Consider the following 57,671-nt stretch of genomic DNA (forward strand, 5'->3'; position numbering starts at 1 on the left):
AAGAGAATGTCTGCTGAATATGTTGTACCTCCGGATTCAGGAACATGGATTGAAATAGGAACCAATCGGGTTTGATTGATTGTTATTTGGGATTCAATCTGAAATACCTCGGGCGTGGCTGTCGATTCAGTAACTTGGTATGTGGTCATCTCACCATTGAAGAGCTGTATATTGAACGTGTAGTTGTCACCAAAGAATAGTTTCTCGAAATTGAGAGGAAGCGTTCCTGGATGAGTAAAGGAAAGTTGAGGAATTCCACCGTTGGTACTCTGGGCAGATATGATGTTCTTGGATTCTTCTAGATTCAGCGCTCCTGCTCCAGCAACATAACTGGGATAGTTTATTGTATCAGCTCCTGCAAGAAGGGCTGTAGTAATTGAACCCGGGGTGTATTGGATTCCCTCATCACTACAATACTGTACTAGCTCTGCAGCTGCAGCAGCAACTCTAGGGGAGGCGAAGCTTGTTCCATAATATGTTGCTCCCCCTGATTGAACATATCCTGCTGCAGATATGTCTGGCTTCATATAACGTCTGTATGTTGGCCCGAGGCTGGTGTAATCATCGGGAACCCCGTTCTCATCTAGTGCTCCAACTGCAATGCAATATGGGAACACACTTGGCGAAGATATGCTTGTTCCAGCTACACCCCCTTGTCCCTCATTTCCTGCAGCGCCAACTACTATGGCTCCCTGTTCAAACGCTCTCTTGACGGCTTTTTCCAGCGGATCTCCATATGATGGAGTAGAACCGAGGCTCAGATTAATCACAGTACAATTCTGTTCAAGCGACCATTCGATTGCAGCGATTATTCCCAATACTGTAGCAGAACCACCGCTACCGATAACCTTGGCGTTTACAATTACTGCGTTATTACTTTCTTCTGCAATCATTTCCGCAACCATTGTTCCGTGAGCGATATCGCTTGGCTTCGAATCTCCAACAGTACTGTCTGTTGAGTCATAACCGTACTGGGCTGAAACAAAGCTCCTCTGAGGACCAATTCTACCCTGAAGATCCAGGGTCTGGTCAACCCCTGTGTCTAGAACAGCTACCCTAACATTTTGCCCCTCGATTGGAGTCTCAGGCAAGAGTCCGGAGAGTAAGGCTATTGCTGTGGTAAGAAGAAGTAGAATGATGATTACCGCTGCTACTAGCTTCTTGGTATCAGTTTTTGTTTCCTTCCTGCTAGGTTGGTCTGGCTCCCAGTATCTATGCATTACTTGTTCCTCGGCTAAGCTGGCGTGTGATTCACTGATACAGAATCAACACTTGAAGATATTGATTGTAGATGTCGGGGATAGAACAAATCAACTTAAGTAATATTCTTGAATCTTTGAGAACACGTTAGACGAGGGACTATAATTGGCTCAACAGAAGATGACACAGGATGAAGGAAACAACCTAGAGAACGTCCCCTCGATGGATTTGACTGCTGTTCTCGGTGCACTTTCTGTTGATTGGAAAGAGGGACTTTCTAGCGAGCAAGTGAAAGAACGTCACAAGAACTACGGCCCAAACGCAATTCCCAAAGCCAAGGGGTCTTTTTGGAAAGTATACATAGCTCCCCTTCTGAATTGGCTGATTAACATCTACATTGTTAGCTCGATAGCTCTCATTTTTCTTGCCTATGCATTTCCGTCAGACCAGAATCAACTAGCCCAAGCTGTTGTTTGGCTTTCTGTAGTGTTTGTCAACTGTTTAGTGGCTGTTTTTCAGCAGTTTCGCGCACAGAAGAAATTGGAAGCGCTTGAGAAGCTGTCTGTTGGTGATGCCCGTGTCAGACGAAATGGACACGAATTGACGATACCACCAGATGAGATTGTGCCTGGTGATATTCTGATTATAGAACAGGGAGATAAGATACCCGCAGATGGCAGGATAATTCAATCATCGAACTTTTCTACGAATGAAGCATCTCTGACAGGAGAAAGCGTACCAGTTGAAAAGGACGAGCATGCTCAAGTGGATCTCTTTGCGTCCATTCCAGAAATGAAGAATATGGTATTCTTTGGCACATATGCTGCCACAGGTACTGCTGAGGCGATTACGACCACTACTGGTGCAAACACGCAAATCGGCAAAATACAGGGCACATTAGAAGAACTCAATACTGGTGATATTCCGCTACGAAGGAAGGTAAACAAGCTCGCCAAGTATCTGGGAATGGCTGCCATAGCCCTCCTTAGTGTCTCCTTCTTTTGGCAGGTATTGATTAAACCGTTGCTTGGTGGGCGAGAATTGTTGCTAACGCTTACTGCTATAGCTGATGAGCTCACCGAAGGCATAACAAAAGCTATGACTATTATGCCCATCAATATCCCCCTCTTGACAACCATTGTACTTCTTACTGGCGTCTTGGCTATGGCAAAGAAAGGTGTGATTATCAGAGATCTTTCTGCAGTTGAAAGCCTTGGTAGAGTGAGTGTTATCTGCTCGGACAAAACCGGTACCATGACTAAGAATCAAATGACTGTCAAGCTCTGCTGGGATACAGAGAGCTTCTATTCCATCAGTGGAACCGGCTATGAACCCGAGGGAACGATAGATTCTGTTGTAGGGAAACCCGAGTTGGGTGACTCTGATTCGATTATCTCTACGGAGATAGAAGACGTAAGAAATCATCCAAACCTACAGAAACTGCTCCTCTGTGCTGGTTTGAATAATGATGCCGAACTTGTGAAAAAGGAAATAGTCGAAGGCGAATCTGTTTGGACACCAATTGGAGATCCAACCGATGCCGCCTTGCTGGCATTCTTCAGAAAAACCGATCTTGATGAAGCAAAAGTATCTGACGAATATGAAACGATCGAGGAGTACCCCTTCGATTCAGAGCTGAAACGAATGTCCAAGGTGTTCAGGATTAATGGTCAGCTCGTATCATTTGTGAAGGGGGCCTCCGAGGTAATTCTGCCACGATGTAAAAAGCTTGGCGGTGAAACTTCGCAGAAGATGACAAAGAAGGATATCGCTGAAATCAATGAACTTACTCACGATTACGCATCAAGGGGATACAGAGTCATATCCTTGGCCTACCGTGAGATGGATTCTGTTCCGGGTGATGAAGAAAAGGGCAGAATCAAAGCAGAAAACGACCTCACTTACTTGGGATTTGCATGTATTGTGGATCCACCTCGTGAAGGAGTAAGAGACGCCGTTGCTCAATGCCACAGCGCTGGTATCAATGTTGTCATGATTACCGGTGATAGTATTGACACAGCCAAGACTATCGCATCTGAACTTGGAATTCATAGCGAAAACTCCCTTGCTGTTGAAGGCAAGGATATTCCCGAGCTAAGTAATGAGGACTTCTCGAAAACTAATGTCTTTGCTAGAGTCGATCCCGAGCATAAACAGATCATAGTTGAACGATATCAGGATCAAGAGAAGGTTGTCGCGATGACAGGTGATGGCGTCAATGATTCCTTGGCTCTGGCGATGAGTGATGCAGGGATTGCTATGGGCATCACCGGCACGGATGTTGCTAAAGAGGCTGCGGACCTTGTGATAACTGACGATAGCTTCCCTTCGATTGTAACAGGTGTTCACGAAGGTAGAGGTTTGTTCAACAAGATACGATTCATGATCTATTTCTATATCGCAATAAACCTCTTTGAGAGTGTACTGTTCTTTGGAGCTCTTTTTGTACTCCCTGAAGGCATTATCATTCTAGCTGTCTGGCAGAGTCTCTACCTTGTGGTAACAACGCATTCCTTCCCTGGATTAGCGCTTGTGTTTGATAAGACATCGCCCAAAGCGATGACCGAAGAACCACGAGATAGCCAGGACATCATTACCAAGCCACTAGCGAAATACATGGCACTGAATGTTGTACTCATGGTGATCGGTGCTGCAATAGTATACGCCCTTACATTTACTGGCTGGGGTGGCATCGTAGGAATTTATTCAGAGAACCTTACTGGGGCTTATCCCATTCTAATGCCATTCCATGAGGAATTAACGATAGAGGCCGCAAAGGCTACAGTAATGATGATGACGGTCATCCTCATTGTTGAGAGCACACTTGCACTCATAATACGCCGAATAAACATGCCCCTGGCAGATAGTATCCGCGAGCCTGGTATTGAACGGTTTGTCGTGCTGCTAGGTCTCATCTATCTGGGCCATCTGATTTTGATGTATGTGCCGCTAGCGCAAGTCATCCTTGGCTCCATCGGGCTGCACTTCTATTTTGTACCGCTTACACTATACGATTGGCTGATTTGCATACTCTTGTCGCTTCCTGCAATACTTGGTATGGAGATTTACAAGTGGTACCTTGATAGAGAGGGTGTGACACTCTAACAACACCCGGATTGTCGGACTATATGAAAAAGGCGTAAAATGCAACCAAAAGAACTACATAAATAACTGAGTGATTCAAAGATAGACTGGTGTCTATCTTGGCTCGAATGACCACCCATCGCTTCAAACGCATGAAAGAGAAAGGCAAGAAGATTGTCATGCTTACTGCCTATGATGCACCCACCGCTAAGATTCTCAGTGATTCTGGAGTTGACGCGATTTTGGTAGGTGATTCAGTAGGGAACTCCTTGCTGGGATATGAAAGCACTGTACCTGTGACTCTGGATGATGTCATTCATCATACCGCTGCAGTATCTCGAGCCAAACCCCAAAGCCTCGTCATTGGTGATATGCCTTTTATGTCGTACAAGGTGAGCATTGAGCAAGCCTTGGAAAACTGTGGAAGGATGCTTCAAGAAGGGGGAGCTGAAGCTGTGAAACTGGAAGGTGGGAAGAGTATTGCACCAACCGTTAAGGCTGTGGTTGAAGCCGGCATTCCTGTTATGGCTCATATCGGCTTGACTCCGCAGTCGATATACGAGCTGGGTGGCTACCGGGTTCAGGGTAGGACCGCAGAAGCAGCTGAAGAGCTTGTTGCCCATGCAAAGAAGCTAGAAGAAGCAGGGGCATTCTCACTTGTAATTGAATTGGTTCCTTCAGAAACCGCCAAAGTCATCACGGATGCCATTGACATTCCTACTATTGGGATTGGAGCCGGCCCTCATTGCGATGGACAGGTTCTGGTTATATACGATATGCTGGGATTGTTTGAGGAATTCAAGCCGAAATTCGTCAAAAAATACGCTAACATTCGTAAACTGATTGTGGATGCAGTGGATGAATACTCTGAAGAGGTCAGAGAAGGAAAATTCCCTGACCCGGAGCATTCTTTTGAAATGTCAGAAGAGGAAAGCGGCCGACTCTATGGAAGAACGGACTACTCGTCCTAATTCCTCTTTGCTTTATCCTTTCCCTTTATGACGTTGTTGAGATCCTTCACCAATTCATCAGCTGGAATACCGTGGGTGTTGGCACCCTGTTCAATTGATTCGAACCTGGCAACTCCACAGCCTACACAGTGAAGACCCCATTCGAGGAATTTCTCCGCCGTTTCAGGCCACCGCTGTACTACTTCTGCTATTCGCATGTCTTTGGTAATAGTCTGACTCATTATCTCTACCTCTTATTCAGTGTTTGTTAACAATAGTTAAAAGCTTTTACATCTAGTCAAAGCTCGATAAGATGACCCACGCTTGAATCGGTGTAAGCTTCTGGCATTTCTTGGAACATACGTCGTTGTCCTTTAGACCCTGTACAGTGAGCTGGCACCAGAAGTGATGGATTCATGGATGAGAGGTCTTCAATGGTTCGTTCTATGATTTCGCCTGTTTCATCTTCGACTAGATGGAATCCGCCGATTATTCCAAAAATCTCCTTGGATTCTGCCAAACGTTTAGCTTCTAGTGTTGTGTTAACAATACCGGCGTGACCACATCCAGTCATGACTATCAAACCCGTACGATCTGATTTGGCTATGAGACACCGGTCGTCAAGGATTTCTTCGTCTTTCTCCCATTCTCCCTCAACTTGTGACATGTGACCTGGAAAACCTTTTTCGTAGTCGGTTTGGCGTGGGATTTCACCGCTGACAACAAGGAGGCCATTCGCCAAAGCAACCTGGTCCCTTGTAACAACTGGCTTACCCCCCGCTTCGATTATATCTTCTAGTGTTGGAATTGGATTTAGCTTTCTTAGCTCACCTGTTTCTTCGTTTCTCACCGCTCGTTCATGAAACATATCCGGGTGAAGGTAAACTGGAAGATTGGATTTTTCGATGCTCTTGAGAGCCCAAATGAGGCCCCCGGCATGATCCCAGTGCCCATGAGATAGCACAATAGCATCAACGGATTGAAGATCTACACCCAACAAATTGACATTGTGTGCAAGTAGTTCTTCGGAAAGCCCGGTGTCATATAACACGCAGTATTCTTTCTCCTGTCCGTAGGCTCTAACAAGCATAGATATCCCATGCCCGCCCCAAAGGTACTCCGGGTCATGTTTATCCCTATTGACCCAACGTGTAGCAGGTTTGACATGATCATCTCTAGGCTTTGAAGCCCAATTCACTGCGTTGTCAACAAGCATTACGACCTCTAGCTTCTTCAGACTGGTGATTTCTTTCATGGTCCTCTCGACCAATAATACCAATAGTCGACTATAGTGAAGATAGTTTCGATTGAGGGTGAACTAGCTTAAGCTGCTCGAAGATACTCTTCAATTTCCCAAGCCGTGATTCCCTCTTCGTTTGCATATTGAGTTCTATTCTGATACCGATTCCATTCATCAGACCGGAGCTCGATTACAGTATCAACTAGCTCATGACCTAGAACCTCATTCAAGAGACGATCCTTCTGTAACTCGTCTAGTGCAGTAGGCAAGCTGGTTGGTAACAAATCGGTTGCACAATGCCCCTCGAACAGGTTATCGCAGGTTGGAGCTGGCGGCTCGATTTCTTCTTTGATTCCGTGCATTCCCGCAGCTAACATGGCAGCAAAGGCCAGATGTGGACTACAAGACGGATCGGGACACCGGCATTCAATTCTTGCTCCTTCCGGAGCTCCACTGGTGGCAGGTACTCTTATCATGCCTGTTCTGTTTCGGGGGCCCCATGCTATTCTCGTTGGAGCTTCGTAGCCTGGCCTTAGGCGCTTGAAGGAGTTCACTGTCGGAGCCAAGATGGCTGTCAATGCAGGGGCGTGCCTAAGAATCCCTCCCACATAATATCGTGCTGTGTTTGATAGCTCCTTATCACCTTCCGAGGCAAAAACGTTGGAGGATGTTCTACGCTCCCAAAGGCTCTGATGAATGTGGAGTCCACTACCATTCTCTTGTTGGAATGGCTTTGGCATGAATGTTGCAACAACCCCTTGTTCGTATGCGATTTCCGATATGGCCATCTTCGTTAGCATGATATCATTTGCAGTACTTACTGCGTCGTTGTACCTGAGTCCAATTTCATGCTGCCCTTTGGCAACTTCGTGATGGTGGGCTGTAGTTCGAATGTCCATGGAAGCGAGCGCTCGAATCACCTTTCTCCGGAAATAGAGTCCATCATCTTCGGGTATTGCTGAGAAATATCCTCCTCTATCGGCCGGAGAGATTCTTGCTTTTTCGTCTTCACTCACAAGGAAAAACTCTACTTCGCACCCAACGAACAAGTTCAACCCTTTTTCCTTGGTGGCATCAACTACTTTCTCAAGGACCCCTTGTGGATCGCAGGGATGCTGTTGATTTGGTCCTACGTAGACTGAACATGGGATTATGACGACCTCTTTATCCCACGGTGGTCGAAATACCCGACTTGACGAGGGTTTCAATAGTAAATCGCTGGAGTTAACCTCAGCGTAACCGGGAACAGAAGAACCGTCGAAAAAAACGCCGTTGTCATTGAGTTCATCAAGTCGGTCATAAGTGATTTCAATCATTTTTGCAGTTCCGACTGGGGTTGTGAATAATAGGCGAATGAACTCTGGTGCGTCATCGGCTCTTGATTTCATGTTCAACTAGCTCCGTTATTCTCACTATCTTCTCAATGATGTTTGGTAGAAAACCTCTACGTGAGAGGTCTCGATTTTCTAGGCGGTGCAGGCCCCAGAATAGGGTAACGTTGGGAGGCAGGACAGGAATTTTTTCCTTGGATTGCTTTTGGCCTGCACCGCTTCTGTTGCGAATATGTTTGCTGTGTTGGTATAAATATTTCGTCGTAAAACCCAAAGTATTTTCAATAAATTCGGCCAATATAGGCATATGACCGAAAAAAATTCAGTCGAATTCGATGATAAAGACCTCACGATATTGGAATCATTGCAGAAAGATAGCAGTCGTACGATTGCAAGCATTGCAGATGAAGTGGGACTAGGCATTTCTACGACCCACAATAGAATCAAATCACTGGAAGACGATGGGGTGATTAAGGGATATCATGCAGTGCTTGATGGTGACAAGCTGAATCGATCTACGGTAGCATTCATTCTCACAACCGTACGTTACCGTGTTCCGGGACAACCTGAAGTCCTATCACAGCGGCAGTTCTGCAATGACATCAAGCAGCACCACCTCGTTCAGGAGGTACACGTCATTAGTGGAGAGTATGATGTCCTACTCAAATTGAGGGCGCGTGATGTTGAAGAAATCAACGATTTCGTAGTGGAATTCTTGCGCCAAATCCCTGCTGTCGATAGAACATTGACCATGTTTGTCATGGAGGAATTTCTATCAACGCAGGCAATTCGTGGTCTTAAGGAAACCGAGACTAGAGTAGATGCAAACTGACTTCACGTTCTGTTTTTGTAGACCAATAATCGATGTTAAAGAGACAACCTCTTGCTAACCTACTAATCTGCGGCTGGGAAGTATACTTTGAATTCTGCTCCTTGGGAATAATCGTTCGGGACTCTGTCTTTCACATGAATATATCCGCCGTATTTCTCTGCAATCTGCTTCACTTGATGTAGGCCTATGCCTCCATATCGCCTACTTGAGTTGAACAACTCCTTTTTCCTGTTGTCTGATAATCCCGTGCCGTTGTCTTTTACTGACAGCTCAAAACCGTTGACTGCTTCGGATAAATTGATCCAGACCTTTTTCGTTTCGCGTGGATTTTCTTGTACCGCATTTTCTACAAGATTCATAATCAAATATTCGAGATGCTCATCGGCGGGGGTTTTTGCCTCTTGTACTTCGATTTCTACAATGAGATTCGTATCCGAAAAGCGGGACCTACAGTCTTCGGCTACGTGTGCGACTGCATGATCCAACCGTCTGGTTCTAAGTTTGCTGCTAGGTAGATTCTCGGTACTCTTCACCTTGTCTATCAGTCGTGATGTTTTGCTTATACCCTCCCTCAATGTATTCATGGCTGCCCGCACTGTTTCTGAGTCATTTGCAGATTCTAGTATATCGACTCCGATGGTTATTCCTTGAAGATGATTTCTAACATCATGTCCGAGTAAATCTAGATACAGATATGCTGATTCTTCAGCTCGTTTAAGTTGAGTGATATCACTGAATGTCCAAACCCGGGCGACCAGCTCCACTTGCTCGATAATTGGGGCTGTATACCATTCAAATGCCCTCCCATCGCGAAATTCAAGGATTCCAGTGGCTTCCCTCTTTGATTCATCGATGCTCTCAAGAATCTCAATGAATTCTTGAGACCCCTCCAATAGGAAATCGAATTCTTGGAATATCTCAAGTGCGGTCATGGTGCCCATGTCTTCTATGTTAATGGTCCATATGTCTACGAATTTGTCATTCCAATGCATTGGATATCCCATGTTATCTACCACAAGAATACAATCGTCAACGGCTTCGATGGTAGATATATAGAGTTCTACTGCGGTTTCGAGCTGCTTCTTTGCATTCACCTGTTCGGTGATTTCTTTAACTGAAGCAATCATATCAGACCCATTTTCGTGAAGAGAGATTTCTGTCTCAAACCATCTTTGCTTCCCATCAAAATTAAGATGATATTCAATAGTCTCAGGTTGTTCCGTTTCACGCACTCTCTGAATCGCAGTAGTGAATTTTCCTGAAACTTCAGGTGGGAGCACTTCTGAGATATGCTTGTTTAGGAACTCGGAAGGTGGCAAATATAGCAGATGACTATCAGAACAGAAGTAGTCCGCATACCTATTTTCATCATCAATAATGAATACTATATCATGCAACGAACTGACAAGGCTTCGGAATCGCTGCTCACTGCTTCGTAAAGCCTCTTCGGCTTCTCTTTTCTCCTGAATCAATCTCCTCTTCTCGAAAATCCCCTCTACCGTGTTCAAGACATTGTCCATATCGAGTGGCTTAATCATATAATCTGTTGCAATGGATGTAAGAGATTCAACTGCATCATCTACAGTTGCATGTCCAGTGATTACTATTACATCCATTTCTGGATTTTTCTGCGACAATTCCTTGAGGAGTTCTGTACCTTTGATATCTGGTAGCCGCATGTCCAGAAGGCCGATATCAAACTTTTCTTGCCTTATCTTTTCCAAGGCTTCAGCCCCGGTGTAAGCTGATTTCGTTGAATATCCTTTTTTATCAAACACCAGCTCTAAGCTTCTACATAGATTCTCATTGTCGTCGATAACTAAGATTCTGCCATCTACATTCTTTTGTTTCTTTCCTATCAATTGCCCTCTTTGCTCCCTCTCGTCGGCGATGTTTTTGATTGACATGGGATCATTCCCCGCCATTATCCTCATTCCTTACATACGACATGCTAACGCTGGTATTGTAGATGCTGGCTATTCTCTCCTTTCAACGAAGTGTTTCGCTATACTAAGATGAACTGCAGAAGCTGCACTTTGGCCCCTTTGCGGCAATATCAGCTCATAATTAATTGAATCTAGATATCTTATTAGTGTAATTCTAATGTATTCGAATAATACTTGAAATTATTTCAATAATATATTAAAAATTAGGTTCATTACTTGTAAATTTTGGTAGTTTCCTGGCTTGTGGAGGATGCTTGGTTATTCGAGCATATCTGGGCTTAGTTTTCCATTTTCTGCTTCAGCTTCAAGTTCCTCTATCGATGCTTTTGGTTCCATGCTCCTTTTGGCTAGTACTGCAAGTATGGCTATATTGATGAATAATGCAGCCAACAGGAGCGGAACACCCTTGAATAGATCATAGATGATGCCTGCGATGGATGGGCCTATCGCGAGAAGGAGCATTGTGAATGTTGTTGACAGACTAATCATCTTTCCCAAGTCTTGGCGGGGGAGCGACTTCTGAATATACGTATTGATTAGACTTCTCCAAAGTACATCGTTGATTGATTTGGTAGCTGTCGCTATGAACGCAAGTGAGAAAATCACTCTTAAACCGGGGTAGATTGCGTCTACAGCATTTTGCCAGGAAACAGGAGCTACGTACGGAATAAACTGAGCTATGATTAACAAACCAATTGCGAGCGGCATCACAGAGTAAACGGCAACTGTCAGCTTATGCCCGCCCTGCTTATCAAAGACCCGACCAAGGAGCAACGTCAATGGGACCGATATAAGTAACGTCAGAAGGAGGATGAGATTGATATCCCCAATACCGAATTGCAGTGTCTCATTTATATAGTAAAGCTCTGCGAATCTGTACAGGCTATCACTGAGAGCATCAAACATCAAAACAGCCAAGAATACAGGAAAGACTCGCGCAAGCAGCTTCAACCCACGCCAGTTTTCGGATAGAAAGTCTTTCAGAAGATTCTCCGATTTCTGCGCCCTCTCCGGTGTAGCTGTTGACTCTAGTGCAGTTGCTCTAATGAATGCACAGACCGCGTAAAGAAGACCAGCAATGAATAGCAATATCTTCATAACCGGAATGAACTCCCAACCCTGATTGAAGAGCAAACTCACTACATATAGCGGCACTAATCCCAATGCAGTGCCTAGGGTGAATAGACTCTGTGCAACGCCTCCAAATCTCCTGTCGATGTGCTCCATATAGTATGCTCTGCCTGCAGTTCCTGTGAATGAAGAAGCCCCAATAATTGTCATTGATCCAAGAATGGTTATGTAATCCCCCGCAAACGACAGTAAGAGGTATCCCAAAGAGGACAATGCCATAGTGACAACCGCTAGTCTTCTTCTGTCATAATTGTCCGCGAAATAACCCGAGACAAAATTCCCCAACAACCTTATCCCAAGAAGAACCGAGAACAGAAACCCAATCATAACGTACGGGATCCCAAGATCTCGGAAATAGAGGTTGAAATAGCGGTATAGCACCGACATGCTGCTATAGATCCATACTGTGATGAGATAGATTGTGAAATTCCTATTTGAGGTCACGATTTTGAGTGATTGCCACCAGCTCATGTCGGAAGCTTTCGTTTCTTCAGACACTTCTCTGTATTCTTTGCCGTTTTCTGATGGCTGTGATAATGTCACGTAACATGTTCCTCCTTTTATCTATCTTTATTGCTTATAGATGGACATAAGGGGAGTCTGGAATGAATATAATCAAGCCAGACGAAGCTCTTTTGGCTTTCAGACTGGTCACCTTATAGTTCTGAGTGAAGTCGCATATACTTCACAACATGATTGAAGCTTATTGAACTCGTTTGTATTTGGAACACCAGTAGAGCTATTATAGAGTCCCAACCTGTTTATCTGTAAGGAGATGCCCCTTGAAAGCACGTCAACTATCTGCCTTTATGGTCATTGTAATTACTTTCCAACTCTTCTGTAGCAGTAAGGTAACATTGAGGGCTAATCTGTCACCAAAACTACAGAGATTTGAGGCGGAAAATCACCCCCTCTGGTTGGACCGCCGTGGAGATGGATGAAATCAAGGAAGGTAACTACTCAGCCAACCTAGGCCCGGGTATCCATGATTCCACTATCACCTACAGAATCTACCTTGAAGATGTGTTTGGGCAAAACTCTACGACCAGCAGCTATCAAGTAACTTGGATTGACTCTATTACTCCTAATTTCCACGATTATAGCTGGACTCCACAAGAACCCACCACCGGCGAGGAAGTGGAAGTCACCTGTGTTGTGACTGATTACGGCTCGGAGGTGGACGAGGTGTATATTGAATGGTCGTACGAGGGTGGTCTATCCGGTGGCGGAATGGAGCCTTTCGGAGAAGATTCCTACCAGTATACTATTGGTCCGTTTTCAGAAGCTGGTCAGATCTCGGTCAAAATCGTAGTAACGGATGTAGCTGGCAACTCTGTGACAAATGAATTCTCAATCGAAATCATCGAGTCTGAAGGGGTGTTAGATCTTCCCGTTCCCCTTCTTCTTGTGGCGGGAGCGGGAATCATTATCGTCCTTGTTGTAGGATTTGCCATAAAGCGACGTTAACAAGGTGATAACAAGTATCCGTTATCTACGCCGTCTGACAGGCTACGCCCCCTCGGAAGACAAAGAGGTATCCCCGATGTACGGTGGGTCAGTCTTTGGAATTCGCCGAAGAAGATAAGTAGGATGCTTTTTTCTGTGTGTTTCATATTAGGCTTCGAGCCTAAAGGAGAAAGTAGGACAAATGTCAAGAACTGTATGTATTAGTGGGGGCGCAACCACGCCCTTTGATTATCCCATGCACATTACACCTGAATCGATGATCGCGAACTGCATCGTTGAGACACAGGAAGATATACCCAACTTCACGTTGCGAGATCTCGAATTCATGGTGTACAGCCACTTCAGTGTTCATTTCGGGAAACAGTTATGCCCGGAGTGGGTTGTGCATGATCATCTTGGGTTGGTGGGACTGCCCCACTTCCGAGTTGAGAATGGTGGAAATACTGGAGGCTCAGCGCTATATGCGGCTTTTCTGGCAGTTAAGTCGGGCCTCTTTGACGTTGTAGGTGTAGCGGGCTGGGAAGCAATGGACAATGTGACACAGTCGCAGGGTTCGGAATTCATCGCTTTGGCCTCCGATACAAGGTACGAGGCACTGGCTGGAGGGATTTATCCCATATACTATGCGGCCATGGCTTACAAGTTCATGAAAGAACATGACTTGACCGAGGAGGACTTTGCATTGGCAGGCATGAAGAATCGGAACTACGCCTGTGACAATCCAAAGGCCCAGTGGGCTAGAAACGAGAACAAGAAAATCACCGTTGATGACGTGATGAATAGCAGGCTGATCAGCTATCCATTGAAGAAATATGATTGCTGTCTGATGAGTCGCGGTGGTTCATTTGCTCTTGTCACAACGGAAGAATGGGCCAAGGAAAACGCTGATGGGAAATATGTGACCATCGATGGAGCTGGTTTGAGCAGCTGTACCATTCGAGCTGGTGACAGATTAGCATTCCCCGGCTGGACCGAAATGTACGGTGAAGGTTATCCTGACATGACCGAATTTGGAGCCTGTCGAAAATCTGGCGAGGATGCCTATGATATGGCCGGCATTGAGTATGACCGTGCAGCGAAAGAGATTGATGTAGCAGAGATTCACGATGCGTTTTCATCCTCTGAAACACAGATTTACAAAGCACTTCACTGGTGTGACAAGGATAATATCAAGGAGTTCCTTCACGACAAACGAACGTTCATGGAAGGTGATCTCCCAGTCAATCCTGGAGGTGGGCTTATGGGCTTCGGTCATCCAGTTGGTGCTACAGGCATCATGTCTGCTATCGAGTGTTATTACCAGCTGACTGACATGATCCCAGATAAACACCTCAGCTCTGACACGTATGTTAAAGATGCGGAGACAGGCCTCGTGAATAGCCACGCAGGAACAGGAACGAGTATCTCTAACTTCATTCTGAGGAGGCCATAGAAATGACTAAGGACGACAGAAAACATTACATCCCGGACAAAGTCGAATACAATGAGAAGCATCCCGACAAGTTCAGGGGCGAGGTTGAGGAGCATGGATTCCATTTCTGTGGGTATGATTACGACGATGACGAAGAGCAGTTCAAGGTCTACCTGCACTACGATCAGCTCTACTACTGGAAGTATGCCGAGCTCTCAAAGATGGGCAAAGGTCTACTTGATGGTGAGCTTTGGGGCACCAAGTGTCCTCAGTGTGGTGACAAGTTCTTCCCGCCTCGAATCAACTGCTGGAATCTCGATTGTAATCTCCAAAAGACTGACTGGGTTAAACTCAAACCAGAAGGATATGTCCATACCTATACGATTGCAGGATGGAGCGGACGTTCTTCTCTCAAGCGACTGCCATTTGTATTGGCGTATGTAGTAGTTGATGGCTGCAAAACCGCAGTTGCCAATGAGCTTCGCGGTATAGACCCGTGGAATACGGAGTTTGAGATGCCTGTGAAGGTGGTTTGGGCTGATAAGGAGGATAGAAGAGGTACAATCACAGACTTCCACTTTGAGCCTACAGACGACTGGGAACCATCCGGCATGAATCCTGAGAAGGAACGCATGAAGGAGCTTTGTGAGCCTGTATATGAATGGGTTAAATCAATGAAGTAGTTTTCCTCTGAGTTGACATCCTTGTGATGTCAACTCCTTTCTTTTATTTTCGTATGTACTAGAGTCACATTAGCAGTGCCCTTCTTCTCTGAGATTGTATGTGGATGAAAGTTAGAATGGACGAATTCGATTCTCCGACCCAGTGTTGCATTGCAACCGAATACTTCTATTGCACTAGTTGTTCCTATTCTTTGGAATCTTCTATCTTCATGCACATATCTTATATGATGAGTTTCGTGTATGAGAGCTCACAGGCATGGTTGGGGAAAAATGGAAGAAATCCATGTTATACATGGCGAAAAAATCAACAAGGTCGTTAGCAAGAAGTATAATTTCATTTTTGACAAAGAAACCGGCTTTTCAATGCGATGGGGGGAAACCAGAGACCAAGATCCTTTTTGGGGTCCTTTGCCTGAGCTAGCTGATATTTCCATTTCGAATAGATGCAATAACAACTGTCCTTTTTGTTATAGGAATTCTACCCCTGATGGACCCTTGATTTCAATCGAAGAGTATGAGATGATTCTTGAACAGTTGCCAACCACGTTTCAGGTGGCTCTTGGAGGAGGCGAGCCAACTCTGCATCCTGATTTCATAGATATATTGGAACTCACTCGAGAGTACGATATTGTGCCTAATTATACCACGAACGGCAACAACTTGACACCGGAGATTCTTGAAGCATCAAAGAAGCACTGTGGTGCAGTTGCTGTTTCTTGGTATCCTGGAGCATTAACCGCACTAAGAAAAATGGTGGAATACGGAATCAAGACCAACATTCATTTCATTGTGACTCCTGATTCAATTTCGGAGGCTATAGGCTTCATTCAAAATCCCGATTTCTTCAGAGATGAGGGAATCAATGCTATCATTTTCCTTTTACACAAAGCAGTAGGTCGCGGTAAGCCCGAGGACACTCCTTCCTACGAGGATGTGAAACCGATGATTGAAGCGGTTTTTGAGACTACTACACCAGTTGGTTTTGATGCCTGTTTCATGAAGCATGTAGCTACTGCGGATTCAGAAGGCACAATTGAGGCGTCTTGGACCTTCTTGGATTTTTGCGACGCTTCCCGTTTCTCAATCTACATTGATGAGAATCTGATTGTACAACCGTGTTCATTCTGTCTTGGTGAAGTGTATGGTGAGAGTCTTGAAGATAAGACGGTGAAGGAAATATGGACCGGGAACAAATTCCAGCGCTTCAGAAAGCTTCTTCGTGAGGATCCGAATGTTTGTCCTGCGATAAAATTGAACTCAGACCTTCGTTAACGCCTGTTGAGACATTTTGGATTTGTAATTATGTAAATCCAAATCTGCCGCTAATTTTAAACTGAGTTGTATTCATGTCATCGTATGAATATTCTACTCTATAGCAGCATCTTCTGGGCTTTCTCTGTAACATATATCCTATTGGAAACTAAATCAATGACGGGCAGTATTCAGACATCAATCCTGAAGGCTATACCGGCCTTCTCCGCCGTGTTTTTCGTATTACTTTCCTTTTCTCCTCCTGTGCTATTTCATGTCTTACTGATGGCGGCACTGGTGTTTTGTGGGCTAGGGGATATCGCAATGGAATATGACATTGTACCCGGATTGGGACTATTCTTCATCAGTCATATCTTGTTTACAGCGGATTTCATTGTCCATAGTCTAGCAAGCGCAACATCAATTCATCTGATTTTGTTTTCTGTAGTTATGATTCTCCTTCTAGTCTATGTTTATGTGTATCAACGATATTTACAGAGAGCTGAAAAACCAACGGAGCTTCTGCCTGCTGTTTGTGTCTATGCAATTATTATTTCTTTAACGGTAGGTTCGTCTATTCTCTTGTGGCTTTCAACCGGTGTTCTTCTAGGCTTCTTGCCATTCTTGGGTGCTTGCTTCTTTGTCTTCTCGGATTCGCTGATTGGCATTCGAGAATTTCATCATCGATTCAAATTTGATGAGCCTCTGACGATGGTAACCTACTATCTAGCTATCTTCCTTTTGTCACTTGGCGGTATGGTCTATATTTTCCAGTAGATCGAAAATTAGATTATTGGATACGGTGAGTAATTTCTTCTAGACACTGTCGATTACAGCTGGAATCTTAACAACAAATCTAGCCCCGTCTGAATGTTTCCCCTCTATTCGATCTTCGACTGCTATTTCTCCACCATATCTATCAATGATTTGTTTTACAAGCGTTAAACCGAGTCCTCTAATGGAATTTTTGTGATTCGCACTGGTAGAAAAAAGGAACCTCTTGCTTCTATCATCGAGGCCTGGACCCCTGTCAATAATCTCAAATTTCACAAATTTATCCTTCTCAGATCGAGAAATTACCACATCTATCTTGATTTCTTCGTTTCTATCGAGCCGAGCAGCATTGTGTAGAAGATTGAAGAACATATATACAAGAAACTGATCTGCGTAGACGAAATCACCCTTTCTATCGTCTATGATTTCAATTCGGATATGCCGACGAGGGAGTGAGTGATGTACCATTTCGATAGCTGTTTCCATGGCCAGTCGTGGATTTATCTCAGTCAAATTCTCTACCAAGGCAAGCTCTGCAAGCCTCTTAACATCTGTTGTCAACCTTACTCCACGTCTTGTGAGTGCATGAGCAGCCTTCAGAAGATCTCTTGCATCTTCTGGCATTTTGAAATCAAGAATCAGTTCGAGGCTCGCCAAAATTCCTTGGTGAATATTACTGAGGTCGTGAGCCAATATGCTATTGTAGAATTCTGCTTGTACCTTCTCTTCCACATACTGCTTTTCAGCAAGCTTTCTTCGTGATATATCTCTTGCAATTCCCACTATGCCTATCGGTTTGCCATTGTCGTCTCTAATGAACTTGCGGGAGACTTCAATACAGATTTTTTTCTTGTCTTTTCGTATGACTTCCAATTCAAGCGGTGGAGCTTTGTATCCTTCGGGTCCAACTTCAGCTTCCAGATTCATCGCTTCTTGAAGAGCTTTCTTGACAAGTTTTCTTGAACGATCCGCCAGTAACATATCAATCGGCATATCCTGGATTTCGTGTGGCTCATATCCGGCAACATGGAGTGATGATTTGCTGACATATATGAAAGCAAGCTTCATGTCAACAACCCAGAATACGTCCTTGATTTGATTCGTCAGGATGTGGGCTATTTCCTCAGCATCTACATTCTCTTCTGTAATCTTTATCATCAGGATACCTTCTCAGAACACTGAGCTATCGTGTGTTCGGATTTCAAGAAGCCTGAGCCAGAGTACCATAAAAGAATGCTGCTAATGATTACTTTGCAGCTTCATGACACATATGCTAACCTATGTATGGAACAAGCAGAGCCTTCTGAATACAGTCGTTCTCTCAATGATTCGATATCTGTCCCTACCAGCTATTCTTGAGCGAATCCACTAACAACAAGGTGGTGGCCAGCCGCCAGACAGGGCTACTGGTAGGAGGGGGGGAGTTCCCGCGATATGCGGGATATGAGGGCATGTTACAGAAAATAGGGCCCTGTTTGCCACCTGACCACCAAGAGTGAATATGGTTCAGACCCTAATAAGGTATACTATTGGAGAGATAGTCATTGAATTTATGCAAGCTTTGTTTCAACTCAGATTATGTTGGTATCATCACGCTGAAACGCCTAGAGCTGTGGAAGTCGGATTTCTGCTTCATATTCGTTTCCACAAGCACATCGCATACTGACTTTCCATCGCTGAGGTAAAGAAACTTGAAACTCATCTACAATTTCTTCTATATCATTCTTCACAGCATCAAGAATGTTGACATAGGTTTTTGCAAGACCAAATAACTCTGACTTGAAATCCAGATCTGTTACAAAGTAGTGAAGGCCTTGTTCACATTTAGGACAAATCGTAACGAGTATGTGCGTCATATCTCCGCATCTTTCGCAGACTAAATCATGCTGGCTCATATTAGGAGCGATGGCGGCGTCCAAAGCAACTTTGTTAGAATACCCGCACAAGTGACAGTGAATATGAATTTCTCTTTGAGGCATACTAATCCCTACCCCATGTTGTAGAATCAATACGGTTTCCTAAAAGTATAGTGCGTACGTTCTGTTAGTAGGTCATTCAGTTATCGTGGTTAAACGGACGATTTGATACCCTGGGTGAAAGAAAAGTGTACTCAGTACTGAGATACTGGATTTGCAGGATTTCACAGTATCGCGCTGCTAACGTGTGTTTACCTTCCGAGCGTGCAGAACATCAGTATTTCCTAGTTTATCAACTTCAGCGACTACTTGGAGACCGATACTCAGTTTCTCTGCCTCCACACTCCCAAACTCGGTATATGAATCAATCTTGACTTGGATGTGCTCTTTGTCTTGATTTTCTATGCTTATGAAACCATACTTCATGCGTTTCTCGCCAAACTCTCCCAACTGCGCTGATACTATTGGACCTTCAATCTTCTTAGACATCGGCTTCACCTGTATTAACTCTGGCTATCTTACTTATGATTTCTTGTTTAGGTATCTTTCCTGTTCAACTCGACCGCAAAGTCGACTGTTGGCCTAGTGAATGGTGCCTTATATGAAGCTATCCATCGTCGTGATGCATATTCAGCCCCATACTGGTCGTGTGTTTTCATTTCTTTTCTTCCGATGAAGACTGAAAACTGTTAAATGGCCGAGTAACCTATCTTCACTATCATCGAGGCGGGTTATGCTATTGCCGGATAAGAAAACCGGAGAAATCGCGTCCTCAGCTGACCCACTTTCTATCCAGGTTTATGGCGGAACAGAGACTGAAATACTGAAATCTCTCAAGAGTTTGATGAGCCAAGACGAAGAAATTCAATCCAATCAAACCTGGGTCAATGTTGGAGCTCTGAGACGTTTGGCGTTCTTGTTTGAAGGCGGAGTAGAAAGCGCTGGCGGACTGATTGGGCTAGCTGTAATGTTCATTCTGCTTGGAGTAGTATTGATTGCATTTGCGATTTGGCAGATCTTCATATTCTTCATTGTCATAGCAGCTCTGACTTCATTCAGTGGTGGGGCTGCATTGAAGTATCTGAAGTGCACCTATCTGACTGTACCCGCACATTCTTTGACAGCTGACAACCTGGCTGTTTTCTTTGAGGAACAGCTCTCCTTTGGAAGATTCGCAACACTTAGCGAGGGTTTGGATTTTTCTGAGCAGCCTGAGTTGGTACGCAAATCGGGCAGAGCTACAAGGATCTTCCGTCTAGGAATTCATATGGCTCTTGCAGTTGCAACGCTCCTCCTGTTATTCGAGCTCGTAGGATATTTTGTCTTTGGTGATTGGATTACTGAAACATCTTTCTTGATTCTACATGGCATAGCCTTTCTTTTAGGAATAGCCATAATGGACGCTGGAGTTATTCTTCGACATAGTCTAGTGACGCAAGGAGAATAGCCATCTAGAAAGTGGGGTTCTACTCCTCTAAGATATCAAATGCTATCTCCCAAAAATCCTGCTCAGATACTCCAGTCCGCAAGTCTTTGAGATCTTCCTTGATTCTATCAAAAGACTCGAGTGACTGTTTCTTCTTCAAATCCTCATGGGTCTTCTTGACCCGCTCGGTAATTTTTTGGGCTTGATCCTTGCTTGCTTTTACTCCTCCCATTTTGAGGAGATATTCAACAAAATGTCTACCAACGAATTTGCCTAGGTGGAATTCTCGTTTCCTGCCGACTGTTTCTGGGCTGATTGGCTCGTATGTCATCGAGTGGGTGAGTTGGCCGTGTGAGTGGATTCCACTTGAATGTGTGAACGCATTATCTCCGGTTATCGGTTTGTGAAGTGGCAGTGGAACAACAAAATGCCGTTCCACTAGTTCTGAGAGTTCGTGAATCTTCTCAGTATCGATACCAGTATTGATGCCGTACAAGCTTGCAAGTGCCATAACGATTTCTTCGAAAGCTGCATTTCCCGCCCGTTCTCCATATCCATTGACACAAACCTGCGGATAAATAGCTCCTTCTTCTATAGCGGCCAAGGTGTTTGCGGCTGCAAGCCCAAAATCGTCATGACAATGTACAGAAATTGGAACCTTGTATTTACTTTTCGTCCAAAGCTGATCTTTGATTTCCCGCATTATGTACCTCATGACTCTAGGACGGACAAAACCAACGGTATCTGCTACGCATATCTTGTCTGCTCCCGCATCGATGGCAGTCTTATACGCTTCGCACAGGAAGTCCATATTGCTTCTGGTCGTATCTTCTGCAATGTAATCGATTGTTAGTCCATGATCTTTGCCGTATTCTATGCATTTGGTGAGTCGATCGAGCATTTCTTCTCTAGTCATACGAAGCTGATACTTCAGTCTGAAATCAGAGGTGGCTATGAAAATAGGTACTTCTTCTACTCCGGCCTCGATGCAATGATCGATATCATCTATGACTGCCCTTGCTGGGGCACCGACAGTAGCATTAGTGAATCCTTCCTTGGCTACCGCTGCAACAGCTTCTTTTTCGCCTTCTGATACTGCAGGAAAACCGACCACAACAATGGACGTTCCTACCTCATCCAGCATTTTCGCAATATCAACCTTCTCGCCATTGGTAAGTGCGACTCCAGGTGTCTGCTCGCCATCCCTGAGGGTCTCGTCCCAGATGAATATCTTATCTGGGAGACTCTTTGGTCTGGTCTCTTCGAGCTTGTTATAATCAACAGCCAATCCAGCTTCTTCTAGAGACTCCATATGCCTTTCTCCTTGGCTATGTGCTTTGGGTGCCAAGTATATCTATGCGAATCGGTAGCGGCCTTTTTCGGGAATTGAGTCAAGCTGCTTGTCTAGCTGAGCAAGGGCTTCATCATGTTCCTTCTGAGCGATACTACCTTCTTCGAGCTTTCTCTGGAGTTTGCTCCTTTTGTATTCTATTTTACCGCGTTTTACATGGATTTGCCTGAGAGACGAATCCACGAACGCCTTGACACCAGCCTCTTCTGCAATGGCCTCGAGCAATGGTTTCCAACATATCTCTTCGATATGGAAGCTGTATTCAAGCCCTTGTTCCTTTATTCTATCCCATATTGGACAAGAGTCAACACGAATCTCAGAACCTTCTACTTCGAGATTCAATCCGATGGCTTTCATGATGTTCGCAGCTAGGGCTGTAGCCTCTTCCACTCCTTTTACTCCCTGATCCTGTGCTGCCTGTACTCCAATAAGACGGAATCCATTGGAATATCCTTCGTACATTGAAAGCGCACCTACATTGTCTCGTAAGCCCCACCATAGACCATCGAGGAAAACAGTAAAGACTTCTTGAAGCCTATCCAAATCACTCATCATCAGTAACCTCCTTTGGTTTGTCCCAGTTGTTTTCCCATTCGTCAACAAAAGTTACTTCTTCTGGGGGTTGTCTTGGCGGTCCGAGTGTTCGCTCGAATTTGGGATAGCCCAACGTTAGGCAAAGAATAGGTACCCAGTGTGGATGTGGAATATCGAGGCGTTCACTAATTGCTCGTACATCCTTGAAGTGATCCAATTGAACAGATGAGACACAGCTACCAACTCCCAATGAAGTTGCAGCCAGAGCCATATTTTGAAGCATCATTGCCCCAGCTATTACTGCGTGCCGTGGTGCAGACCAACCGTACACGCCACCTGTACCCCGTAATGTGGCTTGAGAGTTGCCTACGTGAGTTCTTTGAACAGCTAGAACAAGCAGAACCGGTGCTCCATTGGTTTCTGGCTCTCCTTTGATATACTCAAACCTCTTGCCTGTGATTAGAATATCTATGACGCGTTCTAGACTCGGCTTCGCCCGTATATAGCTGAGCCTTCTCTCAAGCTCCTGTCGAGGAGTTGCTCTCCCGAAGAGCTCGATTGTTCGGTCCACAGCAATCTGTCCGATGAATTTCTGAGTCTTCTGATCGCGAACGATAATCAGACGCCATGGTTGCTGGTTTTCAGCGCTTGGTGCATAGGTCCCAGCTTCTATGATTCGATAAAGAATCTCATCCGGGAGACCTTTTTCGGTATCATAGTCCCGAATAGCACGTCTGCCTTTGATGATTTTGATGGTTTCATTTTCCTCCAACGTTCTATTTCTCCTTGAGCAGTAGAGTAGTCGTTCGTGGCAATTCTCTCTTAAGAAAGTAGCCCCTGATACGGGGCTTTCTTTCTAGAAGAGGTATCAATCTTCGTCAGAAATCATCGGAGCGCCCCGACCGTCGTATTCAACTTGGAAACCCGTGTCAATCTTGGCTGCTTCCTTGAGGATTGTATTTCCTGCAACCAAGCGCTGGATTTCATTCGTTCCTTCGTATATCTGACAAAGCTTTGCGTCCCGCATGAGTTTCTCAACCGGGTATTCTGTAAGATATCCATAACCACCGAGAATTTGAACGGCCTGTACTGCGTTTTCCATTGCAGCATCGGAAGCAAAGAACTTAGCATAGGACGAGTTCTTTGTTACGGGCATCCCTTGGTCACCCATCCATGCGGCGTATCTGGTTAGTTGTCTTGCAGCCTCAGCACGAGCACCCATGTCAGCTAATTTGAATCCAATGCCCTGAAACTTCCCAATAGGTCGACCGAACTGCTTTCTTGCATTCGCAAATTTGGCTGCTTCGTCTAAAGCCCTCTGAGCAACGCCTGTTGCAATGGCTGCGATGCCCGCCCTGGTCTTATCTAGTGTCATCATTGCAATTTTGAATCCTTCTCCCTCTTCTCCAACAAGGCAATCCTCGGGCACCCGTACATCATTGAATATTACTTCACTCTGAACCGAGTTCTTCTGCCCGACTTTGTTCTCGATATGCCCAATCTCGACTCCTTTTCCTTTGGGGACCATGAATACTGATAGCCCTCTGTGACCTGCTTCAGGATCAGTCACAGCGAAAACTGTGAAAAGAGATGCAACTGGAGCGTTTGTCGCGAAGCATTTCACGCCGTTAATTATGTACTCGTCACCATCGCGTTCAGCAGTTGTTTTAGTGGCAGCAGCATCAGAACCAGCATCTCGCTCAGTCAAGCAGAATGCTCCGTATTCTGGTTTACTGCCAGTAATCATCGGTTCCACATACTTCTTCAGCTGTTCCGTGGTAGCTCCAATAACGAGAGGGGCAAATGCCAAGTTGTTGCACATGATTGATGTAGCACAGCCTGCGCATCCGTATCCAGTTGCTTCTGACACCAAGGTCTCTGCCAGTAGCGAGAGACCCGGCCCTCCAGCTTCTTCTGGAATATGGAGATTCATTAGTCCTTTTTCATAGGCTTTTTCGACAATCTCTGCAGGAAATTCCTCTTTCTCCTCGAGCTCGTTTGCATAGGGAGTGATGTGTTCCTTGGTGAATTTCACACTGCGTTCCCACAGTCGTTCTTCTTTATCTGACAATGCGAAGTCCATTCCGATGTAACCTCAATAGTCAAATCGCTTGTATCCCCCCTTATATCTCTGACCAGTCAAGCGACCAACTTCTCGTACATTTACGTAGGTTTGCCATAGTTTTTTTAGGTAGAATAGATTCGAATTCGCACTACAAGCTGAGGTGTCAAATAGAAATTGCCTTTGCAAAATACTAACATTGTAAGTGCCGCTCAAACGAAGTTCGGGAGATTAAAAGGCCTGACCCTTCGTGAGATTTTCGGTGAAGCTGTTGATGAGGCCACTATCGAGGCAGGCATCCCGAAAGAGGATATCCAAGCTGCATTTGTGGGAACGTTCATTCCGGAGATGCTTGTTCATCAAGGCCACACGGCACCCCTTCTCATTGATTTTGCTGGGATGCGTGGTATTCCAGCGACTCGTCATGAGGCTGCATGTGCTTCTGGGGCTACTGCATTGCGATCTGCCATCATGGCGATTGAATCCGGTCTCTACGATACTGTTCTTGTTGCTGCTGCTGAGAAGATGACTTCTGTATCAACGAATCGGGCAACAGAAGCTTTAGCTGCTGCAGCAGACGATAAGTTCGAGTCAAGCATGGGTTTGACGTTTCCCGGAGTCTTTGGTATTGCCGCTGTAAGTCATATGGAGGAATACGGCACCACTGAGGAGGACATGGCGCGGATTGCTGTCAAGGCACACAAGAATGCTTCAACTAATCCCCTTGCTCAGTTCCAGAAACCGATTTCACTAGAGAAAGCGATGGATTCACGATACATTGCTTGGCCGCTGAAGCTATTTGATTGCTCTCCCATCTCTGATGGCGGCGCTGCTCTTGTGCTTACTTCGAATGAAAAGGCTAAGGAGTATACTGATACCCCAGTGAAAATAACTGGGACCGGCCAAGCGTCAGCCAGTATGAATCTCTGTGATCGAGCTCACCTCACCTCATTCGATGCTTCTATTGCAGCTGGGAAAACAGCCTACAAAATGGCAGATTTAGGCCCAGAAGATATTGATGTAGCTGTTGTACACGATTGCTTTACTATTGCCGAAATCATCGCATCTGAAGATCTTGGTTTCTTCGAGCCAGGACATGCTGTAGATGCTATTCGCAATGGTGAAACCGAGATTGACGGCTCAAAACCAATCAATCCGATGGGTGGCCTGAAAGCAGTTGGTCATCCTGTCGGAGCGACTGGCGTGAAGCAGATTGTAGTCATCTACAAGGAACTTCTTGGTGAAGCAGGAAAGAATCAAGTTCCGAACCATGATATTGGGATTGCACATAACTTCGGCGGAACCGGGGCATCCAGTGTTGTAACAATAATGAGGAGGTATGATGCATGAGTGACAGACCTACTGTTGAACAATACCTGAAGAATATCGAGAATGGCGATTTTAAGGCGTACAAATGTCAAGAATGTGGTGCGGTTGTAGCGCCACCGTCCGATGCATGTTACAGCTGTGGTGGTACGAACATGGAATGGACAGCTGTCAGCGGAAAAGGAACACTGGTTTCCTACACTGTCGTTCACGTCTCTTCTGACGAGTTTGTTGCTGAAGTGCCATACTATGTTGCCATTGTCAAGTTAGAGGAAGGAACCAGTATTACGGGTCGACTCGTGGGATTTGACCCTCTGAAACCGGAAGACCTTGAAATTGGTATGGATCTTGTATTGGACTATCAGAAGGGAGAGTCAGGTAAGACCTATCTGGCTTTTCGCGAGCCCTGAAAAGATTTCAATGCTTGTCTTGGTTGGTGTGAGGCCTATGCCATCATTTGGTCTCCGCCATACCAAGGAATTTCCTCTCTAGAATACTTGACCAGTCAAATTTTGCTATACTATATAGGACAGCAAGAACAAGAAGCACACCTACCAGCTCAACTAGTTGAGATACCAAACTAGGTGAAGAATTCTGAAACACAAGCGTGCTTACCCATTCCAGTCCAAGGCGGCCAGCCCAAGCGATACCTGCTAAGAACATCGATTTTCCAACGAATCCTGGGACAACCACTTTCCACCATGGATATTTCGCCGTTCCCAGAGGTACTACGAGCACATCATCAGGCAATGGTGTGACTGCAAGAAACCATATCAGAACGGGTGTTAACCGCGGATGAGATGTGATGAGATTCGAGAATGATTCTTGTTTTTCTTGATCTATGAGCCTTCCGCTGAAGTAACCTATCGTATATCCGGTCATCTCCCCCAATTGGGCTCCTAGTCCTGCTGCTAAGCCAAGCACCCATGGATTGAATACAAATGTACCAGCAATGGTGTCTTTCAGACCTCCTTGTATGAACGGAACAACTAGGTAGGGAATTGGAAAGAGAATTGTGGCATTTCCAATGAAGGAAACCAGTAAAGATCCCACATATCCCATCACTGAGGCGACATCCAGTAACCATTCATAGACCAATACAAAGGCTGTTGCAAAAGAATGGGACAGCATTGCAAGTAGATAGTACACGACCACCAAGCCCGAAAGAGATAGGAAAACAACATCGATGCGCTTCATCCTTCACTGTCCCAGCTATTTCGCGCCACAGAGGCTTTTATCAAGTTTATCTTCAACTGAAAAGTTGAGCGGAGGAGGACCGTACTTCCCTCTTGTAACATGCTTAAGTGGTTCAATCGGTAATAGAAGAACAGTGGCAGCTCATGGTAGTAGAGTTTCCGTATGGCGATGGTTCTCTTGGTCTGGCCGATTATCAAGATCTCAAGTGTGAGGTTGTTTATCCAACAGGAGTTGCCGCCATTGATACTAGTACTGAATTTCAGAACATATTATCCAAACAAAATCCTGTCAGGAGCATCGGCCATTTCATTCGTGATGCTGAATCAGCAGCAATATCAATCGAAACGCGATATTTGAGTTCCATAATCCAACCGATGCTAACCGAGTTGCTGAATCATATTGTTGCCGGAGGTATCTCTAGTGAAAACATTACTATTCTTTTCAATGAACAGGACAAAAACTGCTCACAGTTAGACGTCTCATCACTTCAAACGGATTCACCTTTTGATAGCTGTAACCTTTGCATTCATAATCCATTTGATGATTCTCGAGTGGTATGGGTTGGAGAAACAACCGCCTCAAACGGAGTACTGTTGTGCGAAAGTTATGTTAGAGCTGATTTTCGGGTGGGTATGGGTGCTATTGCCCCCGATGGTTTTATTGGTGCGACGGGAGGCGGCACGGCCGTTCTTCCTAATATTGCAAGCCGGGAGACCATAATACGAAATCATAAGCTTCGTTTGCAGAATGATCCAAGATTCTTCGACATTACACAGCCTGCTGCTGAAGATATAGCAGAAGCCGCTCGTCTAGGTGGATTGGATTATGTATTCAATTGCGTCATCGGTGGTAGCGGCACTCCAGCATCGATTGTGGCAGGTTCGTTTCCTGAGGCATGGATGGAAGGAGTACACACTAGTGAACGTTTGACCATAAAAGATACACCTCATAGTGCATCCATTGTTGTGATTGGCGGCGGCGGTCACCCCTTTGACAGTACAATATATGACACAGTCGACTGCCTAATAGCCGCGGAAAAGGTAACACAGCATGGAGGAACAATCGTTCTTGTTGCTCAATGTAGTGACGGACTGGGGCCAGCTGGACTTGGAATCGGTATGACTGAAGAATCGGGGTCTTTGGTTGCCGGGTCGTTGACGAATGCAGACTTTCTAATTGGCATGGAGAAAGCCCGTATTCTTCGACGTATTCTTGAAACCAGGAATCTGATTGTCGTAGGAGAGTTACAGAAAAACTTGGTTGAAGAAGTACTGAAAGGAAGGAAAGCTGCTGATTTGCCTGATGCTATTGATATGGCCTTAGCCAATCATCCGTCATATCCGAGAGTTGTAATCATTCCTGATGGACGTTTCATCTCGTTCAGTTAGAGAATATTCGAATGTAAACGAATTACAGGATCTAGTTGCTTCAATTCCCATCATGATCGAACATTGCATCTACTGCAGATATAGCATCACGGGCTTCTTGTTGAGTGAATTCCTTTAGCTCGCCCGACTTGGCTATTCTGATTGTCACTACCGCCTTGTCATCTCGTGGTTTCATCTCCCAAGTGAGCTCAAAATTCGGTTGCTCTTCCGCAAATCTCTGCAGCATTTCAAGCCATGCTTTCTTAACGTCCGAGAGGTCAGCGTACATGAATTTGATGAGGGGAGTAGTGATCTCAACCCTCAGAATCTTGCCGGCTTCAAAGTAATAATTCTCGATATCCCATGCGCTAGTTGACAATTTCATAGCACCCTCGAATCGGTTCAGTGCCTACTATCGTGTTCAAGTAAGGGCTTGTTGCCTGATTGATAAGTCTTCTTGGCTCTAAGTAAGTCCCTCAGCAATGTAGACGGTGGTAGTGAGTTTACTCCTGCTGTCTCTCTTCTGAACCCTCTTTCTCCTTCCTCTTCTTTTCCTCTAGGAGGTGTCGTTCCACTTCCTTCAAGAAGGCATAGGTTTTGTCCTCGGGTTCTTCCTCTTTTTCAGTTTCAACGGTGTCTTCAGATTCCTCTGCTTCTTGAATAACAACATCTTCCGTCTCGGCCTGCTTTTGAGTATCGGTCACTCTCTCTTGACGCGCTTCTTCTTCAGGTTGTTCGGCTTCTTGTGTGGATTCAACATTGTCTTCTTCACGGACAGGTTCTATACCTTGTCCTTCAACGCCGGATAATCCCAGCCCACGACGTGTCATGAGGGTCTGTACGCTTATTGGTTCAATAGCGCCTTCTTCCTGTAATGTTAACAACCTCTCCAGTGTTTCTGCTTCTGTTTCGCCCAACTGTTGAGCTAGAGGAGCCAGAACTTCATCTATGCGGAATTCTTCTTTTTCGTCAAGGCTATCCTGGAGGAATCTCAGAACCGTTTTATCCTCCTTTCGGATGCGCTTTTCGTCAGCAATCTTCTGAGGAAGGAGCCAGTAGTAATCCAGAGTTGAGAGGAGATTAGATAGCACCCATTCAGGGTCAAAGCACTCTACACGACCCATCCAGTCTTCCAAATCACCTTCGTATTGACTTTCGAACATCTCTACAAAGAACTCGAGGCGGCGCTTAAGATTCGAGCTCATCTCTGATTCAAGTATGAGCATACCAATCAAATAGCGACCACTGTAGCTATTGAGCCTGAGTCCATGATAATGTATTTCCTCAAGTGTTCCCTTTACGCTACCCTCACCTGTAATTTCACCATACACACTAGTGATAGCGGAAATAAACCCGCTGATCAAATCTGGCTCGATATGTTTCTCTGTGAATGGAAAGTAGATAACACATGTGCCATGTTCTATATAAATTGCCATGAAGTGCTGCAGGGTTGAAAGCTCTCTGAATTGTTCAAGCTGTCTCTGTAAAGACTTGCGCCCTGCTTCCCTTCGCGGTTTGATTACCTTGGTATAGGCTATGGCGCCTACGAGAGCCACTAGTGCCACAAGTATGGCCAGCTGAGCCTGTGGTGTTCGAACTGTGCTGATGAGGACTTCGATAAGACTTGGAGCCGGCCTTACTTCTATTGTAAGAACTTCTGTTTCAGCCGGCCATTCTGACTCAGATCCCTCATACCGTGCCCAGACTTCTAGAGCATTCGTCTCAGAAGGTATATCAAAACCGGCATTTGCAATTCCTTCATCGTTAGTCACAGCGGTAGTGGTTTCAACAGATGCACCATTTGTCCCTGCCATTCTTACATGGAATACTATTGTTTTTCCTGGTAATGGTTCACCATTGCTGTCTTGCAGTACAGCTCGAATTGCAAGTGCTGAGCCCTCTGTTACGACTGTTGTTTGAGAAACGAGTTCCGCAGCTAGTGCGTATTCCGCCTTTGGCAGCACCTGTAGCGATATCTCGTCTTCTACCACTTGGCAGTCAGTTGCAGTTCCTCTAAGGGCCACAGTATAATCAGCAGGACTTATTGTAGAATTTAGCCAGATACTGGCTCTGTATGATTCGCTGGTTCTATCGTAGTCCAGTGCATATGTCGTTCCCGCAATTGTTAGATTCACCTGCGCGAAGTCGATCAATTCGACATGATAGGTCTCATTAACACGTACTGAAACCTGCATAGTCTCGTTCTCGTAGATTTCCATATCCTGATCGAAAATGAGTGAGAGTGGGAGTGGCCTGACCTCGATGGTGGGGGTCTCCAACACGGAATCATAACCTGGTGTTGAGAATGTAATTGTCAGAGAATAATCATCTACATGAAGACTGGTGGAGTTAATCGTTAGCGAGTAGGTAAGGTTCGCATTTTCTACAATTTCATATGGTCCTGCCCATCCAACTGATGGACTAGAATCTTCAATGCGTGTCGATGTTCTGCTATCCAAGTACTCTACCTTCAGTACGATTGAATCATTGACATACAACCATGTGCTACCTTCGATTTCAATTGTCGTAGGAATAGATGAAACCTGAACTTGGAATGCTTCTTCTTTCGAAACAAAGCCATATGCTGAGACACTTACTTCACAGTTGTGAATACCTACTTCGAGCAACGTAGCATTGAGTGTTGTTTCCCAATACGTCCCTGTCCACGATGCAGAATGCTCCTCACCATTTACCAAGAAGGTGAGATTCGCAGGGCTGATAGCGGAAGAGTTACTCATCAAATACTCGATGGTAACATCAACGGTTTCATCATAATAGACTTCGAGACCTGTATCATTCACTCGCAAGGTCGTACTTGCTTCAATCACATTCAAGAAAAGATCGATTTCCTGTAATGCATAGCCATACCTGTTTACATACAGAGTCATGGTGTTGTTTTCGACTTCCAGCTTCGGACCTATCGTAACGCTGTAATTTCCTTGTGACACATGCTGACCTAGGTAGGTTTCTGAGTCTACAGTAATCTCTATACTGCCATCTGTTATTGGTGTTCCATTTGAAGCATAGAATTCAACATAGAGATTTATGGGTGTTATGTAGTCGGTTGTATTTGAGGTCCAAGAAGGCAAAACACTTGGAGTGTCTTCATATACCGTAAGGTAGGATTGATCTTGTTTTGTTTCATATCCTGTTTTGTTTGCAACGATGGTTGCATTCCAAGTTCCTAGCGTTATTTCAGGAGCTGGAATCGTCGCACTATACTTCTGAATGGATTCATTGAAAGGAATGTCACAGAATAACGTATCATTGAGAATTAGGCAAACTGTAGCATTCTCTATTGGTGTATTGTTGTAGTTATATGTCACATTGACAGATATTGATTCTATGTAACTGATATTCTGACTTGTAGGATTCCAGAATACTTGGAAAGCATTCGGTGCAAGGGTAATGTTGACACCTGATGTTATGTGCGAGCTCGATTCATAGCCATATCGCCATGCACTAATTGTCGCATTGTATATATCCGCAGGAAAGTCACCGCCTGGAATATCTGTAACCCAGTGGGAGCTATTCCAAAGCAAATCATACGTTGTACTCTCCATTGTGACATTTACCGTTGCATCATCTGGAACATCGAGCCCTCCGTAGGTGTATTTCACAGACAGGTTGAAAAACTGAGTCGTATCGATTGTAACATTGCTGGGATTCCAGCTCACATGGATCTCGGTGGGTTCTGGATTGATTACCAGATTCGAGGGTGTTCCCGATTCGGATTCGTAGTTCGATTTGGATGCTTCAACGGTTAGACTGAATGTTCCTAGGCCAATTTCTTCGTCAGTACCGTTGAAAATCAACTCATAGAATCCGCTTGTGCTATTCCACGTTAGATTCCATGTATTTGAAGCAATTGTTACGTTAATCCAGGCATTGTGAATGGCTGAACCATTTGCAATGGTGTAATTCGCTCTAAGAGTGGTGCTCTGTGTGTACGTTATCGTGTTCGTATTGAACCATTCTAGCTCAAGGAAGGTTGGTTCCTCTCTCAGAACGAGGTCATAGGTAGTATTCGTTTTGCCATCATAGCCATATTTCCAAGCTGAGATTGTAACAGCATGCGTTCCAAGCCCCGGTGGATCATCAGTCCCATTCAGGACCACATCATACATTGAGCTTGAGCTATTCCATGTGAGGGCAATTTCGAGGCCCCCAGCAGTGATGTTTACTTCTGCATCTAGTACTGCCGATCCATTACTCATTGTATACTTTGCAGACAATCTTGTTGTTTGAAGATAGGTGATATTGTACCCATTAGACCAGAATATCTCTAGCGTAGTGCTTTCTATGGTAATTGTCAGACTTTCGGTTGAGTTGGTCTGCTGCTCATATCCGGTTCTACCTGCTTTGATATCCAGGGAATGGGTACCAAATCCCGGCGGATCGTTGGTACCGTTGAATCTGAGCTCGTAGAATTCGCTTACTTCGTTGTACGAAAGGTTCCACGTGTTTGAGTCTATCGTGACATTCACTATCGCATCTGTCACCGCTGTTCCGTTGGAGAGTGAGTAGTTTACCAACAGTGTGGTCTGTTCTACATAGGTGATACTATTTCCATCAGACCAACCGACCGTGAGCGGCTCAGTATCATGGATGAGTTCAACCGAAATGATGAGACTTTGGTTTTCTATGGCAAATCCTTCGCCAAATACCTCTATTGTATGACTGCCTGGACTTCTCCCTACTGTATCCACGTTGGCAGTCCATGTTCCATTGTTTTGGTCTGTCATGGTCTGGTTGGCTTCGCCATCAAAGGAATAGACAACGTTGGCAAATGAATTATTCAATCCGACATCGTTGAATGTATCATTGAAATGGACTCTTATCGGGAAGCTGCTTTCGGTGTATGCGTCTATAGAGTATTGGTCTGCATCCAGAGAGGTGGGATAGAAGACAACTATTTCCTTTGTGAGATAACCCGCCTCTGTCCCGTTTGTCCAATATACTTCTAGGGTATATGTTCCATTGTCTTGTGTTTCTGCATTGATATCCCACAAGTAGTACGTTTTGCCATCAACGACGTTTTGATTGCTTGGTGGCCAGGTTGTCTCACCTTCGTGTAAGACCGTCAGGTTGGTCGAACCAGTATTTGCAGGATTCCCAGATTCGTCTGAGATGCTGGTGTTGATCTCCATATCCACCAAGATACTTGCTTCTCGCTGCAACTCTGAATTGTCCGATGAATCGTAGGTATTTATCGAATCAATATAATTTGGTGCCGTCAAGGTCAGAGTCCATGTTCCATTCGTCATGTTAGCGCAGGTTACAACTTCACTATATGCTGTGAAATTATCATGATTAGTTTGAGAAGAACCATTGTAGAGAGCACTTGGTGACCAGTCATTCATTATTGATATGTTCACAAACTTGCCTGTTGTATCGCTATATTCAGGATAACTTAGCGATGTAGTCACATTCCAATCTGTTGCTGAGCCTGATGAATCGACTTCCCAGATACTCGCCAATTTGGATTCTCTTTTGTACCATAAGGTAAGATTGTGCTCTATATATGCCGATTGATTCGAATTGAATTCTATTCTGGTGATGTTCTTATCATTCTCGAATATCCATTTGGTGCCAGACAACGAAGTTTTGTTTCCTTTCAGCAGAATTTCTTCAGCTTGGAATTGAAGAACAGAGTTTGTTGAGGTATTCCATGGCAAGTAAGTATAGTTGAGCAAAGCCTCATATTCAAGATTGGAGCCCCAGTCCGAAAAATCTGTTCTGTACCAATAGCTAGAGTAATCCCCATAATTCTCCTCGGTATACCAGTAAATTTTTGGGTAATTAGAAGAATATTCTGATAATGATCTCCCATCCATTACAACATGATACTCGTGCCCCTTATCTAGAACCGCTGTAGTGGTGACATTGTACCAAGTTTTTACGCCTGTGATGCCAGGCATATCATCAGACGAAGTAACAGTACTAGATGAATTATCATAATCCTTTCTCACTTCTAGATACAAGTTCCCATAATTCGAAAGCGGTTCACCCCAGAGATTCATCCAGGTATAAATGGAATAATTGAGAAGTCGCCCCTCTTGTGTGAGATTGAAACCCTGTGCAAGCTGGTTAGTTTTTGCCCCGCCGGATTCCTCTATATTGAATCCTGTTGCGGGGCTTGAGCTTGAACCAGCGACGGCTCTCTCAGGACCTGCATATATATTCTCCACGTTCAGGTCAGCATGATGAAGAGTCCATCCGGGGACATGATACTGCGAAATATCAATCGAACCATTGTGTGCGTCAGGATTTGCATAGGTATTCAGAATGCTCGTGTTCAAACCGGTGATGGTCCTTGACATGAACATTGTTCCGTTTCTGTCATTCCCACTATCGCTAACTGAGGATTGAATATGCTGTAAGGATGCATCTTGATTTAGTGCATGAGTCTTGTCGTTATCTCCATGTATTGGCTTTTGGGTTGGCGTGACCAATAATAGCATGACGAGCAGGACAAAAATGGTTGTTCCAAGCTTTTTCATTGCCTATCCCTTTTCTGACGAGTATCATTCCGAAGTTTCTGCTAAGCTGGTCTACTTATGAAACGGATGGAGTGCCTGCATGGATTCTTTTGATTGTTCGGTTATTAGAGCTCCTTGTATGTCTTACACAAGCTGTAATCATCACAATCCTTGTTTCTATGCACAGTGACACCCGTTGCATATGGGCGACGAATCAACACCGGCTCGATGTAAAGATTCTGCTCTTATGTCCCTATGGGGACATTTTTGAATTCCCGAGACTTAAAGCTATCCTAATCTGTACCTTTCGAAAAAAAGACAAGTCGCATTTTTAGCTCGGAGTAGTCTTTTTTCGGGAGGTGACCGCGACAAAGATGTCTCGTTTACGTATAGTACGACGGTCGTGAGTCTTCAGGCTGCTGCGGTTTCACACCTGGGTGGCCTGTAATCTCATTAAGAATCGCGATAACCATCTCGACAGAACCATGGAGAGCACTCATGGTTTCCCACAGGCGATCATCACTGAACGAATCATCGTATATGCGATCGGAGACGACAAAACCCGGTCCTGGCGGCTGTTTCCCTTTCTGATTTGGCTGTGGTTTCACGAAACCGAGGCGGACGCGGCTTCCGAAGCTGAACTTCATGGCTTTCATCTGGAACTTCTGCATCTTCTCAGAATTCAGTTTCTTGAGATGCTGTGGAGATATCATAACCTGTGATTCAACCTGCAGGTAGTTGGAATCATTGGGCCTGACAACGGTGAAATAGAACCGCTGGAATTTCACCTTGAATAAAAACTCCGCACGCGGGTTCTTGATGCTTTCTACCTTGACGCCTTCTTTTGAGAACCAGTCGCGCACAGCCTTCTTGATTTCATCAGTTGGTTTCTTCATTGTCATATCTCCGATGTATTTGAAGATGGTTCGAGTGCTCACTTAACGCTTGTGTTGTCCGTTTTCATAGTACCATTGCACAGAATCGTAGGCTTCCTCGACTCTGTCTGCATAGCACGTAATTTGCTTTCGAACAGCGCTGATTGCTGAGGTTTCACAGACCTTAGTAACTATCCCGGGTTCCGAGTTGGGATGATTGAGTCTGACGCCCCATGGATCAATGATTTGACTGTGACCGAAATACGTCTTGTCATCAAAAGCTGGTCCAACTCGGTTCACTGCAGCTACATAGACTTGATTCTCTATTGCTCGGGCACGAACCAGATTATCCCAGTGTTCGCTTCGTGGATCGGGAAAAGATGCCGGAATGATAAGCAGCTGTGCACCTTCTAGAGCGAGCGTGCGGCTGATTTCTGGGAATCTAACGTCGTAGCATATTTGTGCTCCAACTTTCAGCCCCTGTATGTCTAACATAACCATCTGTTTTCCACCCTCGAAAACATCTTTTTCGGCTTGGAATGGATGTATTTTGCGATAGGTTCCAACGATTTCGCCCTCGGGAGAACTCATGACAAGCGTGTTGAAGTATTTCCCCTCCACTTCTGCATTTTCAATACCTGTTCCAATGACATAGGCGGAGTGTTTCCGGGCGGTTCTGACGATAAACTCTGAGGTCTCTCCCGGCACCCCAGCTCCTTGCCTGAAATACTGGTCATAATCGAAACCTATTGCGAAGAGCTCAGGAAGCATGATGATATCGAGCACCTCACTGGGTTCATACGTAGCCAGCATCTCCTTGACGTACCCCAAGTTGTGTTTTCTATTACCATCCATGCATGGCATTTGAAAAAGCGAAATCCTGAATTCCATCTATGATTACCTACCTTCTTGAGGTTTGTGCGAACTGAAAATCACACAAGATTGGGGTGATAAGAACAGAGAGCTATCATAAGAATTATTATCCTGCAAAGGAGGGTGTCAAGTAAACGGGCTCCTAATGGGACGTGTTTCTAATTGGCTAATGAAGTTGATACAAACCCAGAAACAAGGGCCGATATGCCGAAAACCCCGTACTCCGCACCTTGCGAGGGTTCTATGGGGAAAACAGGCAGTTGGAGAACTTTCGACCCTGTTGTTGACTATAACGAATGCATCAAATGTCGGACGTGTTGGCTCTACTGTCCAGAAGCTTGCATCACTCTAGATGAGGATGGCACACCTCACATAGACCTAGAGTACTGCAAGGGCTGTGGAATTTGTGCTCAAGTGTGTCCGAAGGAATGCATAGAGATGGAACGCAAGATGGAACTAGAGGAGGCTGACATGTAGTGGAAACCAAGATTATGAGTGCGAACTACGCTGCTGCACGAGCAGTTATGTCCGCACGAGTTGAAGTTGTAGCTGCGTATCCGATAACTCCTGCGACCACCGTTCCTGAACAAATAGCACTCCTCAATGAACGAGGAGATTGGCCTGGCGAATTCATCCGTGTGGAATCAGAGCATTCCGCAATGTTTGCCTGTATTGGTGCTAGTGCGACGGGGGCTCGCGCCTTCACTGCAACAGCCTCAAATGGCCTACTTCTGATGGACGAGGCTCTTCACTGGGCAGCTGGTGCTAGGTTACCAATTGTTTTGGCGAACCTCAACCGCTCTGTTTCGCCTTCATGGAACATTCATGCCACACATGACGATGCCTTTAGCAAGCGCGATACTGGCTGGATTCAGTTCCACGTTGCATCAGTTGATGAATACTATCACACAATCATTCAGGCATTCAAACTTGCAGAAGATGAACGCGTTTTGATGCCTGTGATGGTGAACGGTGATGCTTTTGTTCTAAGCCATACTCTGGCACCGTACGATTATCTCGATCCAGAAGAGGTGGACGAGTTCCTTCCCCCGTATAGCCCACCTCACTGGAAGATGGATCCTGACCATCCGGTATCCCATGGGAATATTGTATTTCCTGAGTATTTCCAAGAATTCCGCTATGGGATGCATGAAGGGACAAAGAATGCCGCTGAAGTCTACAAAGAAGTTGAAGAAGAGTATGAGGAACTCTTCGGGAAGAATTTCGGCGGACCCATAGATACGCACAAGTGTGATGATGCCGAGGTGGTATTCACATCACAAGGCACAATCGGTGCCGAGGCTATTGATGCTATCGATGAACTACGGGAAGAGGGCTACAAGGTAGGTAATGCTCGTATGAGAATGGTACGGCCATTCCCCGTGGAAGAGATCCGCGAACTGGCAAGCAAGGTCAAGGGCTTCGCATCCTTTGATAGAGCCGTTTCATATGGATTTGGCGGCCCTGTTGCTAATGACATTCGCGCATCGCTTTACAATACCAAACACCGACCCATGGTGAAGAGCTATATTGGCGGCCTTGGCGGAAGAGATGTCACTGTTGACGATATCAAGGAGATTGTTATTGACACTGTGGAAGCTGTTGAATCAGGGGAACTCGGTGCGGAAGAAACCTGGCACGATTTGAGGTGAAGACAATGGTAGCGATTAAAGATATGCCACTTAAGGAATACATTGAGAAGGGAAATGCTGCGTGTGCTGGCTGCCAGGATATGGTAGCATTACGACATGCTCACAAGGCATTGGAGGGTAAAGTCATACAGGTTGTTCCCGCGTGCTGTACAAGCGTAGTACAGGGCTTATGGCCGAATAGCGGTTTTGATTTTCCAACCCTCAACATAGCATTTCCGGCAGCAGCGGCTGGAGCTTCTGGTGTCAAAGCGGCGTTGCGAGCAAAAGGTGATGAAGATACAACCGTCATGGTATGGGCTGGAGACGGAGGTACTTTTGACATTGGTATCCAAGCGTTGAGCGGTGCCTTTGAACGTCGAACAGACTTCTTGTATGTCTGTTACAACAACCAGGTCTACAGCAACACCGGAACACAACGCTCTGGAGCTACACCGTTACATGCTCAAACAACAACCACTTGGTTTGGGAAAACCGAACCTGAAAAGATGTTGGATCTTGTAGTTGCGGCTCACGAACCGGCCTATCAGGCAACCGCCAATACCGCCTATCCACGAGACCTGTACGAGAAGTTCAAGAAAGCAAAAGACATCGAAGGTCCGAAGTTCATCCACGTATTCGTTCCTTGTCCGCAGGCATGGAACTATCCTGTCGCTCAAGGCGTGGAAATAGGTAAGCTCGGTGTAGAGACAGGTTACTGGATTCAATGGGAGCGATTTGGTGAGGATTTCGAAATCAATAGGATGAGCAAGAGATTTCAGAATCCTGAGAACAGGAAACCAATTGAGGAATTCCTGAAGATTCAGGGTCGATTCTCGAGACTCTTTAAACCTGAGCGTAATGAAAGGAAAATCCAAGAATTCCAGGACTACGTTCAGCATCGTTGGGATGTCTTACTGCGAACTATGACATAGAGGGGCTTTCCCCCTCCTGTCTTTCTTTTTCCTTCTATTGATACCATATTGGACTGATAAACAGTTATTTGAGTGATGATTACCCTACATTAAACTACTCAAGGTGAGCTAAGATTGCCTTTGAACAACTTTCCCAAGGTGTTGGAAATAAAAGATCCAATACATGGCTACATCGGTCTTTCTGAGGTTGAGGAAGCAATCCTAGATTTGAGGATGACCCAGCGACTCAGGAATATCAGGCGACCTGCGAGTACTAATCTTGTTTACCCTGGTGCAGCCACATCTTCAATGGGCGGTACGCTGGGGACGCTCCATGTAACTGGACTCTTCTTCGATTACCTTGGGGCGAGCCAAGAAGACATACAGAAGGCCCGGATAGCTTCCTTACTTCATAGTTTGTCGTGTGGCCCTTGGTCAAATGTGATGGATGAGTATCTCTCCAGACGCGGTACTAATCGCGTCAGACTGGCAGAGCTGATTGTCAAAGAGACCAAGCTTGGTGATATCTTAGAAGACCATGGCTACACAGCCAAAGAGGCAGTAGAGTGGCTTAGTAAAGGAGTTCCGATTAAAGGTCTTCAGCTTGATCTTGAAAGATGTCCGATTAATCCTGAGCTAATAGACCGATTGGAGCGAGATTCGTATTTCGCTGGGGTCGAATATGCTCAGATCGAACTCCAGCGTTTGTTTTCGGCAACTCGAATAGCCAAGGATACGCTCGCCATTGAACGAGGCGCGCTGTATACTCTGGAATCTTATCTGTCTGCAGGAGCGAATATGTTTGATGCTGTCTACTATCACAAAACGGTTCGAGCAGCTGAACTCATGCTCCTGCGAATCTTGAACATAGCAGGGAACGAACTTTTTGAATCTCCCCGTGATGACTTGGCCAGCTTTCTGAGATTAGATGATTTGTCTATTCGCCATATTCTCTTGCATCCACCAGATGATCCTTCAGAGGCCTATACGAGGGCTAGCGATTTGTTTCATGACTATGCCAGACGATATCTTATCAAACTCGCAAGCGAGCATGCAGTTGCTGATACTGATTTTCTCAAAAAAATCGATACTCCAGATGGTCGCCTTGCAATAGAGACCGAGATAGCGGAAGATGCAGATATTACTCCCCGAAATGTGTATTTGGATTATCCTCATCGCATTTCGGTTTGCCATCACCCGTCACGGATAGATCTTGATAACTTGGCGTTATATGAGAGAGGTTCACGAGGCTACGAATTCTGGGCTGTGACCGATATGAGCATGATAGCCCGGAGCTTCCGCAGGCTATCAAAATCAATACGTGTATACACAACTAGAGGTTATCGTTCTCGTGTCAGAAAAGCGGCTGACGAATTACTTGAGAATATTGCAAAGAGGTAGATTGGCCAATCCAATTACAACCGGGCAATTAATAAAAGAGAAGCCAAAAAATCAAGCTTGGTGTAAATTGAATGGCAAATAATGAAAACGCAGATTTCATGGACAGTCTGCAATCAGATCCAAATTTCATCTATATCCTCATAAGCGCAGCAATTTGGGTTATTGGGGCATATATGTTCATTCCTGTACTGGATACCGTCTTGACTACAATCGGCTTTGCAGCCACTTGTTTCACTACCGCTATTACTGCTCTCAAGAGGCCAACTGCTACTGCGTGGCCTGGAGTAATTGCAGGCGTAGTCATCAAGATAGTAGCTAGTCTCATCGGCTGGATTCCAATCCTCGGGTTGCTGGCACCTTTGATTTCTATTGCTGGAAGCGTTCTAATCTTGTTCTTCGTCGTTCCCTTAGCTATTCAGCAAGGAGAAGAAATACTTGGTGAGACTCTGAAGAAGTTCCAAGATACCAAGGAAGAGGCAGCTGGAGAAGAAGAAACAACAACTGAGAGCGGTACGGAGTAAATATACCGAAAACAGAAGTTGTTCATTATTCCATAACTGAGGTTTGGGAAGATTTCCTTTCTTCCTACAACCTTCTTTCTTTTTTTTGCTTTCTAGTTTGGCATACCGTCCCATTCGATGTCCGAATCTACTTCAATTCCAATATGGACTAAAACCCGGTCCACTATTGAATCGACAAGGCTTTCAATACTCTCTGGTTTGTGCCAAAAGGCAGGACTTGCCGGGAGCACAGACGATCCGGCTCGTAGAACCTTCCTCATGTTCTCAACATGTACAAGATTGTATGGTGCTTCACGAGGAACAAGAACTAGTGGTCTTTCCTCTTTCAAGCTACAATCAGCCGCTCGCAAGATAAGATTCTCTGCATATCCATTGGCGATTCCTGCAAGTGTTTTCATTGAGCATGGAACAACCGCCATTGCATCTAGCGGAAAACTTCCACTTGCTGGCCCTGCAGCCATATCTGTTTCATCATATGACTTGTCAGCTTCCTTCTCAAGTTCACTTCGCTTCATTCCCATTTCATGTTCGAGTGTTTCAGTCCCCCATGAACTGAGAATAAGATGAACTTCATGCCCCATTTTCTTCAATTTTCGAAGCAACCTAACGCCATAGATTGCTCCACTTGCACCGGTTATGCAGAGGAGTATTCTCTTCATTTCTGAACAAGCCACCTGTTAGTATATTCCGATTTTACTGATATGTTCTTGGTCAAAGCAGAAACGTCAGGAGGAGAGTAACGAGGAATGAACCTGCAGCGGCTGCGATACCTGTTCTTTTCGCAATTTCTGTGGCTTCCACTATATCTTGTGTTAGCGTATCAAAACCTTTCTCGCCAAATGTTCTCAGGTTATCGATCCTCCCAGATTCTAGAGATGCTTTGCTTGGACGTATTCTTTTGCGTGCCTCCTTGACCGCTTTGGTGGTTTCTTCTATAATTCTCTGACGCTTATACTGCCCTATTGGGGGATATCCACCACTAGAAAGTGAAATCGCATTTACAACATGTGTGTCTGTAGTTATTGGCTCAGCCTTGTCAATGTCGATATCTTTCAGAGCATCTATCATATCTTGACGCATTCTTGGAATCATATTATTGCCGTCAAGGGATATGAAGGCTGTTTCTTCTTCCTCGGTTTTCAGAAGTATCACAGAAATACCTCCTGGTCCCAAACCGTCTTTCTTTGTTATTCCGTCTGGACTTGTTTGATAGAAACCAACTTCAAAGGCTTTAGAATCTCGATTTGATTCCTCAGAAACTGCTTCCTTCACGGCCTTAACAAATTTCTCCGCTTCCGGATCTTCGGACATTACAGATACTGCATTGTCATTTATGCAATTGTGCGCATCTACAACAGCAACGCGCTCTACGCCTTCATTTGCTTCTATGGCTGCTTGATTAGCTTTCATCCCCACTTTTAGGCTGATATCATCTGTGAATTGTGGTGCGCTTGTCACAATAGCAAGTGCCTTTGGCCCGGCCATGAGTGTCCACGTTTTGAATTTCCCCCATTCTTTCCAAGATGGACCCCTAAGATCATACGACTGATGTTTGGTATCAATGAGCCTATCGAGCTCTTGAATTACCTTTTCAAAGTCTTCTTTTGTTGTCAAATTTTGATGATGAGTACAGCTCCCGTGCATGACAAAACAGGGTATGCCATATCGTTCCCTAACGTGATTGCTGATGTAAGATGGAAGTGCACTGCTTCCAAGATTGCGAAATGGGCCTGGGTGAACATAAAGAACCACACCGATACCTATCAACTCATCATCTTCTTGGAAGATTAGGACATCAAGTGGTATGTTCTGCAGTTCTGATATTTTTGTGAGCATACTTTCAAGCGGTCCCGAATCATCGGCTAGGTAATCGTATCCGAATCCCCTGAGAAGAGCCGGTCCATCGATTCCTAGGTCGCGTTCAAATGGTTTGCTGATGGAATCGTAGATGTATGCGACTGCTATTGCGATAATTGCTCCTCCGCCGAACAACATGATTGGCCAATTTGCTGGAAAAACCATCAAGTCTGCCAAAAATACACTGCCCGTTAGAAGTGTGATTATCCACAAGAGGACCGGCATGAAGGCTGCGACTGAGTTTCTTATAGTTCCATATTCGCTAAGGCCATCAACTAGGAAAATGAACATCAAATAACCCATGTTGGCACCTAGGAGCCAGAAACGGCTGACAGCTTCAATTCCAAAAAATAGACCTATAATCCTGCCAATAATCCCGAAGGAGAACCAGATTAGAACTCCAAACTGAATAACTCCTGTTGTTCGCCTTAAATCCAAAGGCGATGCTTCTTTTCGTATAAGTGCATAGAGCAAGAGCGTGCCGAGATATGCGGGGATTCCAAACACCGCTAAGTACCCTATGAGTAGCTCAAGAGGCTGACTTGTCATTCCTGAAATGAGGTCTCCTCCAACCATCGTTACCGCAGCAACAATAACCAACATTCCAATTCTTGCGAGTATACCTCTGTGAGTTGGTAATTGCCAGATTCGCGAGTACAGTCTAGTTGTTTCCTTTACTTTTGCTTTCTCGCTCAATCTGGTTCACCTTTTGATTCCTTTTCCCTAGCGGTCATGGTGTTTCTTATGAAAGTTCCTCAACAACCTTCAGTTATATCGGATGCGATATACTATTCTTTATAAAGTAATATCGGATGCGATATTTCAAGGACTTGAGCTGTTATGAAAGAGATGTCATGTCATGAAATTCCGGATCCTCAATCTATACCACGAGGACTCCTGAAGCATCTCATTCTGCATTTGCTCAAATCAGAGAATCTAACCGGGGCCGCAATTGGCCGCATACTCGAAGAAAAGAGTGATCATGAGTGGAAGCCAAGCCCGGGTTCGATATATCCTGCACTTTCCAGCCTTGAAGAACATGGTCTCATAGAGAAAATGGATAAGCGAGGCAGAAGAAAGCCATACGCTATCACTGAAAAAGGACAGGAGTTTGTCGAGAAACTTGTTGAACGACACAAGATTATGTCGGAGAATATTCGGACTGGTTTCAAATTGTCTCTTTCTTTGATGAAACCTGAGAATCGACTGACTTTTCTGCTTCGTAGAATGGACCATATCATTGATGGTTTGTTACAGAACATCGACTCGCTATCAGAAGGCGATTTTGAGGACTATGCTACCAGGATAGAATCAATTCAGGAGAAATTCGACCGACTCACCAAAGAAATCAACCAAGAGGGTTATGAGTGACTACGCAAATTGAACCCCAACAACGACAATTCGACGATGCGACCGACTATATGTTCTCTGGACTCCGAAAACACCCTGGAGTAATTGCTGGCGCAACAATTCTGACGGTAATTTCTTCGGTTTTAGTCACCTTACCGATGACGATTGTCGGTCAAGCGATTGATGAGCTTACAGTAAATGGTTTCACAGCTACATTTGTGAACTACTGCTGGATTATCGTTGGTTTGGGTCTAGCCTACATGGTACTCTACTTTGTTGTCGGCTACTCATGGGCTAGAGTTACATTGGCGTGGGAACGAGATGCAAGACAAGATTTCTTTGATATGCTTCAGGAGAACAGCATGACGTTTCATGATGAAATCGATAGCAAAAGACTTCTTTCTGTTGCGATGCAGGACATCAACTGGGTCCGCATGTCGCTTAATCCCGCCCTTAGAAACATCGTGTTTGGGATTTCTTCATTCTTGGTCACCACCTTCTTGGTGTTCCGCGTTGATCGAAGCTTCACACTCTTCTCCCTGTTTGGATTCCCCGCACATGGTCTTACGCTTATTATGATTGTGGGTTTTCCACTTTACTTGGCATTTGCCTACCGGTACGCTAATAATGTTGAGCCGGTGCGCCGCAAGCGCGCAGAGAAGATGGAAGACCTTACGTCTTCGTCACAGGAGGTATTCAGGGGCATAGAAGTAGTTCGTTCATTCGGGAAGGAGGACTGGGAAGCAGAGAAATTCGAGGAAGAAACAACTGAATACGAGCACTTGGTAGCTCGCGAAGGTCGTCTTGCAGCGTTCTACATTCCGTCTCTTATCCTAACCGGCATGACCACTCTTGCATTCATCTATGGTGGATTTGCGGTACTTTCCGGTATCCTTTCGATTGGCAATCTTACTCAAGTTATCGGACTACTTGTCAGCTTACAAGGATTCAACTTCATGTTACCTCGAATGTTACTTGCTCTTCGAGGGGGTTATGTCAACGCAGGTCGGATTGTAAATTTGATTAATTGGGAAGATCCTATGATTGAGTCCGAGGAGTCTTCTGAGGATATCGACTGGAATGGGGATATCGTTTTCGATGATGTCTCATTTTCCTATAATGCTAACAACTCCAACGGGAGTGCGATGGCGCTGAAGAAGTTGAGTATCCAAATTCCCCGAGAGTCGAGAGTGGCAATCATTGGCGGACCGGGCGGTGGAAAGAGCACGATCCTCAAACTCATTCTTCGGCTCTACGATCCAACTCAAGGAACTGTGCGGATCGGCGGAGTTGACTTGAGCAATATTCGGACTGCTGATGTTAGAGACCACGTAGGACTAGTTGAACAAGATATCTTCCTCTTCAGAATGACCGTGAAAGAGAATATTGCTTTTGGACGACCAGAAGCTACCGACGAGGAAATCATTCAAGCAGCCAAACGAGCTCAGGCACACGAATTCATTGAGAAACTACCAAAAGGTTATGATTCAATGGTTGGAGAAAAAGGGATGACGCTCAGTGGAGGGCAGCGCCAAAGACTTGCTATTGCAAGGGCCATCATTCAAGACCCACAGATTTTGCTTCTAGATGATTCTGCTAGTGCTATCGATGCACAGACGGAATTCCAACTCCGACAGGCTCTGGATGAGGTTATGAAAGGGCGCACCAGTATTACTGTGACTCAGCGTCTACGGACTCTTCTGGAATCTGATATGGTTATTATTGTAGACAAAGGTGAGCTAGTAGCAGCCGGCTGCCACGATGAATTGCTGAGAACATCCGAGCATTACCGAAAGATATTCGAACGACTTCCAGGTGCTGAGCAATTTCTGACTGCGGCAGCTAAGCAAGGAGGTGTTGCCTGATGGGTATGAGACGGCGGGGACACAGCTTGGAAAAACAAGAGCGGAGTCGTCCTGCTCGTTTGCTTCTTAGACGCCTATTTGGCTACCTTGGAAACTTCAAGCGTGAACTAGCTTTAGGGGCAACATTCTCACTCCTCGGAACTATTGTGGGTGTTTTCGACATCCCAGTACTGTCTCAGGGGTTGGATGCTGTTTTCTCTGCAGCAGGTGGCTGGGAACCACTAATCATACTGATTGGTTTGTATGTAGTTCTCAAAGTAATTGCATGGGTACTCAACGGCGGGAAGCTTTGGTTTCTTGCGGGTGCTCAAGCTGGCTTGACACAGAATGTACAATCCGATGTCTATGACCGTTTAGTTAATGCTGATTTGTCTTATCACACCTCTCAGCAAAGCGGTGACGTTACTTCGCGTGTAACTTCGGATGTTGATCAGTTGTCCACAGGTGTGCAGGTTATCATCGATTTTGCGAGTAACATTCTCATGATGATTGCATCCTTCTTGATTGTATGGTCAATTTCTCAGACCTTGGCGCTTACAACTCTTGTAGTTGTTCCTGGCGTTCTGTTTATTGCTGCCCTTTTTGGAACCGTGGGCAAGCGAATCATGCTTGATGCACGCAGAGCATATGGTCGAGTATCGGGCCAGATTGCTGAGAATCTAGCGGGAGTACATGTTGCAAAGGCCTTCAACAGAGAGGATGAGCTATCAGAGAAAATGTCAGAGTTGAATCAAGAAGCCTACAACTACGGTTTCAAATTTATGATGCTTATGAGTGCCATGCAACCCCTTATGCGTTCCATTGGACAATTCGCCATAGCAGCCGTTCTTTTTGTCGGTGGCAGTTTCGCTACAGGAACAGCTTCTGCTCTTACTGTTGGCGAGTTATTTGTTGGAATCACCATGACAAACCGTTTCATGTGGCCACTGCTTGCCTTGGCAATGTACGCAACACAAGTTCAATCGTCTTTGGCTGCTATGGATCGAATTTCGGACGTGACGGAAAGGGAACCTTCTATCACTGATTCACCTGAATCCGAGCCACTATACGAGCAGAATGACGGAATAGAATTCCGAAATGTGGATTTCTCTTATGTTGATGACGAACTTGTACTGAAGGATGTAAGCTTTCAGGTTAAACCAGGTGAGACTGTAGCGGTTGTAGGACATACGGGTGCAGGTAAGACTACCGTTGCTGCGTTGATTAACCGCTTCTACGATCCTGATTCTGGCAAGATTCTCATTGGCGACCAGGATCTCCAAGACATAAGCCTAGATTCCCTCCATGATGAGATATCGCTCATTCCTCAGGAGCCTTACCTCTTTGATGGCTCAGTAATAGAGAACATAAGATATGGAAAGCCTTCAGCAACTGAAGAAGAAATTTTCGAGTTGTGCAAGCTTATTGGAGCGGACGAATTCATTGTTTCACTACCGGATGGCTACCATACAGAAATGATTCAGGGTGGCAAGAACGTTAGTTCGGGTCAGAAGCAGATGATAACTATTGCAAGAACCATGCTGGCTGATCCAAAGATTCTCATTCTTGACGAAGCCACTAGCCGTTTGGACGCGTATAGCGAGTCTCTAGTGCAGGATGCACAGGCTAAGCTGTTCTCTGGCAGAACCACGGTGGTTATCGCACATCGTCTAACAACTATTGCGAATGCTTCCAGGATTCTTGTCTTCGAAGATGGTGAAATCGTCGAGCGGGGGACGCACGAGGAGTTACTCGAACTTGGAGGTGTCTTCAAGAGATTGTATGATACATATTATGCTCATCAGGGCATCGAAGAATTATCGGAGAGTATCGCAAGCACAGCTGCTGAAGAGGTCTCGAGTTGCTCAGAGAAGGTAAGAGCTGCGGTTGCAGAATCAGGGGGAGCTAATCCTGGCGCCGGTAGAGATGGGAAGTAGAAACCCTAGAGATTGTCTATCATTGCAAAAGCTAGCAGAAGTGCGGATCCAAGGAGAGAATATCCCAGTATTCCTGTAACTGGATTTACCAGCAAGACCGTGAGTGTACTAGAACCCGACTGCATTCCGAAATGGACGGCAGCGAAACATGTACCTACGAATATGAGAAGCAAGGGCCTAATGAATTGTCCTCTTCGGAAAATCCAGGAAATATATCCGAGTGTAAGAATAAGAAGAGCGCTCATAGCAAACAGCGGATAAGCTGCGACTATGGATGTAAGACCCGTGTTTACCCCCATCCCAAATAAGAGCAAAATACCCGGTATGGGACATAGAATGGAACATAATATCAGTATGTACTTGAGAGTAGGGTTTGAAAGGAATCCTAATACTTCGTTCGACTGCCGAAGATAGCTAATTACGCTTCCTACCCAAGGCAAAATACCGACAGCTGCTACTGTATAGTATACAGCTTTCCCAATTTCGGTGGGTGCGCTATCTTGTACTACCAGAAACACTGCTTCGGATATCCCAAGTATGCAGAGGGCAAAAGCGCATGAGGTGTTCATGATGCTGTATCGATCTCCGAAAGCTATGCCTCCTCTCACGAACTCTGTGATACTTATCGCTCCTATGACAAGCGGTGTTGCAACGAGTAGAATCCTTCCAATGGTTGAAAGAATCTGGATGGAATTCGTCCAGAACAGGAAGATTGATGCACCTGAGGCCGCGATTCCATACAAAAGTGGGACTAAGGCAAAATACATTTGTTCTGATGGTTTGTTGATTTCACCATTTTCCAAACTACCTCCTCTCCTTGTGCTATTTGAATTTCTTTTGCTAGCTTGTTACAACAAGCTGATTCCATGATATGTTATTTACTAATCGCGGAAACCGTTTCTGTGTTTCGGTTTTTGTTTTCTCAACTATTCGGTTTGCAATTGACTCGCCAGTATAGACACTCGTACGCTTTGCTATGCAATGCAGCAAATTCCCAAAGCCTTCACTGATTGTATCTGCTGATACTTCTCGTTTCACAACAGCTGCATTCAGTTGATTTTTGATTTCGACATCAGCTTGGTTTTCAAGATAGACGAGTCGCAACCAAGGATAGGTTTGGATGAGGTGTCTTTGCGATTTTCTGAAAAGAGCTGCAGCTGCCTTGTGACCGATGAGTTTTGCGCAGCTCAAAAGAACCGTCTCGAGCACATTCTTATAGAGAACAAGAATACTCTGAACTTCTGGTACTGGTTCCACTGCGTGCTTTTCGGCAAGCATGGCAATCTCTTCAAGAAAACGTTTCATATCTTTGGTTTTTACTCTCTCAGCTGCTATAGCTAATGAGGTCTCACCATCTAGTTCACCTAGTGCTTTCATAGTTTCCTCTGATACACCCTCGATTTGGTGGGATTGTTGGTGAAGGAATGTTGTCTGGTAGATATCATCAGGCGTCACGGGATGTGTGACTTCTATTGCCTTGTCCCAGTAGGCTTTCGAAGCGAGATCGATGGCTAAGCTCATGGGGACTTCAAGAAAATCTGCTGCGTCTCGGACTGAGCATCGTTTAGGAATGAGATTGAGGAAAGACCTGACTTCCGCTTTTCCTGTATAAAGCTCCCAGTTGCGTTTAACCTGTAGTATGCTATCTTCTTGAATCCTGTCGCGTATGAATTCCTCCAGAACTACTTTCTCGAATCTGCTGTATACGGCTAGGTCCATGTCTACCCAACGCAGGATGTTGAATTGCTCTTCGAACTTCTGCACTACTCTTCTGAGTTTTTCTCTCAACTGAGCACTTTCCCTGTCGACTGAAAGAGCCCCCAACACCCAATCTCCAAACTCGATTACTATTCGATGGTCTGTTCCTTCGAAGGCTCTAGCTCTTGATCTGACATTTCCTGTGGCCTCGTCCAAAAAGGAGGTCATTGCAGAGAGAAATGATGAAATGAGGTCAGGATCGAAAATTGGCTCCTTGAAGTCCTTGTGGTACATGCATATGCCTGTTTCTCGTTTTATGATGTATAACGAGTTGACGTTCATGTTCCAACTCCCTTATCTGTAGTGTTCAGCATTCTCTGGATTCTGGAGAGCGAAGGGTCAAGAAACCAAACCAATTCTTTAGTGCGTTTATGTGGCGGTGGTTGAATCTAACTCTCTTTCCTCATAGGATTCTCGTTTTTATCGTTTTTAAACGATATTTGTTCTTATTCTGAGCGTGTGTTCATTCAAATAGTGCTATAAGTGGAAATCTAGGCTTTGGGCTTATGTCCTCTGATGAAATTGTAACTGAGTGTCCTGCGTGCAAGAAAGAAAGCATGACAGTTAAGTCAATGGTGTATCCTATCCCATATTTTAACGAATTGATCATTTTTGTGATGAAATGCTCTGAATGTAAATTCACCCAAAAGGACATTTTCTCTGTGGAACAACGCCCTCCGGTGCGCTGGGAACTGTTGGTTGACGATGTTGATTTGCTGAAAACACGTGTCATTCGGTCCGGTTCGGGAACCATGAGATTGCCTGATTTTGGTATAGATGTTGAACCAGGACCAGCCGCAGAAGCCTTCATCTCAAACGTAGAGGGGGTAGTTCAGAGGATGCATGACGTTACAGGTATCGCAATGCGAAGTGCTGATACCGAAGAGCAACAAGAGCGCGGGAAAGAAATTATGGAAAAATTGAAAGAAGCTATGGAAGGAAATCTCGCCTTCACGTTGGTTATTGAGGACCCAGCAGGTGTAAGCGCCATTCTTCCTGATGACATGAGCAAAGTCAATCGCACTGAGCTTTCTGAGGAAGAAGCTTCTGAGCTTCGGGGTGCGCCCTTCTGGCTGGACAACATCAGGGACGAATACGCAAAGGTTGTTGAAACGCACGGTTCAGCGACATGAGCTCATCTTGGACTTCCCAGAGGTCAGACCGGTCTTCTGAAAACCACGCCGTGATGACTCTCGGAACGGCACGCCCACCGGCCTGCTCGTAGTTCCAGAGATTGCGAAGAATACGTTCCCGGTGCTGAGGTGGATCTAAAGCGCTAACAGACCCGTGCATGATGGCACCGATTCGGGCAAAACGGCAATGGACAGGATTGTCGGCTTCCACCAGGAACCGTGTCAGGATGACGGTCTCCTTGTCGAACGTGTCGCAGAACTCTGCAACCCTCACAGCAAGCAGCCAGTCAAGAGAAGGGTCGCCCATGACCCCGTTCCTGACGTAGTCCCACTCCAAGCGCTCTAAGTCCTTTGTTAGCAGCTGTTCGTTGAAGCGGTTAGGAATCGGCACCCAGTGCCTGATGTGATACCGTGTCATCGATTCGGCCAGGTAACAGTGGCTGTAGCGCCACCGGCCCCCATAGACCGCTGTGAACAGATAACCACGTACGCTAGTAGGAAGTGCCCCAATCTTAGTAATATTCCCGCGGCCATGCACTTTCTTTTTTGAAATCAAGTGTGATTTTTGTTCCTGAATAGACAGATTTCCCTGCGAATGAATATACTCCAAAGCTTATCGTGTTTGGGCTTCGCTTTTGTATCAGGGTTCAGGAGGGTGTGTTTTTCGTACTCACATGGGCGACAGAAGAGAATCAGTTTAGAATTGCCGAATAGCTATAGGATTGAAATTGAGCGAAACAAGTGTCGCACAGCCAACAACATTGGTGGACCGGACGAGAATCGAACTCGTGTCCTTCTGGATGCAAACCAGACGATCTACCGCTGATCTACCGGCCCACTATTGGGTTGAGCGACGCCTTAAGATACGTCTTCTGTCGTACAGAGTCTTTTCCATCAGCATTGGCTTAAAAGTATTAGTCTAGCGGGTTTGTACCAAGAATAGCATATAAAGCATAATCCTGGGCAATTCGACAATTTCGAGCGTAGAAGAAATTTGGAATCTTCAGCTAATCAACCAATAAATTGCTCAGATGGACTTTCAAAGTCTTTGTGCATCCCGGCCATGAAAACCGAAATGCTGATGACAGACAGTTCCTAGTAGCTAGACCACAGGAGGGTACGTCCTACCTATGCCGAAAGAACCAACCAAGGGAACTGTTCAAACGATTACGAAACGATATGGGAACCAAAACCCCACCAGTTCCAGGGAAGAGGGAACCTGGCATCAAATCCACCAGCTTCCCGGCCTCAATATGGACTCAACAACTTTGGAATTCATTATCATACCAACGCAATCTCAGCTCATGACCCTGTGCGAGTATCTTCTATGGGAGAGAATATATGATGAGTGAAGATGCAGGCTCAGATGACCTCAGCGAGTTCATGGCCCCAAGGAAATCTGAGGAGGAAAATCCGTACGTACTCAGAGTCATGACTGGAAAGGCGATTATTGTCGATCTTGACTGGTATCCCGAAATGCACGAAGACTATGAAGAACTGGAAGAGCTAGAGGAAGAACAGGCGCTCTGGCAGATGTTCGTCTTCAAGTGCATGGACGAGATTAAGTTTCTTGATGCTGATGCACAGTACGAGGAGCTGACCTGGAGTGAGAATTTGATTGACTGCTCCTTGCTTCTCGTACCCACTGCCATCCACAGGATTCAGGGACCAATCGGGCTGTACCCACGATTCTGGGGCTACATATGCAAACAAACCCCGGGAGACCCCTCAGTTACTGCCTTGAAGGCAACGATATCATTACCTGCAGATCTCTCAGGGATCGTAGAGAAAAGCCCAGATATCACGTTCGGATATACTGCAAATCCTCTGAATGATAAGAAGGTGCTCATGCTCTCTACGACGTACTGGGGGCTTAAGGAATTCGAGAAAGCTGGTGAGGAACGGCACGCACATAAGTTCGGGGCGACTGAGGTCCTCATGGGGCACCGCTCGGAGGAGTGCCCTCATTAATCTCCCCATTTCCCATACCGCTCTCGAATAATCCTGATACGGGCTGTATGACCGGGATGATGCTTCTTCATAGATATCCCCCTGTGCTTTGCTGACAATTCTCGCATGATTTCGCTTTCGCTGAAAACGAGTCTGTCAAAATCTGTTTGACCCGGGTCAAATTTCAGTACGATTCGCCGTCCTTTCAGTACTACTTCTAGGGTATCGATGAGCTCTCCCACTTGCTTATCTGTCAGTCCTTCTCTAATGCCAATGTTCTTGCCACCCAAGAGCCGCCAGCTACTTGGAGACAGCTCCACGGCCCAACAGGCATCATGATCTAGATTCGGGTCTTTGGCAAGGGGACATAGCGCCTTATTGTGATAGATGGTGATTTGCTCTGGTTGCAGGTCTTCCACAGCATCATCGATGAGGGGGGAGAGCGACGGTCTCAGGGCCCTTGAGGTGCTCACCATGTAGCTTTCTAGGAATCCATACTCTTCTCCGAAGTCAATGTCTGGTTCTATCCGAGAATAATCATGGAGCGTGTTCCATGTCAGGTGGAGTTTCCCTATCCGCAATGGCCTTCCCGCTGTCCATGGCCACCTGAGCAACCTCAGAACATCAACGGTATTTTTGAGTAGGAGTGTCTGAAGGGATGTTTCGCCTTCACTGTCTAAGAACTTGACCGCACAACGTTCACCATACTTACGCAGCTGCACCTTCACCGATTGTACCTGCACGAGCTTCTCGGACAAGTCGCGAATAGTGCTCCGGAAACTAGTCTCGAAACCTGAAGGAAACGGAATGTCTGGGACCGAAACACCTTCTGGGGGCTTCCTTGGGTTGATGCCAAAACCTTGCAGAGTGATGTCAGCTGAGCTCCGACGCAGGACATAGTCACACGTACCCACGAATGTCCCACCCGAAGGACCGCCAGTCTGCCTCCAGATCCACCACTCGGGGCTCTTCTCTGCATTCGAATTCGGGTTCCTCTTCCTTCTGAGAATATATGTCTCCACGTCCTTGAAGCGATGGAATCGTTTTGCAGCTTGACGTACCAAGTCTAGTCGCTGGACATCCCAGTCAAACCCTTCCTTGGTCTCACGAGTCGGGAATAACCCGAATGCGATTCCCGCTGCCGTACTCGGATCCAGTACAGCACGCCACTCATACTCTTCTCCATATGATGATAGGATCATTACGAAGCGGATATGGGCAATCTCTACCTGGTCTTGTGTTGGGCATGGTTTCTGCTGGAGCCGCCAAGGTTTGGTTTTCAATTTCTGTGGTTCATGGTATATCCGTGGATAATTGATGACACCGACATACAACGGCTGAAAGGCCTTGCCTCCTCCAGCGCCGTCAGGTCGGATTCGCACGCGTTCAAGCAGGGAAGGCGCACTGTCTGGAGGAGTCCCCAGTACGGACCGTTCAAAGGTGGTTACGTCCCGGGGAATCGAGTATTCTGAAAGCATTTGTTCGTACTCTTGAAGAATACACTGGAATCCGTGCTTGGCGTCCATCTTCTGGGTCGGGTGCAGGTCAACGAGCCAGGGGATTAAAGAGAGCCCAAGGGTTTCCATCCGGGCCCTGACCGAGGCATCAGGCACCACCTCGGCAAAGCTATTTCTATGGGAGACTTCTCCCATGTCCCTGTTATCGAATCTTTTCGACCACTCCATAAGCAGGGGAACGAGGGTTGATTCTATTGAGAAGCCTGTCTTCCGCTGCCTGACTATGACTCTAATATCGTCATACATCGGTGTTTTTGTGGGATAAGGCAAGAACCACTCCCCGGGAAGGACTTCATCCCGCGGGGCCACAGGCAGGTTCCAGATAATCTCGTTGACAATACCTCGCAGGGGAGACGAGTCATAGAACGGGAGCAGTGAGCGTTTGGAATAAGGGGTTGACATTTCTGCTGCTGGTACAGGTGAGTCAAACCAGAAGATGGTGGCTGAGTCCGAAGTTGGGAGCTGTGAAAGTATGATTCTGAGGAGTGGATTCAGTCGCCATCGGTAGGGCCCCGGTGTTGCGTATCGGATTGTATCCATCCCGGAGACTACGATCAAGCAGTTTTCTTGCGGGAGCGATTCCAATCGTTTTCCTACCGCTTCAGCGGTACCATTGCGGAAGATGAACGAATCAATCTCGTCAAAAAGCCCCCTGAACGAAATCATATCAACAAGTTCCTGGACATCCTGCCGGTGGGTCCGCCGAGTGTCTTCTTCATCGGTTGAGTAGGGTCGGAGCAACAACCGGGCTTCACGAAGCTCCGGTTCTATGAAATCGCTGGCTAGGTCTATCCAAACAATCTTATCGTACTGGTGTTCTTCAGCTATTTGCTTGATTTCCTGTAGCCCATGATAGTGCTTCGCATGCCAGGCCGCTGATATACCAGAAGAGGTTGGTGATGCTGCTGATGTATAGAGCAGGAATCTCCTTCCGTCAGATTGTGCCAGCGCTAATGGATCGTATGAGGGTCGCCATGATGGTCTTATTGGCGGTTCGGTAGGGTCCACCGGCTGTTCTCTTTTATTCATGATGAGAGCAATCCGGGGCTTGTGTCCACGGACCTTTGGCTCAAGCACGAGCCTGCCGCCACTAGGAGGGTTCTTTACCACTTCTTCGTAGGCATTGATGATCAATCCACGGAGCATGTCTCGAAGCAGCCTGATATCCTCGGTCACGTCAACAAGTATTGTTCCCGTGAAGATGGCGGGCTCCTCCGCACATCCAGTCAATTCCTTGTATGTATCCCAAACTGCAGCTGTATAGGTGTCAATCTGTTTTTGTGTCCCTTCGTCCGGCATGGCCTGAATGAATGCTTCCCATTCCTCGTCATCCAGCGGCCTTCGACCGAAGCGGTAGTCTATAACCCGTTTGTATCTCTTTTTCTCTTCCTCTTGCTTTCTGAACGCATACTCAGGCGGGAGGGTACGCTCCACAAATGTGCGTTTTATGTCCACTTCAGAGTGGATGTCTTTGATACCTAGTGTTATACTAGGTCCCAGTTTTGTTTTCAAATCCAGTACCATAACCGGTCGGTAATGGGCTTGATTTCCCTGCTCAGATACTACCCGCCGCAAGAGGATCACATCCGCTTTTCCTTTACCTTTCTCTGTATCGAGAGGGGTCTCAAAACACACGAGATACCCGTCACTCCTTCCGTACGAATCACCCCGTGTAATCGCGTCACGGAGTGACCAGGGGCTGGTCAATTGACTGAACACAAACTCATGGACGCGTGACCCGGTCGTACTGGCCTTCTCCTCGAGGCGGGAATGGAGCCTAGCCATATCGTCCTCGCGGAACAGCGACTCATCTTCGACTAGTAACTCAAACTCTTCAATCGACTCATGAGTGATTCCCTTAGAGTATACCTCCTCAATCCAAGCGCGACAGATATCCGTGGACAGGGTCGGTTTCCTCTCCGTCTTGGACTCTGTGACCGTTTTTGGTGCTCCTTGACGGGTTTCATAGTGATACTCAACGTCTTCTTTCAGTTCCCTGAGTATGCTATCGGTTCCTCCTCTGAATCCGTTCTTTCCGATAAGGCATTCGGAGTATAAATAATCTAGATAGGGGCGGGCTCGTAGCTGGTAGAGGTTCCAGTAGCGGCCGGCGTCCCTTGGAGGTATATCGTAGATGAAGGCGTAGCCTGCGAAATAGTCGAGGTGGTGCCTGATTGAGTCGACTAGGTCAAGCGACGGAAGATCCGGATGGACGAGTGGAGTGCGAGGACCGTAGGAATCCGGAGGATATCCTGCTACACGGTATTTCTTCCTTTTTTCTCCGACTATCCGAGTTTTATAGCCAAACAGTTCAGGGTCGGGGAAGAGGTACCGGGTCATACCGAAATTGCGGAGCTGGGCACCGAGGACATTGAACCGCTGATTCAGCGGCCCAACTTTCGCGTGGGGGTTCCTGATACGTTTTACTTCTACATTTCCGTATGCTGCCGTGTTTTCCATGACCATCTTTAGGAGGTTCTTCCGGATGATCGACTCTGCTTTGAGGACGTACTTGTGGTCTCCTTCATCGTTTTCGACGGTCTGATAATAGACATCCTTTGCGGCTACCAAACTGTCACGCGAACTTCGATAGAGGTTCTCAGTATTTTTATTCTGGATGTTTCGCTGCAATTCAACAGCAGCAGAGAGACCTCTGCGTACCGCGAGTGAGACCACCTTGTTTGGGTGTTTAGGCATGACCTTTGGGGGTCGTCCACGACTTCTTGGCAACGGTGGTCTTGTTGAGGCTTATTTTCTTTTGTTTTTTGCGGGTATATATTTATTATAGTTAATTATTAAACTGGAACTAGGATGTCTTCAATGCGCCTAGATGATTATCAAATAATAAGATAATATTTCTCCTTAATAGGTTTAAATATGACTATACTGTATCAAAGTATGAGTTCATTACCTCGGGTGAAAACAATACGAGGAGTGAACTCAACTAACCCCGGAACAGGTTAGAGGTTTAAATAGGCGATACCCATGACACGCTCCCACGCCCCAGTGATTACGGTTAAAATCCCTATAGCATGGGATGAGATGACCAGCTCCAGTCGTCAGCGATTGGAGCAAATCACTGGAAGGGATTCGCGGATCATCCATGCGTTCTTTGGTATCATCGAAGAGAATGAAGGAGAGCTCCTTAGGGG

Annotated in this window: 47 protein-coding genes and 1 tRNA gene (1 of these 48 running past the window's edge); 23 read left to right on the forward strand and 25 right to left on the reverse strand. The window is 45.7% G+C overall.

What is annotated here, in order from left to right; genetic code table 11:
- Positions 1 to 1,220: S8 family serine peptidase (locus GF309_09430; protein MBD3158996.1), on the reverse strand; the 1,220-nt coding region annotated here is incomplete at its 3' end.
- A 145-nt stretch (positions 1,221 to 1,365) separates the two neighbouring features.
- Between GF309_09430 and GF309_09435 the strand changes: the two genes are divergently transcribed.
- Complete coding sequence (locus GF309_09435; protein ID MBD3158997.1) at positions 1,366 to 4,305, forward strand: HAD-IC family P-type ATPase; 2,940 nt, start codon at positions 1,366 to 1,368, stop codon at positions 4,303 to 4,305.
- Positions 4,306 to 4,412: 107 nt separating this feature from the next.
- Complete coding sequence (gene panB / locus GF309_09440) at positions 4,413 to 5,255, forward strand: 3-methyl-2-oxobutanoate hydroxymethyltransferase (protein MBD3158998.1); 843 nt, start codon at positions 4,413 to 4,415, stop codon at positions 5,253 to 5,255.
- Here panB and GF309_09445 read toward each other — a convergent pair.
- From GF309_09445 to GF309_09455, 3 genes are all read right to left on the reverse strand, one after another.
- Complete coding sequence (locus GF309_09445; protein MBD3158999.1) at positions 5,252 to 5,476, reverse strand: DUF1858 domain-containing protein; 225 nt, start codon at positions 5,474 to 5,476, stop codon at positions 5,252 to 5,254. The two genes, panB and GF309_09445, sit on opposite strands and share 4 nt — an antisense overlap.
- A gap of 56 nt (positions 5,477 to 5,532) precedes the next feature.
- On the reverse strand, positions 5,533 to 6,489 hold the full coding sequence (locus tag GF309_09450; GenBank protein MBD3159000.1) for an MBL fold metallo-hydrolase: 957 nt from the start codon (positions 6,487 to 6,489) through the stop codon (positions 5,533 to 5,535).
- 68 nt (positions 6,490 to 6,557) lie between these two features.
- Positions 6,558 to 7,862, reverse strand: coding sequence for a hypothetical protein (locus GF309_09455; GenBank protein MBD3159001.1), 1,305 nt, complete (start codon positions 7,860 to 7,862; stop codon positions 6,558 to 6,560).
- A gap of 250 nt (positions 7,863 to 8,112) precedes the next feature.
- On the opposite strand from GF309_09455, the gene GF309_09460 reads away from it, so the two are divergent.
- Complete coding sequence (locus GF309_09460) at positions 8,113 to 8,637, forward strand: winged helix-turn-helix transcriptional regulator (protein MBD3159002.1); 525 nt, start codon at positions 8,113 to 8,115, stop codon at positions 8,635 to 8,637.
- 62 nt (positions 8,638 to 8,699) lie between these two features.
- Here GF309_09460 and GF309_09465 read toward each other — a convergent pair whose 3' ends face one another.
- Both GF309_09465 and GF309_09470 read right to left on the reverse strand, forming a co-directional pair.
- Entirely contained in the window at positions 8,700 to 10,571 is a 1,872-nt protein-coding gene (locus GF309_09465) for a response regulator (GenBank protein ID MBD3159003.1), read from the reverse strand.
- 270 nt (positions 10,572 to 10,841) lie between these two features.
- Positions 10,842 to 12,257, reverse strand: coding sequence for an MFS transporter (locus GF309_09470; GenBank protein ID MBD3159004.1), 1,416 nt, complete (start codon positions 12,255 to 12,257; stop codon positions 10,842 to 10,844).
- 384 nt (positions 12,258 to 12,641) lie between these two features.
- Here GF309_09470 and GF309_09475 point away from each other — a divergent pair, with 384 nt between their 5' ends.
- The 5 genes from GF309_09475 to GF309_09495 all read left to right on the forward strand — a co-directional run bounded on the left by GF309_09475 (position 12,642) and on the right by GF309_09495 (position 17,303).
- Positions 12,642 to 13,181: a hypothetical protein gene (locus GF309_09475; GenBank protein MBD3159005.1), complete on the forward strand. Its 540-nt coding sequence runs from the start codon at positions 12,642 to 12,644 to the stop codon at positions 13,179 to 13,181.
- A gap of 181 nt (positions 13,182 to 13,362) precedes the next feature.
- Complete coding sequence (locus tag GF309_09480; protein ID MBD3159006.1) at positions 13,363 to 14,613, forward strand: thiolase domain-containing protein; 1,251 nt, start codon at positions 13,363 to 13,365, stop codon at positions 14,611 to 14,613.
- A 2-nt stretch (positions 14,614 to 14,615) separates the two neighbouring features.
- Positions 14,616 to 15,275 (forward strand): hypothetical protein, encoded by a 660-nt coding sequence (locus tag GF309_09485; protein MBD3159007.1) that lies wholly within the window; start codon positions 14,616 to 14,618, stop codon positions 15,273 to 15,275.
- Between the two features lie 240 nt (positions 15,276 to 15,515).
- The gene (locus GF309_09490) at positions 15,516 to 16,547 is read left to right on the forward strand and encodes a radical SAM protein (GenBank protein MBD3159008.1); all 1,032 of its coding nucleotides are present in this window, start codon (positions 15,516 to 15,518) and stop codon (positions 16,545 to 16,547) included.
- Positions 16,548 to 16,631: 84 nt separating this feature from the next.
- A complete protein-coding gene (locus tag GF309_09495; GenBank protein ID MBD3159009.1) occupies positions 16,632 to 17,303 on the forward strand; it encodes a hypothetical protein in 672 nt (223 codons plus the stop codon).
- Positions 17,304 to 17,342: 39 nt separating this feature from the next.
- Here GF309_09495 and GF309_09500 read toward each other — a convergent pair whose 3' ends face one another.
- From GF309_09500 to GF309_09510, 3 genes are all read right to left on the reverse strand, one after another.
- The gene (locus GF309_09500) at positions 17,343 to 18,458 is read right to left on the reverse strand and encodes a PAS domain S-box protein (protein ID MBD3159010.1); all 1,116 of its coding nucleotides are present in this window, start codon (positions 18,456 to 18,458) and stop codon (positions 17,343 to 17,345) included.
- Between the two features lie 446 nt (positions 18,459 to 18,904).
- Entirely contained in the window at positions 18,905 to 19,279 is a 375-nt protein-coding gene (locus tag GF309_09505; protein MBD3159011.1) for a hypothetical protein, read from the reverse strand.
- A gap of 177 nt (positions 19,280 to 19,456) precedes the next feature.
- Positions 19,457 to 19,705, reverse strand: a complete 249-nt coding sequence (locus tag GF309_09510; protein ID MBD3159012.1) for a hypothetical protein — start codon at positions 19,703 to 19,705, stop codon at positions 19,457 to 19,459.
- Between the two features lie 250 nt (positions 19,706 to 19,955).
- Here GF309_09510 and GF309_09515 point away from each other — a divergent pair, with 250 nt between their 5' ends.
- Positions 19,956 to 20,663, forward strand: a complete 708-nt coding sequence (locus tag GF309_09515) for a hypothetical protein (protein MBD3159013.1) — start codon at positions 19,956 to 19,958, stop codon at positions 20,661 to 20,663.
- A 19-nt stretch (positions 20,664 to 20,682) separates the two neighbouring features.
- Here the strand turns inward: GF309_09515 and GF309_09520 are convergent, their stop codons facing one another.
- From GF309_09520 to GF309_09535, 4 genes are all read right to left on the reverse strand, one after another.
- Entirely contained in the window at positions 20,683 to 21,954 is a 1,272-nt protein-coding gene (locus tag GF309_09520; protein ID MBD3159014.1) for a 2-isopropylmalate synthase, read from the reverse strand.
- A gap of 42 nt (positions 21,955 to 21,996) precedes the next feature.
- On the reverse strand, positions 21,997 to 22,548 hold the full coding sequence (locus GF309_09525; GenBank protein MBD3159015.1) for a hypothetical protein: 552 nt from the start codon (positions 22,546 to 22,548) through the stop codon (positions 21,997 to 21,999).
- Positions 22,538 to 23,299: a hypothetical protein gene (locus GF309_09530; protein ID MBD3159016.1), complete on the reverse strand. Its 762-nt coding sequence runs from the start codon at positions 23,297 to 23,299 to the stop codon at positions 22,538 to 22,540. The genes GF309_09525 and GF309_09530 overlap by 11 nt, the downstream gene beginning before the upstream one ends.
- Positions 23,300 to 23,395: 96 nt before the next feature.
- Positions 23,396 to 24,610, reverse strand: coding sequence for an acyl-CoA dehydrogenase (locus GF309_09535; GenBank protein MBD3159017.1), 1,215 nt, complete (start codon positions 24,608 to 24,610; stop codon positions 23,396 to 23,398).
- 162 nt (positions 24,611 to 24,772) lie between these two features.
- Between GF309_09535 and GF309_09540 the strand changes: the two genes are divergently transcribed.
- Entirely contained in the window at positions 24,773 to 25,939 is a 1,167-nt protein-coding gene (locus GF309_09540; protein ID MBD3159018.1) for a thiolase domain-containing protein, read from the forward strand.
- Complete coding sequence (locus GF309_09545; GenBank protein ID MBD3159019.1) at positions 25,936 to 26,325, forward strand: transcriptional regulator; 390 nt, start codon at positions 25,936 to 25,938, stop codon at positions 26,323 to 26,325. The genes GF309_09540 and GF309_09545 overlap by 4 nt, the downstream gene beginning before the upstream one ends.
- A 43-nt stretch (positions 26,326 to 26,368) precedes the next feature.
- On the opposite strand, the gene GF309_09550 is transcribed toward GF309_09545, so the two are convergent.
- Positions 26,369 to 27,112 (reverse strand): hypothetical protein, encoded by a 744-nt coding sequence (locus tag GF309_09550; protein ID MBD3159020.1) that lies wholly within the window; start codon positions 27,110 to 27,112, stop codon positions 26,369 to 26,371.
- Between the two features lie 143 nt (positions 27,113 to 27,255).
- Here GF309_09550 and GF309_09555 point away from each other — a divergent pair, with 143 nt between their 5' ends.
- Complete coding sequence (locus tag GF309_09555; protein ID MBD3159021.1) at positions 27,256 to 28,500, forward strand: DUF2088 domain-containing protein; 1,245 nt, start codon at positions 27,256 to 27,258, stop codon at positions 28,498 to 28,500.
- 40 nt (positions 28,501 to 28,540) lie between these two features.
- Here GF309_09555 and GF309_09560 read toward each other — a convergent pair whose 3' ends face one another.
- The 4 genes from GF309_09560 to GF309_09575 all read right to left on the reverse strand — a co-directional run bounded on the left by GF309_09560 (position 28,541) and on the right by GF309_09575 (position 36,727).
- Positions 28,541 to 28,858, reverse strand: a complete 318-nt coding sequence (locus GF309_09560) for a hypothetical protein (protein MBD3159022.1) — start codon at positions 28,856 to 28,858, stop codon at positions 28,541 to 28,543.
- Between the two features lie 124 nt (positions 28,859 to 28,982).
- Complete coding sequence (locus tag GF309_09565; protein ID MBD3159023.1) at positions 28,983 to 34,982, reverse strand: hypothetical protein; 6,000 nt, start codon at positions 34,980 to 34,982, stop codon at positions 28,983 to 28,985.
- Positions 34,983 to 35,344: 362 nt separating this feature from the next.
- Entirely contained in the window at positions 35,345 to 35,863 is a 519-nt protein-coding gene (locus tag GF309_09570; GenBank protein MBD3159024.1) for a DUF2299 domain-containing protein, read from the reverse strand.
- Positions 35,864 to 35,899: 36 nt separating this feature from the next.
- A complete protein-coding gene (locus tag GF309_09575; GenBank protein MBD3159025.1) occupies positions 35,900 to 36,727 on the reverse strand; it encodes a hypothetical protein in 828 nt (275 codons plus the stop codon).
- Between the two features lie 186 nt (positions 36,728 to 36,913).
- On the opposite strand from GF309_09575, the gene GF309_09580 reads away from it, so the two are divergent.
- The 5 genes from GF309_09580 to GF309_09600 all read left to right on the forward strand — a co-directional run bounded on the left by GF309_09580 (position 36,914) and on the right by GF309_09600 (position 41,173).
- A complete protein-coding gene (locus tag GF309_09580) occupies positions 36,914 to 37,186 on the forward strand; it encodes a 4Fe-4S dicluster domain-containing protein (GenBank protein MBD3159026.1) in 273 nt (90 codons plus the stop codon).
- Entirely contained in the window at positions 37,186 to 38,361 is a 1,176-nt protein-coding gene (gene porA, locus GF309_09585; protein MBD3159027.1) for a pyruvate ferredoxin oxidoreductase, read from the forward strand. The genes GF309_09580 and porA overlap by 1 nt, the downstream gene beginning before the upstream one ends.
- A gap of 5 nt (positions 38,362 to 38,366) precedes the next feature.
- Positions 38,367 to 39,272 (forward strand): pyruvate synthase subunit beta, encoded by a 906-nt coding sequence (locus GF309_09590; GenBank protein MBD3159028.1) that lies wholly within the window; start codon positions 38,367 to 38,369, stop codon positions 39,270 to 39,272.
- Positions 39,273 to 39,386: 114 nt separating this feature from the next.
- Positions 39,387 to 40,652 (forward strand): hypothetical protein, encoded by a 1,266-nt coding sequence (locus GF309_09595; protein MBD3159029.1) that lies wholly within the window; start codon positions 39,387 to 39,389, stop codon positions 40,650 to 40,652.
- Positions 40,653 to 40,723: 71 nt separating this feature from the next.
- On the forward strand, positions 40,724 to 41,173 hold the full coding sequence (locus tag GF309_09600; protein MBD3159030.1) for a hypothetical protein: 450 nt from the start codon (positions 40,724 to 40,726) through the stop codon (positions 41,171 to 41,173).
- Positions 41,174 to 41,265: 92 nt separating this feature from the next.
- On the opposite strand, the gene GF309_09605 is transcribed toward GF309_09600, so the two are convergent.
- A complete protein-coding gene (locus GF309_09605; protein ID MBD3159031.1) occupies positions 41,266 to 41,832 on the reverse strand; it encodes a UbiX family flavin prenyltransferase in 567 nt (188 codons plus the stop codon).
- A gap of 52 nt (positions 41,833 to 41,884) precedes the next feature.
- Positions 41,885 to 43,726 (reverse strand): DUF2070 family protein, encoded by a 1,842-nt coding sequence (locus tag GF309_09610; GenBank protein MBD3159032.1) that lies wholly within the window; start codon positions 43,724 to 43,726, stop codon positions 41,885 to 41,887.
- Positions 43,727 to 43,870: 144 nt separating this feature from the next.
- On the opposite strand from GF309_09610, the gene GF309_09615 reads away from it, so the two are divergent.
- The 3 genes from GF309_09615 to GF309_09625 are packed head-to-tail and all read left to right on the forward strand — an operon-like array spanning position 43,871 to position 48,161.
- The gene (locus tag GF309_09615) at positions 43,871 to 44,401 is read left to right on the forward strand and encodes a hypothetical protein (protein MBD3159033.1); all 531 of its coding nucleotides are present in this window, start codon (positions 43,871 to 43,873) and stop codon (positions 44,399 to 44,401) included.
- Entirely contained in the window at positions 44,398 to 46,245 is a 1,848-nt protein-coding gene (locus GF309_09620; GenBank protein MBD3159034.1) for an ATP-binding cassette domain-containing protein, read from the forward strand. Before GF309_09615 ends, GF309_09620 begins: the two co-directional genes overlap by 4 nt.
- Positions 46,245 to 48,161: an ATP-binding cassette domain-containing protein gene (locus tag GF309_09625; protein ID MBD3159035.1), complete on the forward strand. Its 1,917-nt coding sequence runs from the start codon at positions 46,245 to 46,247 to the stop codon at positions 48,159 to 48,161. Before GF309_09620 ends, GF309_09625 begins: the two co-directional genes overlap by 1 nt.
- 5 nt (positions 48,162 to 48,166) lie before the next feature.
- On the opposite strand, the gene GF309_09630 is transcribed toward GF309_09625, so the two are convergent.
- Together GF309_09630 and GF309_09635 are read right to left on the reverse strand one after the other, a co-directional pair.
- Positions 48,167 to 48,964, reverse strand: a complete 798-nt coding sequence (locus tag GF309_09630) for a hypothetical protein (protein ID MBD3159036.1) — start codon at positions 48,962 to 48,964, stop codon at positions 48,167 to 48,169.
- Between the two features lie 37 nt (positions 48,965 to 49,001).
- A complete protein-coding gene (locus GF309_09635; GenBank protein MBD3159037.1) occupies positions 49,002 to 50,201 on the reverse strand; it encodes a hypothetical protein in 1,200 nt (399 codons plus the stop codon).
- A gap of 224 nt (positions 50,202 to 50,425) precedes the next feature.
- On the opposite strand from GF309_09635, the gene GF309_09640 reads away from it, so the two are divergent.
- Positions 50,426 to 51,052 carry a ZPR1 zinc finger domain-containing protein gene (locus GF309_09640; protein MBD3159038.1) on the forward strand — a complete coding sequence of 209 codons (627 nt, stop codon included), beginning with the start codon at positions 50,426 to 50,428 and terminating at the stop codon, positions 51,050 to 51,052.
- Here GF309_09640 and GF309_09645 read toward each other — a convergent pair.
- The gene (locus tag GF309_09645; protein MBD3159039.1) at positions 51,003 to 51,662 is read right to left on the reverse strand and encodes a hypothetical protein; all 660 of its coding nucleotides are present in this window, start codon (positions 51,660 to 51,662) and stop codon (positions 51,003 to 51,005) included. The two genes, GF309_09640 and GF309_09645, sit on opposite strands and share 50 nt — an antisense overlap.
- A gap of 152 nt (positions 51,663 to 51,814) precedes the next feature.
- Positions 51,815 to 51,889, reverse strand: a tRNA-Ala gene (locus GF309_09650).
- A gap of 507 nt (positions 51,890 to 52,396) precedes the next feature.
- On the opposite strand from GF309_09650, the gene GF309_09655 reads away from it, so the two are divergent.
- On the forward strand, positions 52,397 to 53,023 hold the full coding sequence (locus GF309_09655) for a hypothetical protein (protein MBD3159040.1): 627 nt from the start codon (positions 52,397 to 52,399) through the stop codon (positions 53,021 to 53,023).
- Here the strand turns inward: GF309_09655 and GF309_09660 are convergent.
- Entirely contained in the window at positions 53,020 to 57,249 is a 4,230-nt protein-coding gene (locus GF309_09660) for a hypothetical protein (protein MBD3159041.1), read from the reverse strand. The two genes, GF309_09655 and GF309_09660, sit on opposite strands and share 4 nt — an antisense overlap.
- 255 nt (positions 57,250 to 57,504) lie before the next feature.
- Here GF309_09660 and GF309_09665 point away from each other — a divergent pair, with 255 nt between their 5' ends.
- Positions 57,505 to 57,671, forward strand: partial view of a transposase gene (locus GF309_09665; GenBank protein MBD3159042.1) — the 5' portion only. Its footprint extends 1,516 nt past the window's final position; the window shows 167 of its 1,683 coding nt (coding positions 1-167); it begins with the start codon at positions 57,505 to 57,507; its stop codon lies off the right edge, out of view.

Source organism: Candidatus Lokiarchaeota archaeon (genome assembly GCA_014730275.1).
Taxonomy (GTDB): Archaea; Asgardarchaeota; Thorarchaeia; order Thorarchaeales; family Thorarchaeaceae; genus WJIL01.

Bases quoted from the DNA above. Each gene is read 5' to 3' on its own strand.
- GF309_09555 (MBD3159021.1), top strand. From the start codon at position 27,256: ATGGTAGTAGAGTTTCCGTATGGCGATGGTTCTCTTGGTCTGGCCGAT.
- GF309_09570 (MBD3159024.1), bottom strand. From the start codon at position 35,863: ATGACAATGAAGAAACCAACTGATGAAATCAAGAAGGCTGTGCGCGAC.
- GF309_09590 (MBD3159028.1), top strand. From the start codon at position 38,367: ATGGTAGCGATTAAAGATATGCCACTTAAGGAATACATTGAGAAGGGA.
- GF309_09455 (MBD3159001.1), bottom strand. From the start codon at position 7,862: ATGAAATCAAGAGCCGATGACGCACCAGAGTTCATTCGCCTATTATTC.
- panB (MBD3158998.1), top strand. From the start codon at position 4,413: ATGACCACCCATCGCTTCAAACGCATGAAAGAGAAAGGCAAGAAGATT.
- GF309_09500 (MBD3159010.1), bottom strand. From the start codon at position 18,458: ATGATAAAGATTACAGAAGAGAATGTAGATGCTGAGGAAATAGCCCAC.
- GF309_09580 (MBD3159026.1), top strand. From the start codon at position 36,914: ATGCCGAAAACCCCGTACTCCGCACCTTGCGAGGGTTCTATGGGGAAA.
- GF309_09535 (MBD3159017.1), bottom strand. From the start codon at position 24,610: ATGGACTTCGCATTGTCAGATAAAGAAGAACGACTGTGGGAACGCAGT.
- GF309_09545 (MBD3159019.1), top strand. From the start codon at position 25,936: ATGAGTGACAGACCTACTGTTGAACAATACCTGAAGAATATCGAGAAT.
- GF309_09655 (MBD3159040.1), top strand. From the start codon at position 52,397: ATGAGTGAAGATGCAGGCTCAGATGACCTCAGCGAGTTCATGGCCCCA.
- GF309_09640 (MBD3159038.1), top strand. From the start codon at position 50,426: ATGTCCTCTGATGAAATTGTAACTGAGTGTCCTGCGTGCAAGAAAGAA.
- GF309_09450 (MBD3159000.1), bottom strand. From the start codon at position 6,489: ATGAAAGAAATCACCAGTCTGAAGAAGCTAGAGGTCGTAATGCTTGTT.
- GF309_09635 (MBD3159037.1), bottom strand. From the start codon at position 50,201: ATGAACGTCAACTCGTTATACATCATAAAACGAGAAACAGGCATATGC.
- GF309_09550 (MBD3159020.1), bottom strand. From the start codon at position 27,112: ATGAAGCGCATCGATGTTGTTTTCCTATCTCTTTCGGGCTTGGTGGTC.
- GF309_09615 (MBD3159033.1), top strand. From the start codon at position 43,871: ATGAAAGAGATGTCATGTCATGAAATTCCGGATCCTCAATCTATACCA.
- GF309_09510 (MBD3159012.1), bottom strand. From the start codon at position 19,705: ATGTCTAAGAAGATTGAAGGTCCAATAGTATCAGCGCAGTTGGGAGAG.
- GF309_09490 (MBD3159008.1), top strand. From the start codon at position 15,516: ATGAGAGCTCACAGGCATGGTTGGGGAAAAATGGAAGAAATCCATGTT.
- GF309_09575 (MBD3159025.1), bottom strand. From the start codon at position 36,727: ATGGAATTCAGGATTTCGCTTTTTCAAATGCCATGCATGGATGGTAAT.
- GF309_09625 (MBD3159035.1), top strand. From the start codon at position 46,245: ATGGGTATGAGACGGCGGGGACACAGCTTGGAAAAACAAGAGCGGAGT.
- GF309_09605 (MBD3159031.1), bottom strand. From the start codon at position 41,832: ATGAAGAGAATACTCCTCTGCATAACCGGTGCAAGTGGAGCAATCTAT.
- GF309_09600 (MBD3159030.1), top strand. From the start codon at position 40,724: ATGGCAAATAATGAAAACGCAGATTTCATGGACAGTCTGCAATCAGAT.
- GF309_09520 (MBD3159014.1), bottom strand. From the start codon at position 21,954: ATGGAGTCTCTAGAAGAAGCTGGATTGGCTGTTGATTATAACAAGCTC.
- GF309_09460 (MBD3159002.1), top strand. From the start codon at position 8,113: ATGACCGAAAAAAATTCAGTCGAATTCGATGATAAAGACCTCACGATA.
- GF309_09525 (MBD3159015.1), bottom strand. From the start codon at position 22,548: ATGATGAGTGATTTGGATAGGCTTCAAGAAGTCTTTACTGTTTTCCTC.
- GF309_09485 (MBD3159007.1), top strand. From the start codon at position 14,616: ATGACTAAGGACGACAGAAAACATTACATCCCGGACAAAGTCGAATAC.
- GF309_09445 (MBD3158999.1), bottom strand. From the start codon at position 5,476: ATGAGTCAGACTATTACCAAAGACATGCGAATAGCAGAAGTAGTACAG.
- GF309_09565 (MBD3159023.1), bottom strand. From the start codon at position 34,982: ATGAAAAAGCTTGGAACAACCATTTTTGTCCTGCTCGTCATGCTATTA.
- GF309_09505 (MBD3159011.1), bottom strand. From the start codon at position 19,279: ATGCCTCAAAGAGAAATTCATATTCACTGTCACTTGTGCGGGTATTCT.
- GF309_09480 (MBD3159006.1), top strand. From the start codon at position 13,363: ATGTCAAGAACTGTATGTATTAGTGGGGGCGCAACCACGCCCTTTGAT.
- GF309_09465 (MBD3159003.1), bottom strand. From the start codon at position 10,571: ATGAGGATAATGGCGGGGAATGATCCCATGTCAATCAAAAACATCGCC.
- GF309_09495 (MBD3159009.1), top strand. From the start codon at position 16,632: ATGAATATTCTACTCTATAGCAGCATCTTCTGGGCTTTCTCTGTAACA.